Annotated in this window: 33 protein-coding genes and 3 tRNA genes (2 of these 36 only partly in view); 16 read left to right on the top strand and 20 right to left on the bottom strand. The window is 35.9% G+C overall.

Features of this window, described 5'->3' with window-relative positions:
* The 3 genes from EHC72_RS05795 to EHC72_RS05785 form a co-directional block, all read left to right on the top strand.
* On the top strand, positions 1 to 526 hold the 3' portion of the coding sequence (locus EHC72_RS05795; RefSeq protein ID WP_131536722.1) for a DUF4142 domain-containing protein. The gene continues 59 nt to the left of window position 1, outside the view; the window shows 526 of its 585 coding nt (coding positions 60-585); the start codon falls outside the window, past its left edge; it ends in the stop codon at positions 524 to 526.
* 86 nt (positions 527 to 612) lie between these two features.
* Complete coding sequence (locus EHC72_RS05790; RefSeq protein WP_131536721.1) at positions 613 to 1,263, top strand: response regulator transcription factor; 651 nt, start codon at positions 613 to 615, stop codon at positions 1,261 to 1,263.
* Positions 1,264 to 1,571: 308 nt separating this feature from the next.
* A complete protein-coding gene (locus EHC72_RS05785) occupies positions 1,572 to 2,639 on the top strand; it encodes a hypothetical protein (protein ID WP_211660281.1) in 1,068 nt (355 codons plus the stop codon).
* 199 nt (positions 2,640 to 2,838) lie between these two features.
* On the opposite strand, the gene EHC72_RS05780 is transcribed toward EHC72_RS05785, so the two are convergent.
* The 4 genes from EHC72_RS05780 to EHC72_RS05765 form a co-directional block, all read right to left on the bottom strand.
* Positions 2,839 to 2,915: transfer RNA gene (locus tag EHC72_RS05780), tRNA-Pro, on the bottom strand.
* 49 nt (positions 2,916 to 2,964) lie between these two features.
* A tRNA-Pro gene (locus EHC72_RS05775) sits at positions 2,965 to 3,038 on the bottom strand.
* Between the two features lie 90 nt (positions 3,039 to 3,128).
* Positions 3,129 to 3,215 (bottom strand) — tRNA-Ser (locus tag EHC72_RS05770).
* A gap of 77 nt (positions 3,216 to 3,292) precedes the next feature.
* Entirely contained in the window at positions 3,293 to 5,299 is a 2,007-nt protein-coding gene (locus EHC72_RS05765; protein WP_131536753.1) for an HD family phosphohydrolase, read from the bottom strand.
* A 189-nt stretch (positions 5,300 to 5,488) separates the two neighbouring features.
* On the opposite strand from EHC72_RS05765, the gene EHC72_RS05760 reads away from it, so the two are divergent.
* The 8 genes from EHC72_RS05760 (at position 5,489) to EHC72_RS05725 (ending at position 13,620) form a co-directional block, all read left to right on the top strand.
* Positions 5,489 to 6,346, top strand: coding sequence for an SPFH domain-containing protein (locus EHC72_RS05760; RefSeq protein ID WP_131536719.1), 858 nt, complete (start codon positions 5,489 to 5,491; stop codon positions 6,344 to 6,346).
* Positions 6,347 to 6,350: 4 nt separating this feature from the next.
* Positions 6,351 to 6,872, top strand: a complete 522-nt coding sequence (locus EHC72_RS05755) for a hypothetical protein (protein WP_131536718.1) — start codon at positions 6,351 to 6,353, stop codon at positions 6,870 to 6,872.
* A 2-nt stretch (positions 6,873 to 6,874) separates the two neighbouring features.
* On the top strand, positions 6,875 to 7,042 hold the full coding sequence (locus EHC72_RS05750) for a ribbon-helix-helix domain-containing protein (protein ID WP_131536717.1): 168 nt from the start codon (positions 6,875 to 6,877) through the stop codon (positions 7,040 to 7,042).
* A 179-nt stretch (positions 7,043 to 7,221) separates the two neighbouring features.
* A complete protein-coding gene (locus tag EHC72_RS05745; RefSeq protein WP_131536716.1) occupies positions 7,222 to 8,397 on the top strand; it encodes an acetyl-CoA C-acyltransferase in 1,176 nt (391 codons plus the stop codon).
* A gap of 90 nt (positions 8,398 to 8,487) precedes the next feature.
* Complete coding sequence (locus EHC72_RS05740; RefSeq protein ID WP_131536715.1) at positions 8,488 to 9,384, top strand: hypothetical protein; 897 nt, start codon at positions 8,488 to 8,490, stop codon at positions 9,382 to 9,384.
* Between the two features lie 146 nt (positions 9,385 to 9,530).
* The gene (locus tag EHC72_RS05735; protein ID WP_131536714.1) at positions 9,531 to 11,300 is read left to right on the top strand and encodes a peptide MFS transporter; all 1,770 of its coding nucleotides are present in this window, start codon (positions 9,531 to 9,533) and stop codon (positions 11,298 to 11,300) included.
* Positions 11,301 to 11,308: 8 nt separating this feature from the next.
* Positions 11,309 to 12,790, top strand: coding sequence for a peptide MFS transporter (locus EHC72_RS05730; RefSeq protein WP_131536713.1), 1,482 nt, complete (start codon positions 11,309 to 11,311; stop codon positions 12,788 to 12,790).
* 101 nt (positions 12,791 to 12,891) lie between these two features.
* On the top strand, positions 12,892 to 13,620 hold the full coding sequence (locus EHC72_RS05725; RefSeq protein WP_131536712.1) for a polyprenol monophosphomannose synthase: 729 nt from the start codon (positions 12,892 to 12,894) through the stop codon (positions 13,618 to 13,620).
* Here EHC72_RS05725 and EHC72_RS05720 read toward each other — a convergent pair whose 3' ends face one another.
* From EHC72_RS05720 to EHC72_RS05685, 8 genes are all read right to left on the bottom strand, one after another.
* On the bottom strand, positions 13,621 to 14,130 hold the full coding sequence (locus EHC72_RS05720) for a hypothetical protein (RefSeq protein WP_131536711.1): 510 nt from the start codon (positions 14,128 to 14,130) through the stop codon (positions 13,621 to 13,623).
* Complete coding sequence (locus EHC72_RS05715) at positions 14,127 to 14,639, bottom strand: YdeI/OmpD-associated family protein (RefSeq protein ID WP_131536710.1); 513 nt, start codon at positions 14,637 to 14,639, stop codon at positions 14,127 to 14,129. Before EHC72_RS05715 ends, EHC72_RS05720 begins: the two co-directional genes overlap by 4 nt.
* A 16-nt stretch (positions 14,640 to 14,655) precedes the next feature.
* Entirely contained in the window at positions 14,656 to 15,759 is a 1,104-nt protein-coding gene (locus EHC72_RS05710; protein ID WP_131536709.1) for a Fic family protein, read from the bottom strand.
* 75 nt (positions 15,760 to 15,834) lie between these two features.
* A complete protein-coding gene (gene dnaE, locus EHC72_RS05705) occupies positions 15,835 to 18,846 on the bottom strand; it encodes a DNA polymerase III subunit alpha (RefSeq protein ID WP_131536708.1) in 3,012 nt (1,003 codons plus the stop codon).
* An 8-nt stretch (positions 18,847 to 18,854) separates the two neighbouring features.
* On the bottom strand, positions 18,855 to 20,168 hold the full coding sequence (gene dinB / locus EHC72_RS05700) for a DNA polymerase IV (protein ID WP_131536707.1): 1,314 nt from the start codon (positions 20,166 to 20,168) through the stop codon (positions 18,855 to 18,857).
* 179 nt (positions 20,169 to 20,347) lie between these two features.
* Positions 20,348 to 22,309 (bottom strand): OmpA family protein, encoded by a 1,962-nt coding sequence (locus EHC72_RS05695; RefSeq protein WP_131536706.1) that lies wholly within the window; start codon positions 22,307 to 22,309, stop codon positions 20,348 to 20,350.
* 40 nt (positions 22,310 to 22,349) lie between these two features.
* Positions 22,350 to 23,321 (bottom strand): PorP/SprF family type IX secretion system membrane protein, encoded by a 972-nt coding sequence (locus EHC72_RS05690; RefSeq protein ID WP_131536705.1) that lies wholly within the window; start codon positions 23,319 to 23,321, stop codon positions 22,350 to 22,352.
* 60 nt (positions 23,322 to 23,381) lie between these two features.
* Complete coding sequence (locus EHC72_RS05685) at positions 23,382 to 42,287, bottom strand: DUF7507 domain-containing protein (protein WP_131536704.1); 18,906 nt, start codon at positions 42,285 to 42,287, stop codon at positions 23,382 to 23,384.
* Between the two features lie 496 nt (positions 42,288 to 42,783).
* Between EHC72_RS05685 and EHC72_RS05680 the strand changes: the two genes are divergently transcribed.
* Positions 42,784 to 43,899, top strand: a complete 1,116-nt coding sequence (locus tag EHC72_RS05680; RefSeq protein WP_131536703.1) for a transglutaminase domain-containing protein — start codon at positions 42,784 to 42,786, stop codon at positions 43,897 to 43,899.
* A 145-nt stretch (positions 43,900 to 44,044) separates the two neighbouring features.
* Here EHC72_RS05680 and EHC72_RS05675 read toward each other — a convergent pair whose 3' ends face one another.
* Positions 44,045 to 44,227: a hypothetical protein gene (locus EHC72_RS05675; protein WP_131536702.1), complete on the bottom strand. Its 183-nt coding sequence runs from the start codon at positions 44,225 to 44,227 to the stop codon at positions 44,045 to 44,047.
* Positions 44,228 to 44,485: 258 nt separating this feature from the next.
* Here EHC72_RS05675 and EHC72_RS05670 point away from each other — a divergent pair, with 258 nt between their 5' ends.
* Complete coding sequence (locus tag EHC72_RS05670; protein ID WP_131536701.1) at positions 44,486 to 44,680, top strand: hypothetical protein; 195 nt, start codon at positions 44,486 to 44,488, stop codon at positions 44,678 to 44,680.
* A gap of 46 nt (positions 44,681 to 44,726) precedes the next feature.
* Here EHC72_RS05670 and EHC72_RS05665 read toward each other — a convergent pair whose 3' ends face one another.
* From EHC72_RS05665 to EHC72_RS05655, 3 genes are all read right to left on the bottom strand, one after another.
* Complete coding sequence (locus EHC72_RS05665; RefSeq protein WP_131536700.1) at positions 44,727 to 45,374, bottom strand: response regulator; 648 nt, start codon at positions 45,372 to 45,374, stop codon at positions 44,727 to 44,729.
* Between the two features lie 375 nt (positions 45,375 to 45,749).
* Complete coding sequence (locus EHC72_RS05660; protein WP_131536699.1) at positions 45,750 to 46,364, bottom strand: Crp/Fnr family transcriptional regulator; 615 nt, start codon at positions 46,362 to 46,364, stop codon at positions 45,750 to 45,752.
* A gap of 120 nt (positions 46,365 to 46,484) precedes the next feature.
* The gene (locus EHC72_RS05655) at positions 46,485 to 47,336 is read right to left on the bottom strand and encodes a TIGR02757 family protein (protein ID WP_131536698.1); all 852 of its coding nucleotides are present in this window, start codon (positions 47,334 to 47,336) and stop codon (positions 46,485 to 46,487) included.
* Positions 47,337 to 47,458: 122 nt separating this feature from the next.
* Here EHC72_RS05655 and EHC72_RS05650 point away from each other — a divergent pair, with 122 nt between their 5' ends.
* A complete protein-coding gene (locus EHC72_RS05650) occupies positions 47,459 to 48,517 on the top strand; it encodes an endonuclease/exonuclease/phosphatase family protein (protein ID WP_131536697.1) in 1,059 nt (352 codons plus the stop codon).
* 142 nt (positions 48,518 to 48,659) lie between these two features.
* Here EHC72_RS05650 and EHC72_RS05645 read toward each other — a convergent pair whose 3' ends face one another.
* Together EHC72_RS05645 and proS are read right to left on the bottom strand one after the other, a co-directional pair.
* Entirely contained in the window at positions 48,660 to 49,799 is a 1,140-nt protein-coding gene (locus EHC72_RS05645; protein ID WP_131536696.1) for a cystathionine gamma-synthase, read from the bottom strand.
* An 87-nt stretch (positions 49,800 to 49,886) separates the two neighbouring features.
* Entirely contained in the window at positions 49,887 to 51,359 is a 1,473-nt protein-coding gene (proS, locus tag EHC72_RS05640) for a proline--tRNA ligase (protein ID WP_131536695.1), read from the bottom strand.
* Between the two features lie 203 nt (positions 51,360 to 51,562).
* On the opposite strand from proS, the gene EHC72_RS05635 reads away from it, so the two are divergent.
* Together EHC72_RS05635 and EHC72_RS05630 are read left to right on the top strand one after the other, a co-directional pair.
* Entirely contained in the window at positions 51,563 to 52,579 is a 1,017-nt protein-coding gene (locus tag EHC72_RS05635) for a hypothetical protein (protein ID WP_131536694.1), read from the top strand.
* Between the two features lie 23 nt (positions 52,580 to 52,602).
* Positions 52,603 to 54,105, top strand: a complete 1,503-nt coding sequence (locus EHC72_RS05630; protein WP_131536693.1) for an OmpP1/FadL family transporter — start codon at positions 52,603 to 52,605, stop codon at positions 54,103 to 54,105.
* Positions 54,106 to 54,154: 49 nt separating this feature from the next.
* On the opposite strand, the gene EHC72_RS05625 is transcribed toward EHC72_RS05630, so the two are convergent.
* Both EHC72_RS05625 and EHC72_RS05620 read right to left on the bottom strand, forming a co-directional pair.
* Positions 54,155 to 56,587 (bottom strand): hypothetical protein, encoded by a 2,433-nt coding sequence (locus EHC72_RS05625; RefSeq protein WP_131536692.1) that lies wholly within the window; start codon positions 56,585 to 56,587, stop codon positions 54,155 to 54,157.
* A 59-nt stretch (positions 56,588 to 56,646) separates the two neighbouring features.
* A protein-coding gene (locus EHC72_RS05620) for a UbiD family decarboxylase (protein ID WP_131536691.1) crosses the window boundary here: on the bottom strand, positions 56,647 to 57,671 show its 3' portion. 802 nt of this gene lie beyond the right edge of the window; 1,025 of the gene's 1,827 nt are visible here — the last part of the coding sequence; its start codon lies off the right edge, out of view; its stop codon occupies positions 56,647 to 56,649.

Here is a 57,671-nt window from a genome sequence, read left to right as displayed (position 1 = left end):
CAACAACACAAAAGACGCTAAAGAAAGCGCAGACAGTTTAAATAAAGCAAAAGATACCACTACAAATGTTGCCGCTACTGGAGGCATTGCCGTAGATGAGGCTGATGCTAAATTTGCAACTACAGCCGCAACTGGCGGTATGGCAGAAGTTGCCCTTGGCAAACTTGCTCTACAAAAAAGCACTAATGCTAAAATTAAAGAATTTGCTACAATGATGGTAACCGACCACGGGAAAGCAAATGAAGAATTAATGACTTTGGCTGCCACAAAAAACATCACTTTGCCAACTGATATTGATGATGACCACAAGAAAAAAGCAGAAGAATTAAGCAAATTAACTGGAACCAGTTTCGACAAAAAATATGTTGAAGCTATGGTTGATGGTCATAAAAAGACATTAAAGTTAATGCAAGATGAAGGTAAAGACGGTAAAGACGCTGACCTAAAAGCTTTTGCAAATAAAACTGCTCCTATAGTGCAGGCGCATTTGGATATGATAAACAAAATTCACGAAAGCATTAAATAAATTAATATAGCTTTTAAGGAAATCCTGGGGGAAACCTCGGGATTTTCTAGCTTATAACGCAATCAATTTTCATCCCTAAAAAATAAATGATACAAATTATCTTAGTTAACGACAATAATATTGTTAGAAATGAAATTGAAATATTACTCAAATCTGTGCTTGATATTACCATTTTAGGACAAGCAAACAATGCGGAAGAGGCATTGAATTTGATTACAAAAAATAATCGTATTGATGTTGTGCTAACGACAATTGATGATGGTGAATTAAATGGCACAACATTAATTAAAGAGATTAAAGCTCTTAATCACCATGTTAAAATAATTTCCATTTCCAAGTTGGATAACCAACAACAAATTATAAAAACCTTTAATGATGGTGCAAGTGGCTATTTATTGCAAAACATATCAAAGGACGAGCTTTCTTTTGCAATAAAGCAGGTAAATAAGGGCGAAAAATATTTGAGTAATGAAATCGGATTTAAACTTTTGAATAATGTTGTTCAACAAACAAATTCCACATACGCAGGTACAAAACAATTAGTAGATTTTACCTCTCGCGAAATCGAAGTTTTAAATTTAGTTGCCGAAGGGTATACAAATAATGAAATAGCTGATAGGCTATTCCTTAGTAAACGTACAATTGAGGGTCATAGACAAGCTTTAATTGATAAAACAGGAATGAAAAACACAGCTGCATTAATTCGTTTTGCGCTGGTAAATAGATTAATCCAATAATAGAATAGATGAAAAAAAGGATCAAGATCCAAAAAATCTTCAGAAACAAACCTAAAATCCTTAAGAAATACCTGCACTGTTAGGCAGTTTTTCATTTCTGAAACAGCCATACTGCCTTTGACCTACTAATAACGCTACCAACACCAGGCGATTCATTTCCATAAGTAGCAAAGTGTTGTTTTTCAAACCGCAGTGGTTTACTTTATTATATCAATATTGTATCTTTCCAAAAAAAAGAAATGAAGAAAACCAAACTACTAATTCTAACCTTGTTTATTGCCAATTTCAGTTACGCACAAACCACATTAATGGATAGTTTAATTCAAAAAAACTACTCCACATTTAAAAAAACCAACAACAACACTTTCGAAGGTAAAGGATGGATTACCCTACAGGATGAAATCAACAAGAGCAATTCTGTATTATTGGGCGAGATACATTTCAGCAGTGAAGTCCCTTACTTCACAAACGCGGTTATCCAGAATATTAAATTTGACAACTATATTCTTGAAATAGATCCGTATACAATCAATACAATATCAACAAAAATTAAATCCTTATCCCCTGCTGAATTGGATAAATTCCGTAATGAATCAGGTTCAGCTTTATCTTTTTTACAAGGCGAAGCCGAGTTTGATTTATTCAAAAATATAGTTCAGCAGAACATCAAATTATATGGAGCTGATCAAATTAGTTTATTTTCAGATCGGTTACTGCTTTCGGAATTGAGTAAACAATCCAAAAATGCTAAAGCAAAAGAAATTTATGAGCAGATGATCGCTAATTCTGCTGCTTATGACACAAAAAAGAACACCACATTTTATTTGTTCTCTGATGATTTTCTAGCAAAAACGAACGCATTGAACGCCCTGAATTTATCAGCTAACGAGAAAGAGCAACTTGAAGCACTAAAATTAAGCAGAGAACTGTATTTAAATCGAATTCATCCTTTAAGAGTGCAATACATGAAACACCTTGTTTTTGAGAAGCTCCCTGAATGGAAAGACAAAAAGAATCTTTTCAAATTTGGTGCTAATCACATGCCTAAGGGAGAGAGTTTAATGGAAGTATTTGATATTGGCAATTTGGTTTCCAATGTTGAAGAGGCAAATTATCGGAAGTCATTACACATTATGCTCATGGGAAAGGAAGAAGGTGAAACATTGGCTGATTTAGATCAATATAAATCTTTTTTAACCGTGGTGAAAGATGACAATTGGTACGCCTATGATTTAAGGCCCTTGAAACAAGCAATCTCTAAAAAGAAGCTTAAAGTAGAGAATTTGGAGTTAGAAAGAATTATAAAAGGTTACGACTATTTGATTTTCATTCCAAACATAACTAAAACCCCAAAAAGAGGCAAACAAGACCATTAAATCTGCCTAAGAGCCGGTTGTTTTATAGCGCATCCGGCTTGCTTATGTGAGTCATAAAGCCCTCTTCAATAACTTTTGTTTTCTGCACCTACGAAAATGCCTTTAAACTCTCTATTAATTGTAATAAGAACGAATAATGATGCGTTCGCATCTTGAGTAAAAACAAAAAAGCCTTTAGAAATAAATCTAAAGGCTTTAATGGTCGGGGTGGCAGGATTCGAACCTACGACCTCCTGCTCCCAAAGCAGGCGCGATACCGGGCTACGCTACACCCCGAGGTGGTATCGATCTTTCAAAATAATTTGCAAGTACATCTGCAAATTTGTCGGGGTGGCAGGATTCGAACCTACGACCTCCTGCTCCCAAAGCAGGCGCGATACCGGGCTACGCTACACCCCGAACTGGTATCTTTTTTATCCCTTTTTCGAAGGGATTGCAAAGTAACGATTTTAAAATGACTAAAACCAATTTATTTTGCAATTTAATTTGCGGAGAGGGCGGGATTCGAACCCGCGGTACCGTTGCCAGTACGACAGTTTAGCAAACTGTTCCTTTCGGCCTCTCAGGCACCTCTCCGTTTCCTTCAAACTTGTCCTACCGACTTGCTTTAGGGTGTGCAAATATAGTAAAACAACCTATTTTTCAAAAAAAAATTATGATAAATGTTGATAATCTATTCGCACATGATAGATGCTCATCAGCATAGTCTTGAAAATCAATTTGATAGTTTCAATATCTTTTAATGTTAAATCGCAATTATCTAATTGATTTTGTTCCAATTTGTAGTTAATTATCCTTTCAACTAGGTCATTTATGTTCTGAGCATCGGGATTTTTGAGACTTCTTGAGGCTGCTTCGACAGAATCGGCGAGCATTAGCACTCCAGTTTCCTTACTAAAAGGTATGGGACCTGGGTAGCGAAAGATGTTTTCATCGACAAATTTTTCGGGAGAATTTTTCAAAAACGACTGATAAAAATAATCTACTCGAGTATTTCCATGGTGTGTTCTTATAAAATCAATGATAGTTTCTGGAATTTGGTTCTTTCTTAAAATCTCAATTCCTTTGTGTACATGTTGAATAATAATCTGCGCACTTTGTTCGTATGGGAGTTTATCGTGCGGACTAACGGCTGTATTTTGGTTTTCAATAAAATATTGCGGATTATCTACCTTACCAATATCATGATATAATGCCCCTGCCCTTACCAATACAGAATTACCACCAATTTTAAAGATAGCAGCTTCTGCAAGGTTTGCAACTTGTAATGAGTGCTGAAATGTACCTGGCGCCTTAAAAGCGAGCTCTCTAAGCAGCTTATTATTGGTATTGGTTAATTCTATCAGTGCAACATCTGATGTGATTCCAAATACTCTTTCAAACACATATATTAATGGATAGGCTAACAACGAGAGTAAAACGCTAAATACAAATGGTAGAAAGTTAGCCCACTCTATTTCTCTGAATGATCCTTCTCTTAAAAGGGCTATTCCAACGAAGGAAACGAAATAGGCTAATAATATATATAGTGCAGATACTAGGAATCTTTCTCGTTTTACGAAATTTTTAATACTAAATATAGCCACCATACCTGCTGTAACTTGATAAAAAACAAATTCGAAGCTATTGGCAACAAAAAATCCGGCAATTAAAATAACCAGCATGTGTAGATAAAGTGCCAATCGGGTATCAAAAAGAATCCTAATTATGATAGGTACTACGCAAAATGGGATATAATATAAGCTAACGATATTCATTTTAAGTGCCCAGGTAAGTGCCAATAACATCCCTGTGGTTACAATCAGAATTAACGAGAGCTGACGATTATCGGCAAAAATATCTTTACGAAAAAGAAAAAGGAACGACATTAAAATGGTTAAAACAAACCCTACAAGCACTACCTGACCAAGATAAACTAGCGATAAACTACCTATTGTTTTGGTTTGTGCATCATAAGTTGCTTTGTAGGAATCTAATTTCTGATAAATTTCATCATCTATTACATCATTTTTGGCTACAATAAGTTCGCCTTTCTGCACCATACCTTTTGTTGTAGATACATTACTTACTGTATTTTCTTGAATAACTTGCGTTAAGCGTTCATTAAAAATAATGTTTGGTGTAATATGATCTTCGGCCAAATTGCTAATCAAATCATTCATTACTTGATTGGTAGCCTTAAAATTATCTCTAAAGAATTTTAGAGCGGTTTCTGCAGTAAAAACATCTTGTGTATTTCGCTGTCTCGAAACATTATTTTCCAATAAAGAAAAATCATAATTTTTACCTGTACTTTGATGCTTTACATTTAAACCGATAATACCTTTGGCATAAATGGTTTGCAAAATTTTATAAGCCTCACCTTTGTAAAGCGCTTTATCTTTCTCTTCTAGCTGTTTAGAGCGCCATTTAATATCAAATTCATTTAAAAATCCTTCAAGCGAATTATTTGTAATGTCTTTATCGAATTGATAAACAGGCAAAACATCTTTTAAAGCGTTCTTTTTATCTGTACTAACCTGAGGATTTGTTTTTAGAATGGCAAAGCTGAAGGGCGAAATCAAATCTTTATTCATCCACACCTTCCCTTTTTCAAATTCATACCTGAAACGTGGTTGTTTGGGTAAAAAGAGTGTGATAATAAAAACCGTAAAAATCATCATCACATATTTTAAATTGGATGAATACTTACGATATAGGATCTTATGGGAATTTTTCTTGATTTTAGCCAAAACGGTACATTTAAGATAATGTCAAAAATAACATTTTTATCTAATATACATTTTACTCGTTTTGTTTGCAATTACCAATTTTTATAATTTACTTTATGATATCAAATTAATATCACTATGTATCAAGAAAAAATTATTAACCCACCATCTGGGTATTTAACATTTGCATTGTTTCTGGCATTATTGGGAGCGGCAGTTTTTTGTTTCGTTACAGAAAGCTTCATTTGGGGCGGTTGTATCCTTGCTTTCAACTTTTTTCTGGTTTTGCCGGGATTAATTATAAATAACCCGAACGAATCTAAAGTTTTAACCCTTTTCGGTAAATATGTAGGCACCGTAAAAACCGATGGCTTTTTTTGGGTTAATCCATTAACAACAAAAAGAAAGGTTTCTTTAAGAGCAAACAACTTAAACGGGCAACAACTTAAAGTAAACGATAAGCTCGGTAATCCAATTGAAATTGCTGCCGTTGTAGTATGGAAAGTGAATGAAACCGCCAAAGCTATTTTTTCTGTAGAAAATTATATGCAATACGTAAACATTCAAAGCGAAGCTGCAGTAAGGCACTTGGCAAATATTTTTCCTTACGATCATGCTGAAGGCGAAGAAACTAGCATAACGCTTAAAGATGGTGCTGAAAAAGTAAGCGAACTTTTAGAAAACGAATTAAATGAACGCTTATCCAGAGCTGGAATAGAAGTTTTAGAGGCTAGAATTTCACACTTAGCATATGCTCCAGAAATTGCAAGTGCAATGCTGCAACGCCAACAAGCTACTGCTGTTATTGCCGCTCGTAAATTAATTGTTGAAGGTGCTGTTGGAATGGTAGAAATGGCCCTTGAAAAATTATCACAAAAGGGAATTGTTGAATTGGATGAAGAACGTAAAGCAGCTATGGTTAGTAATTTACTGGTTGTACTTTGTGGCGATAAACATGTTCAACCTGTGGTAAACACCGGCACATTATATAATTAAGGTAATGGAGTTTGAGGAAAAACAAAGCTTAAACATTTGGTGGCTATACCTGGTAACTGCCGCAACTTTGATTCCAACGTTAGGTATTCTCTTTTTTTATAAAAATGGACCAAGTTATCAGGAATTAAAAAACATGTATTTCCTTCCAATTGGAGGTGCTTTATTTCCTTTTCTCATTATCTTTATTATCCAAAAGAATGTTCTCACGCTAAATATTAACCAAGAGAAGATTTCTTTCAAGTATTTTCCTTTTCATATAAAACCTAGCATTTTTAGTTGGATGCAGATTGAAAAAGCTTACATCAGAAAATATGATGCTTTTGCTGAATATGGTGGTTATGGAACTAAAAATCGACTTTGGTTTAAGTTTAAGGATAAAGCTTACCTTCTTAATGATAATAATAAAGGTTTACAATTGGAATTTAAAAATGGAAGAAAGCTGTTATTCAGCTCCAATAAAGTTGATGAACTGGAATTATTCCTCATCAATTTAAAAATAAGATATAATATACAAGCAATAAATTAAGGATGGCTGAGAAAGATAAAAAAGCTTTTGTATTAAGGATAAGTCCTGCTTTGTTAAAAGAAGTAGAAATTTGGGCCGCCGATGAATTTCGAAGCACTAACGGACAAATTGAATTTTTGTTGACACAGGCACTTAAATCTCGTAAAAAAGTAAAGTCTAAGGAAGACTAGCTTAAATAACTGACAAGAAAACACAGGTAAATAAAGTCACCTGTGTTTTTTACGTTTAAATGCATCTCCTTCAGCCACTGTTATTCGAATGCTAAAATTCACTTTTAAGCGTTAATGCAATATTAAAAAATGCATAACTTAGCGGTCTAACCAAAAATTCATAAAAAATAAAATAATACATGAAAGAAGTTGTAATTGTATCGGCTGTGAGAACGCCAATTGGTAGCTTTGGAGGTTCATTATCTTCATTTTCTGCCACTCAACTAGGTGGCTTTGCTATTAAAGCCGCAGTAGAAAAAGCCGGATTAAAGCCTGAACAAATTCAAGAAGTTTATATGGGCAACGTGCTTTCGGCTAATCTAGGTCAGGCGCCTGCTACACAAGCAGCTAAGTTTGCTGGATTGCCAGATTTACCTGCCACAACTATTAATAAAGTATGTGCTTCGGGCACTAAGGCTATTATGTTAGCTGCTCAAAGCATTGTAAACGGCGATCAGGATATTGTTGTTGCAGGTGGAATGGAAAGCATGAGTAATGTTCCTTATTATTTGGATAAAGCCAGAAATGGATATCGATTAGGACACGGACAAATAACAGATGGGTTGGTAAAAGATGGGTTGTGGGATGTTTACAATGATTATCATATGGGTTCTGCTGCCGAATTATGTGCATCAGAATGTAATATCAGTCGCGAGGAACAAGATAATTTTGCAATAGAATCCTATAAAAGAGCTCAAGCCGCACAAAATGCTGGTAAATTTTCTGAAGAAATTATAGCAGTAGAAATTAAAGATCGTAAAGGAGAAATCACATTATTAAACACTGATGATGAACCAACTGCGGTAAAATTTGATAAAATACCAACATTAAAACCTGTATTTAAAAAGGATGGAACTGTTACAGCAGCAAATGCTTCAACATTAAATGATGGAGCAGCAGCATTAGTTTTAATGAGTGCAGATAAAGCAAAAGAACTAGGCATTAAACCTTTAGCCAAAGTTTTAGGCTATGCTGATGCTCAACAGGCACCAGAGTGGTTTACTACAGCCCCATCAAAAGCTATTCCTTTGGCTTTACATAGAGCTAATGTGAATATTAAAGATGTAGATTTCTTCGAAATTAACGAAGCTTTCTCCGTAGTTTCAATCGCAAATAATCAAAAATTAGATTTACAAGAAAACCAGGTTAATGTTAACGGAGGTGCAGTAGCGTTAGGTCATCCACTCGGTGCATCAGGCGCAAGGATTGTGGTTACATTATTATCGGTTTTAAATCAAAATAATGGTAAAATCGGTGTTGCCGGAATTTGCAATGGCGGTGGCGGTGCTAGTGCTTTGGTAATCGAAAAATTATAAAATTACAATAAGATAAATTTATATTACCTATTTAATTTAACTCTACGGGCCGTTAAAAAACGGCCCTCTTTTATCAATAGATTTATTAAAATGAAAGTTTACAGGTTCTATTTATTACTTCCTACATTGCTAATGGCATTTTGCGTGAAAGCACAGAATTTACCAAATCAGCTTAATGTTTTTCAGGATAGTTTGATAAAAATTTCTAATGCGGTAATTAATACAGAGCATGATGAGCAAAAAGCAACCTTAAACAGCCTATTTGTAAAAAAATTGGTTGAGGCATTAAAAACACCAAATTCTTTTAATTACCCATTTGATTCGCTTAAAAATGTATCGGTAATTAAATCACCAGATCAGGCCTTCCGCATCCTTTCCTGGTACGTACAGCAACAAAATGGCACTTATAGATTTTATGGAACCATCCAAATGAATACGGGCAATGGGGAATTAAAACTATACCCACTAATCGATCAAACTGATAATATTGCGGATGCAAATCAAATTAACGATAATCAAAAATGGTATGGAGCAAGGTATTATGAAATTATACCTGTAAATTCTTCAGGCCGTTTGCCTTATTATATTCTTTTAGGTTGGAAGGGTAACTCTACCACAACCACCAAAAAAGTAATTGAAGTTTTATCCCTTGATAAAAACAATTTAACTTTCGGCGCTCCCGTTTTCGATGGAAAAGAGTTGAAAGGTAAAAACAGGATCATTTTTGAATACAGTAAACAAAATGCCATGCTTTTAAAAACAGATAAGAAAGCAGGAATGATTGTATTTGATCACCTTGAACCTTTCGATCCTGAGATGAAAGGTAGATATGATTTTTATGGTAGCGATGGAAACATTGATGCCTTTAAAGTTATTGGCGGAAGGTTAAGATTTCAGGAAAATGTGATCTTAAAAAATGATCCTAATTCTAGTGATGAACTTTATGCCGACCCAACAAAAAATGTTAAACCAATCAGAAAGTTCTGATTTAAGGACAATATAACTCATTCATTACTTTAGCAATAAGCGAAAAATTTGTGAGTTTGCCATCCGCTGCCTATATTGCGCCTTGCAAAACTACCTTAAACAACACACAAATTCTGAATTCATAAACTAAAACCAACAAATGTTTTATGCAAACAACAATTGAAACCAAGGACGATTTCTTTAGCAGTAAAGTACTGGGCCACCCTGCGGGCTTATTCGTACTTTTCTTTACGGAAATGTGGGAAAGATTTTCGTACTATGGTATGCGTGCCTTACTGGTATTGTTTTTAACTTCATCACTTTTAGGTGATAACCCAGGCTGGGGATGGCCAAGAGAGCACGCCCTTGCTATTTATGGTTCTTATACTTCACTGGCTTACCTAACACCAATTTTAGGTGGTTATATTGCAGATAGATTAATTGGTTACCGTTGGGCAGTTATTCTTGGAGCATTTTTAATGACATTGGGCCATCTGTCGATGGCTTTTGAGTTTAATCCAATTTTTATGTACTTGGGCTTATGCCTTTTAGTAGTTGGTAATGGATTTTTTAAGCCTAACATGACATCTATTTTATCTCACATGTACAAAAAACATCCGGAGAAAAAAGATGGTGCTTACACTATATTTTACATGGGTGTAAACTCTGGTGCATTTTTAGGAATGTTACTTTGTGGTTATATCGGCGAAAATCCTAACTGGGGCTGGAGCTACGGCTTTGGTTTAGCAGGTATTTTTATGTTTGTAGGGATGCTTCAATTTTATTTCACTAAAAACATATTCGGTTCTATTGGTTTAAAACCTGTTAAAAACGAAAAAATTGTTGATGAAGACGAAGATCCTGCCGAAGCAAAGAAAAACCCATTCTCAATTTTTGATATTGTACTTATTATATTAATCTCAGTTATTGGATTAGTATGGATCATAAACGATCCGGTTTCTAAAATTACAGGAAGCAATATTTTCAATTTCTCCGTTGGAAGCTTAAAAGGTGATAATTTTGCCATCATTGTAGCACTTTCCTTATTTATTTTTATCCTGATTAAAAGGATTGCTCAATACACACCGAAACTTAGAGATAAAATGATTGTAGTAATTGTACTGGCATTCATCACAATTTTCTTTTGGGCATCGTTTGAGCAAGCTGGTGGTTCCATGACCATTTTTGCTAAAGATTATACGGCTAGATTATTAGAAGGTAACGCAAAGATTATTTTTAATGTTGCAAATACCTTAATTACCGTTATTCCATTAGCAATTATCTCTTATGTATTGTTAAAATTGTTTAAACAAACCTTTGCTAAGTTTGCAATAGGTAACATCATTTTAGCGCTTGGTTTTGCTATTATTTGGGGTATTGTAATTTATATGCTTAAAAACCAATACAGCGATGTTAAGGCAGAAGTGCCTGCAACGTGGTTTGGTGTATTAAACTCGCTATTTATTATTTCTTGTGCACCTATTGTTTCAAAACTTTGGGAAAGTAAATACAACCCAACAGCAACCGTTAAAAATGGTTTCGGTATGATTTTATTGGGTATTGGCTTCGCTGCCTTAGCTTATGGTTCAAGTTCAATTCCTTCAGGTGCAAAAGTTGCTTCCGTAAGTATGATTTGGCTTATTTTGGCCTATTTCTTCCATACCATGGGCGAGTTATTTATTTCTCCAGTAGGTTTATCTTATGTAAGTAAACTGGTTCCTGGTCGTATGATCGGTATTATGTTCGGTATCTGGTACTTAGCTATCGCCATTGGAAATAAAATTGCGGGTACAATGGGTGGTATGATTGATAAAATTACTGCACAATATTCAATGTCTACCTTCTTCCTAATTTTCACATTAATTCCTATTGGTTTGGGTTTATTCATTATGATGCTTACCCCAATTATTAAACGGTTAATGCACGGCGTAAAATAATGAGTACAATGGAAAAAGCAATTTCAATAGAAGAAATTCAGAATTTCGAAGGTAAATACCCTAAACAGCTTTGGTATTTATCTTTAGTAGAAATGTGGGAACGTTTCTGTTTTTATGGCATGCGTGGTGTTTTGGCCTTTTTTATGGTGGATCAATTACACCTTTCAGATCAAAAATCAAACCTGCAATATGGCGCTATACAAGCTTTTGTTTATGCTTTCACTTTTATTGGTGGTATTTTTGCAGACAAAGTTTTAGGATTCAGAAAATCACTTTTTTGGGGTGGTTCCTTGATGATTATCGGAAACTTAATTCTTGCCTTTTCTCCACACGATTTGTTCTACATCGGTATTACCTTATCCATTATTGGTACAGGTTTTTTCAAACCCAATATTTCATCTATGGTTGGTGAGTTGTACCATGAAAAGGATAATCGTAGAGATGCTGGTTATGGCTTATTTTATGCTGGTATTAATGTTGGTGGCTTTGCTGGTGGCGCACTTTGTATTTATTTGGGAAAATATTATTCATGGAATTTATGCTTTCTTTCTGCAGCTGCTGTAATGGCATTTGGATTAGGAACATTTATTTTTACTAAAAAATACTTAGGCCCAATTGGTAGCTCTCCCCTCCTTCACCTAAAAAAAACAACGCAAAAATTTTCGGAATTTGCAGTATACATAGGCTCACTATTATGTATTCCATTGATTTACATCATGGTAAGAAACACAGCATACACAGACTATTTTATGTATACTATCGGTGTTTTTGCCTTGATTTATTTCTTAATAGAAACCTTCAGAATTAAAGATGCAAAAGCTCGTTATAAACTTTTAGCTGCATTTGTATTTATCTTTTGCTATTTTATTTTTATGGCCATTTCTGAGCAAAGCGGAGGTTCACTTTCATTATTTGCAAAAGATAATTTGGATCATAAAGTACTTTTTCTAAATATTGATCCTAATGTGGTTAACAATAGCGTAAATTCATTTTTCGTAATTGTTTTTAGTCCTATTGTAGGTATACTTTGGTTAGGCATGTACAAACGTAAAATAGAGCCAAATACTGTTGTTAAATTTGGCTTAGGATTTATATTACTTGCTGCGAGTTTTTATGTTTTTTATGCAACACGATTCTTCGCTAATGCGCAAGGAATTAGCTCATTAAATATTTTTACTTTTGCTTATTTATTGTTAACGCTGGGCGAATTATGTATTGGTCCAATCGGTATGTCAATCATTACCAAATTATCTCCAAAAAGAATGTTTGGAATGATGATGGGCCTTTGGTTCCTTTTTAGTGCATTCGGACAATTAGCTGCTGGCAAACTTGGTGCTGAAATGTCGAGCATTGAAAATGCATCTTTAACAACAAAATTAATGGCTTATACGGAAGGTTATAAATCTTTAGCTGTATATTCTTTAATCGCAGGTTTAGCATTAATTATCTTCTCTCAATTAGTTAAAAAACTAATGGGCGAAGTTAGATAAGTAATTTTAACAACATTTAACCCGTATCAACAATGTTTGATACGGGTTTTTTCATATTTAATATTTACTTTCGCCCCTTTAAAACTTTATTCAATTAACAAGTGTCAGATAGTTTAGTCATCATTCCAACTTATAACGAAAAGGAAAATATAGAAAAGATTATCCGTAAGGTATTTTCTTTAACACAACCTTTTCATGTTTTAATTATTGATGACGGTTCTCCGGATGGAACTGCTGAAATTGTTAAATCACTACAAGCAGAATATTCAGGGCATTTGTTTATTGAAGAACGTGCTGGCAAACAAGGTTTAGGCACTGCTTATATCTACGGATTTAACTGGGCTTTACAAAAAAACTATCCATACGTTTTCGAAATGGACGCCGATTTCTCTCATAATCCTGATGATTTGGTTCGTTTACGTGAGGCGTGTGTAAACGGTGCTGATGTAGCTATTGGCTCAAGGTATGTAAAGGGAGTAAATGTTGTAAACTGGCCCATGGGCAGAGTTTTAATGTCATATTTTGCCTCCATGTATGTTCGTTTAATTACCAGAATAAACATTCAGGATGCTACTGCAGGTTTTAAATGTTACCGCCGAATTGTTTTGGAAACCATTCCTTTAAATAAAATTAAGTTTGTAGGTTATGCCTTCCAAATTGAAATGAAGTTTACGGCAATTAAGTATGGTTTTAAAGTTGTAGAGGTTCCAATTATTTTTACGGATAGAACTGAAGGAACTTCTAAAATGAGTACTAGAATATTTCGAGAAGCTTTTTTAGGCGTAATTCAAATGAAGGTTAATAGCTGGTTTAGAAATTACAAAAGATAATTAACTGATTAGCTTAAACGATAGTAAAACTCCTGAATAAGGAAAATAGCTTAATTCAATTTGTTTTCCAATTAATTCTTCATAGTTCTTTTTCAATTTATAATCTTGGTGGTAAAATAGTTGCCCATAAGAATTGTAAATGTCGAATTTATTTATTTTCGGAAAATTTTCTGGTACAGACTCTTCTTCAAGTGTAATTTCAATAGTTTTAAGTCTGGTTTTGTAAGCAATTGTTTGATTTACCGCAATTACTTTACCTATTCTAGTTATTTTTACCCCCTCTTTTAAATCCTTTGAAATACTCTTTTGACCACCAAAGACATAAACACCTAAAAAAACAAGTAGCATTAGAATGCTGCACCCATAAAATACTTCTATTGGTGCTTTAAATACCCATGTAAATAATCCAAAAAATATTAGGTTAAGCAATATAATACTGAGATAAGAGCTTACTCCCTTTTTTTCTAGTTTTAAAATCTCTTCAGGGCTTATCTCTTCAACTTTTATCATATAATTTTCCCTTTACTCTCCCTTATCATTGTGCTAAAATCTTGTTGCTTATCAATTGCATTTACCGTCATTACAATACGCTTAGTTCTTGTAACTTCCGTTTTAGCCTGATTGATCCAGTTGATGTAATAGTTTTGGTGAGATTTTGCTTGTTTTAAAAAGTTCGCCATCAAGTGTTCCTCTTCCGACAAACAGATTTCCAGGTCTTCAGGCATTTCTATTTTAAAATTTTTATCTTCTTCTAAATAAAGTTCTACTGTTGCACCGGCTTCTTTTTTAAGCTTTTTCCTGATTTCACTTTTCAAAGCTATTATAAAATCACCCTCTCCCATCGGTACAGTAGCCATACCAGAAACTTCCAATTGATCGATCTTACCTTTTACTCTAAAACTTACTTTACAATTTGCTTTTATTTGATTTGCTATAGCTGAGGGGATAAAAACATAACTCCACCCCGTTTTTTCACCCATCTGTTCAAACCGTTCTATTTCTACTTTAAGGTAAATCATATTTAAATATAAAAATTTACAGATTCAAATTATAGTGCGTGTTTCTCCCCCCTCCATAAGAAATTAAGACATTAAGAGTTTCTAACTCCTTTAAGTCTCTTGTTGCAGTAGCTTTTGATGCTCCCGTAATTGAAATGTATTTCTGAGCAGTCATCCCACCTTCAAATCCTTCCAATCCAGCATCAAACATTTTATTTACAGCCTTAACCTGACGAGCATTTAGTTTTCCTTTAAATTCATCGAAAAATTTGGCCTTTTTTAATGTAAAACTCACTAAATCTTTGGTATTCTTTTGAGCTTTTAATGATATATCTGCGAAATATTTTAGCCAATTTGAAATTTCATTACTTTTTTGAGCCTTTTTTAAAGCTGAGTAATAAGCATTTTTATCCGCTTCTATCGCTACTGACAAACTAATTAATACCGGAATGCCCAAAGTTTGGGATAATGCTTTTTCAGCTATTGCTCTGCCAATTCTACCATTACCATCCTCAAAAGGATGAATGCTTTCAAAATATAAATGCGCTATACCTGCTCTCATTATTGGATTAGCAATTTCATTTATTGCACCAGATGCGGTTTCGTTAAACCACTTAATAAACTTTTTCATTTCCGAAGGCACACTTTTAGATGGAGGTGCTTCAAAATGAACTTCTATTTTGTCAGTTCTACCAGATACTACTTGCATAGGCTCACTGCCCTTTCTCCATGTACCTACATTTATAGAATTATTAGTTGAAAACAATAATTTATGCCACTCAAATAGTTTTTCATTTGTTAGTTTTCCTTTAAATGTATTATGAACATTAACCATTAAGCTAGAGATTCCATTGGCTCTTTTATCCCTAACAGCCAGGGGAGTTTTATTTAATTTTAAATTATTTTTTAATGAAGACATTATATCTTCTCGACTAAAGTATTCTCCTTCAATTTCTGAAGTTTTAATTGCTTCTACAAGCATTAGTTCTAATCGGGTTTCTTGCTGAATGTTTTCAGACAGTGTTTTTACCAAGCCGTTTACTTCTCCAATTTGCAAGATAAATTCAGTCAGTTGTTGATCTAACTCTTTTAATGAATAACTAAATTCTGGCCAATCTGCTAGTTCCCAATTATACTTCATGAGCCGAATATAATCATTATTCGGCTCAAAAACAAGCTAATTATGAGCCGAATAAATAGATTATTCGGCTCATAATTAGCTTGCAACAGGATTCATATGAATGGGTAATTTCGCAAATTTTAGCACTTCAATGCTTGGAAAGCCGAAATCTTCAACTATTTTTCCTAAAATTAAATAACATCCTTTACCTTTAAAGGGATAAACTGGAGTATTATTTGGAAAATGTGTGGTATCGAAAAAATCACCGTTAGCATCTAAAAAAGTTCCGAACCACATTTTAGTTTTTTTAATGGTGTGAACAGTTTTTTCACAAACATAATTACCAACCATTCTAACCGTTTCGCCTACCCTCTTATTCATTTCGCATGCCATTACCTCACCACGGTAATTAGTTTTTAAAAAGTTGAACATTTTGTAATTAAGCGGAAAACCCAAAAGTTCTAATTCGGTGTATGCATTTTCCAATGCAGAATCTTCTAGTGATGGTAATTGGTAAGTTTTATATTTTAACTTAAATAACTCGGCATGATCAAATTTCTTTTGTTTAAAGCCTAGGTAGTTATGAATATCCCAAAGCAATGTTTTTCTATCTTTACCTGTAAAACGTAAAGCACCCAAACGGATTAAAATAATTGCTTGTTCTAGTGTAATGGATGTTCGTTGTACAAAATCTTCCAAATCTATATATAATCCATTCTGTTTGCGTTCATTCACAATGCGGTTTAAAAATTTATCTTCTAAACCTTGTATCCGGATAAAGCCTAAATAAACATCGTTTCCATTAATATTCACTACATCATCGCTATTATTTACGCAAGGTAAATGTACATTTGCCCCTGTTTTTTGCAATTCGTGTACATAAACCCATCTACTGTAAAAACCGCCATAATTATTAATTACAGCTACCATAAATTCTTTAGGATAATAGGTTTTAAGGAACAAACTTTGATAGCTTTCTACTGCAAAAGATGCCGAATGCGCTTTAGAAAAACTGTAACCAGCAAAAGAAGATATTTGTCGCCACACTTCAGCAATTAACTCTTCGGCATGCCCTTGTTTACGAGCAGAAAGGAAGAATTTATTAACCAGTTCATCAAAAGCCAGTTTAGAGCGGTATTTGCCACTCATGGCTTTACGTAAGATATCCGAATCTGCTAAGTTCAGACCTGCAAAATAATGGCAAACCTTAATTACATCTTCCTGATAAACCATTACACCATAGGTTTCTTTTAGCTGTTCTTCCATTTCCTTACACAAATACACAACTTTATCGGGTGCATGGTAGCGCTCAATATAAGCCTTCATCATACCCGAACTGGCCACCCCAGGTCTAATGATGGAGCTTGCGGCAACAAGCGTTAAATAATTATCACATTTAAGTTTTTTAAGCAATTGTCGCATTGCGGGCGATTCGATATAAAAACAACCAATGGGCTGCCCCTCTTTAAGTATTCCATTTAGCTTGGCATCTTGTTTAAAGGTTTTAAAATCGTGAATATCAATTTCTTTTCCCTGATTGGCTTTTATTAAGTCTACAGCTTCACGAATATGTCCAATACCCCGCTGACTTAGAATATCAAATTTTTCATAGCCAATTTGTTCTGCTTCATACATATCCCATTGTACAGTTGCAAAGCCTTTTGGGGGCATATCCAAAGCTGTATAATAAGTGATGGGTTCATGAGAAATTAAAATACCACCAGCATGAATTGAACGTTGGTTTGGCATATCTTTCATATAACTATGTACGGCTAACAGCTTTTGATAGGTTGGATTTTTCTGATTTTCTTTTTCCCTTGCTGGATCAGTAAAACTATCAATCTCTTCTTTTGATAAACCTAATACTTTACCAATTTCGCGAATAATTGCCCGATCTTTAAAAGTGCTCATTGTGCCTAAAAAAGCAACATGACCTTTTGGATACTTTTTAAAGATGTATTTCTGCATGGTTTCTCGTTCATCCCAAGAAAAATCTATATCAAAATCTGGCGGACTAGTTCTTTTTTCATGCAGAAAACGTTCAAAATATAAATCGAGTTCAATGGGGTCTACATCTGTAATTCTTAAGCAGTAAGCCACTAAACTATTGGCACCAGAACCACGGCCAACATGGTAAAACTTGCATCTACCTATGGCGTATCTCACAATATCGAAAGTGATTAAAAAATAGGCACAATAATTTTTAAACTCAATAATTCGGAGTTCTTTTTCAAGCCGTGCCTTAGCTATTTCATTATGTTCGCCATATCTATATTTTAAACCAATAAGTGCAATTCTTCTCAGCAACAGTTGATCGTGCCTTAAACTTTTTGTATATGTTTCTCGGTTTTTTGATTTCGGTTGAGGACCGGATTCAAAATAACTACTCAAATCGCAACTATCTAAAAGTTTCTGTGTATTGGCAACCATGAAGGGATATTGCTCAAATTGCTCAATTAGCTTGCTTTCGGGAATTAAACATTCATCTTTTTCACATTTATCGTTCTCCAATACTTTACTTAAAAGTGTATTTAAATCTATAGCTCTGAGGTATTCGTGCAAACGGTAGGTAACTTTATTTGCAACCGTAACTGGATGCCACACCAACATTTTATGCTGCTGTTTTAGTATCTGATGTTTATATAAAAAATTTAACTGGTTGCTTCTGATTCCTACAAACTCATTTTCTTTTAAATCTTTTGCGAAAAGTTTATGAAAGGGATAAACAATGTAAACATTTTCAAACTTGGGTGGCACATCAGGTAAAGGAATATTGCTAATATTATGCTGACTTAAAAATTCATTAAGCTCTCGCATACCTTCTTTATTTTTAGCAATGCCCACATAAAGCAACCGATTTTGGTTTCTAAACTCTATACCTGCTATAGGTTTTAACTGATATGGAATATTACCACTTTGGGTTTCATTTTTGTCTTTAGCAATAGATTGACGATAACATTCTCGGATAAACTCTACAGCCCCGGTAGAATTGTTTATATCGGTAAGCACCATTTGATGAATATCCAACTGACGGGCTAATTTAATTAGCTGATCAATATTTAGTGTACCATATTTAAGACTATATGAGGAATGGACATTTAAAAACATAGTTTAAATTAATCATAGGATTTTGTACCAATTATGCCTTTTTCATTCATAAAACTTCTCATTCTTGATCGCTTATAACTTTCGGCTTTTTCTTCTTCTGTTTCTTCAACAACCTTCTTTTTACGGGGATTATATTTAATTACTTTATTATTCTTATCACGTTGTGGTTGGGTTACAATACAGGCTTTAACTACGGCATCATCTCCATAATGATTACGCACTTTATCCATTGCTTGATATAAATTGTATTCTTCTTCGCCAATATCATAAAGTCCAATTTGCTCGTAACCACTAACTAAATGCGAAAGTTTTACGCCTATCAATCGCAACAGCATTCGTTTAGAATAAAGTTTATCGAACAGATCATGTGCTTTTTTAATCAAAAAAGAATCCAATGAGGTATAAGGAATACGTTCTTGGCGGGTAACGGTTTCAAAATTGGTATACCTGATGGTTACGGTAATACAAGCGGTAAGTTTGCATTGATTTCGCAACTGGAAGGTTAATCCGGTTACCATTCCTGTAATAATAGCCTTTAACTTGGCAATATCCATTGTATCGCTTTCAAAAGTTGCCTGTGTGCCGATTGATTTTCGCTCGCGATAAGGCACAACAGGCGCTAAATCAATACCATTGGCTTTTTGCCATAAGCTTAGTCCGTGTTGTCCAAGTATTTTAAACATAAGCTCCTGCGGGATTTGCGTAAGGGTTTCAATTTGCCTTACGCCCATCTCGCTGAGCTTTTTATAGGTAGCATGTCCAATTCCAGGAATTTTATGAACGGATAAGGGATTTAAAAAAGGCTGAACTTCATTAAAAACAACCTCCAGTTCTCCTGCTGGTTTAGATTCGTTTGTAGCAATTTTAGCTACGGTTTTATTTACAGATAAGCCGAAAGAAATGGGTAATCCGCTTTCCTTAATAATGGTTTGTCGTAATTCGGAAGCAAATTTCATACAGCCGAAAAACTTATCCATTCCAGTCATATCAATATAATGTTCATCGATACTTGCTTTTTCAAACAAAGGCACCCGCTGCGAAATAATCTCAGTAATTTCATGAGAAGCCTTGGAATATTCGTCCATATTTCCTTTTACAAAAATAGCTTGCGGACAAAGTATTTTTGCTGTACGTGCTGGCATAGCAGAATGAATACCAAATTTACGGGCTTCGTAACTACAGGAGGCCACTACTCCACGTTCAGAACTACCACCAATAATAACGGGTTTACCTGCCAGTTTAGAATTCTTTTTAATTTCTACAGAAACGAAAAAAGCATCCTGATCCATATGAATAATATGTTTGTCTTTCTGCGTATTCATTTTGAAATTTATGCTTTGTTTAACAAAACAAAAATACTAATTTATTTAGTAAAAAATTCATCTATAAAAATTATTTTATCCACATTTTACTAATATATTTAGTTAAACATAAACCAAAAATGCCCGGATAAATCCGGGCATTTGACTAAAAAATTAAAGTTATATTGTACGCTTATCTGCTATTGTTTAACAATTTTAAATTCAGTTCTTCTATTTAACTGATGTTCTACATCGGTACATTCTACACCATTTGCACAACGGTTTAAAAGTTGTGTTTCGCCATACCCTTTTGCGGTAATTCGGTTTTTATCTATCCCTCTTGATATAATATACTGAACGGCTGATTCGGCTCTTTTTTGAGATAAAGTAAGGTTATAACTATCCTTACCACGGCTATCGGTGTGTGAACCTAACTCGATCCAAATGGTTGGATTTTCAGTCATAATTTTAACAAGCTTATCCAATTCTACTGCTGCATCGGCACGGATATTCCATTTATCAAAATCGTAGTAAATGTTTTCTAAACGGATGGCTTTGTTAATTTCTACCGGTTCTAAATATAAATCTTGCGTAAGAATACTTGAAGTGGTTAATCCAATGGTTGCAAGGTTTTCAGAATCTGATCTGTAATTGGTTTTCTCACCGATTACATTGTATTCTGTTTCTTTACTTAAGTTGAATTTAAAACCGCCATTATCATCTGTTTCAACTTTTAAGCTACCGCCATTTACTTTTTGCAAAGTTACAATTGCATTTGCTAAAGGCTGACTGGTTTTCTTATCATAAACACGACCGGTTAATTTAAATGCTAAAATGGCTTTTTGATCGAGGCTATAAATATCATCATTTCCTAAACCGCCATCGCGATTGGATGACAGGTAAACGATCCCACCTTTATCATTCAGGCTGAAGCCGAAATCATCTTGTGGCGAATTAAATGGATAGCCCATATTTTCGACCTGACCTATACCTGTTGCATTGCGTAAAGCACGATAAACATCTAAACCACCCATACCAATGCGGCCATCGCTTGAAAAGTAAAAATTATTATTGGCATCAAAAACAGGACTTCGTTCGTTGCCTTCAGTATTTACATCGGCAAGATTTTCTGGTTTACCCCAATCGCCAGCATCAGTTTTTAAACACACATAAAGATCGGTACCGCCTTTACCGCCGGGCATATTGGAAGCAAAATATAAACTTTGTCCGTTTGAGGAAATAAAAGGATCGCCTACCGAATATTGGCTTACATTATTATATGGAAAAGAAACAGGTTCTGTCCAGGTTCCATTTGCATCTTTTGTGCTGCTATAAATTTCTACATTAATGGTGCTTGGCTTATTTTTCACCTTTTCCAAATGCTCTGGAATACGTGTTAAAGTAAAATACATGGTGTTCCCATCGGCTGTAAAACTTGCAGCACCCACATGGTAATTGGTACCGGTATTTATTGGAAACAGCTTAATGCTATCAGTTGCTGTAGGTTTTATGTACAGTTTCAAATAACCATTCCCTGTCCATCCGTAAATCTTTTTATCAGGAAGTTTTGCGCCATCAAACTTTAAAAAAGGTTTACCTTCATTTGTTTCAAGGCCGGTGTTAGTTCTGTCGGAAGTAAAAACTACACCTCCCTGATAAGTTACGGCGCCCCAATCTGACTGAGCACTATTTAAAGCTTTTTGATTAATTATTTCTAATTGTTTAGGATTTTTCATCCATTTCAGGGCAGAATCACATGAAGAAACCCAGATGCTTTGTTGTTTTTCTGAAACCTTTTTATTCAGATCGATATAATTAAGGTACTGAACTTTTGCTTCGCTATACTTTGAATTGCTTTGAAGTGCCTTTGCATAGTTAAGTGTATTTTCTACAGCACTTCCTGGCATTTTTACGGCAATGGCATACCAACTTTCTGCCTGTTTATAATTATTAATAAAACTGTAGGCATTGGCAAGGCGTTCTGCAGCGTGAAGTGTTTCTTTCTTTTTATAAGCTTGCTCGTATAAATCTATTGCTTTGCTATAGTTAAAAAGGTCGTACTGTTTATCTGCTTCTTTGATTACAAATTGAGCCTTTGCAGAAAAACTTAATCCACCTAAACAATAAGCGGAAAAGCATAAACCAAGTAAAATTTTCTTCATTATATTGATATATTATCTTGAACTAAAATAGTTATTATCCTTAAAATACCCTTGGGGTTGCCATTCTAACATTAGGTTTTATGAATGAAAAGGCAATTGATATTTCATGCGTTCCACCACTATAACCTTGCAGCGGACCGATTGAAAAATCGTAGCCGTAGCCGATTCTAATCTTTTCTGAGGGGAAAAACTGAATAGCTGCAACGGCTGAATTTCTTTGACTAAGGTCTTTTTGGAGATAACTTTTATCGTATAATTTTACACCTGTGCGGTAAGATCCTCCAATCCATAGCACATCTTTTATCATTAAAAAGGCATTTACATCTAAACTTGTTGGGCCACCTCTATCATCTTTTAAAAGGAATGAAGGTTTAACCTGAAAATCTTCGTTTAAAGGGAATAAAGCGCCTGCTGTTAAGTAATAATGAGGTTTAGGTTGAGGAATAAAAGCATAACGGTCGATTTTTACATATTGTGAGATCAAATTATCGGCAGAAAAGCCAGCATAAAAACGATCATCGGCGTAGTAAATACCGGCACGGGCATCGGGCACAATTGTACTCTGTATGCCCACAGGCTGATTAGGTTCTGGATCATTTGTATTTAACATAGAACCATCAATACCTAGTTGCACCATGCCAACGCCTAAACCAAGTGCTAAACGAGAGCTGCCATCATCATTCATTCTAATGCGATAAGCATAATTACCATAAATGCTTAAATTGGTTTGGGCACCAAGTTTATCACTAGAAACCTGCAAGGCTAAACCAACGTTACCATTATTTGCAATGGCATCTACCGCGAGCGACATACTGCGTGGTGCGCCGCTAATACCCGTCCACTGGCTACGGTAAAAGCTATGCACATTTAGCACTTCTTTATAGCCTGCATATGCTGGGTTAATGTAAATCCCGTTAAACATGTACTGACTATACTGTGCATCTTGCTGAGCGGAAACTGGCTTAACAAATAACAGAAATAAGCCTGTTAGTATCCATATTAATTTTTTCATCTTCTTAATATCTTTAAAGGAAACCAGGCAAAAATACCCGATTTCCTTTAGCCTCATATCTTATTTTTTAAATGCTCTAATTAAGGTTATATATCCTTTTAACACTTGAAACTCTGAACTTCCTGGTTTCTTAATTCGTAATAAGTAGAAGTAAGTACCTTCATTCAACCCTTCTCCTGTCCAGTTGTTTTGATAACCTTTGGCTCTGAAAACTTCGTTACCCCAACGGTTAACGATTGTTAACTCATTTTCCTGATACTGATTTAATCCACGTATTTCGAAGGTATCGTTAATACCATCACCGTTTGGCGTAAACAAATTAGGCACATTAACATCAAAGAAATTGGCTGCAAGTGTTACGGTTGCTACATTAGTATAATAACCAAACCCATCTTTCACTCTATAGGTAAAGGTATCGCCCCCGGTATAACCAGGATTTGGTGTGTAGGTTATTGTACCATCAGGATTTACTTTTACTGTACCATTTTTAGGCTGGTTAATAATTTCTACTGTTAATTTATCTAACGTAGAGTTACCTGGATCATCATTTGCAAGTACATTTATGACTACTGGAGCATTTGCTTTTGTTTCGGCTTTATCATCAACTGCAACAGGAGATTTTGGCACGCTGATTACTGTTGGTGTATTGTTGCCTTCGGTAGTACCAGAAACATCACTAACATTTGTACCAAGTGGAGTTTTAGCATTAACCGTTGCGGTATTGCTTACACTACCCAAATCCTTATCGGCTTGTGTTAATGTATAAACTTCGGTAGTTGTTGTAGTAGCGCCTGGCAATAAACCACCTGCAACAGTAATTACCTTGTTAGTAATACCAAGTTTAGCATCACTAAGGGTAATGGTATTTAAGGTAACCGTACCTATATTTTTAATGGTGAAGGTATAAGTAACCTTATTGCCACTAAAGGTTGCAGTTTTAACCAAAGTAATTGATCCATTTGCTGGAATTACCGTTACTGTAGGTGTATTATTGGTTTCATCTGTTCCAGATATATCCGATACCGCTACTGCATTTGGCGTTTGGCCGGTAACGGTTGCTGTATTGGTAACGCTTCCTGCATCTTTATCTGCTAAAGTTAAGGTGTATACATAAGTATCAGTAACCGATTCGCCAGGTAAAATTACGCCTGGAAGAATTTTGTTTAATCCAATTTTTGCATCTACTAATGTGATTACGTGTAGAGTTACATTTCCAGTATTTTTAATACGGAAAGTGTATGTAATTCTATTGCCATCAGCACTTAATGTTCCTGTTTTAACTAAGGTAATTGCTCCTGCCGGACTAATTATAGTTACGGTTGCATCATCAGGTTCTGCCGTGGTTGGATCATCTGACTTAGGTTTACTAAATGTACCCCCATTTGGCGTTTGCGCTGTAGCGGATGCCTGGTTAGTGAAAGAACCTGCATTTACTTCTGTTAAGGTAACAGTGTGTTTAGCTGTTGCCGTTACACTTACGCCCGGTGCTAAGCTCGCAATTCCGGCTGGCGTAATTGATCCCGCATCTGCACCTGCATCCACAATTGCAACGTTAGTTAAGGTTACATTTCCAGTGTTGGTTACAATAATTTCGTAGTTAATAACATCGCCTACTTTGCTTACCGTATTTGTTGTACGTTTTGTAAACTTCATGGCTGGTGTTGCCGGAATTAATGTTACCGTTGGCGTATTGTTGCCATTATCCGTACCAGAAATATCTGTTAAAGGATTGCCTGCACTGGTTTTTGCATTTACACTTGCTGTATTACTTACGGCGCCTGCATTTTTCTCTGCCTGACTTAAAGTATAAGTTTCAACGTCTGTAATGCTTTGTCCTGCTGCTAAAGTTCCTGCAATGGTTTTATTCAATCCTAATTTAGCATCTATTAATAAAATAGAAGTTAAATCGGTATTTCCGGTATTGGTAATTGTAAATGTGTATTTAATTGTATTTCCATCAGCACTTAATGCACCAACTTTTATCAAGGCAATTCCGCCCTTCAATACTGGAGTTGTTACTGATGCAGTATTATCGGCTGTGTTAGGATCAGTTGTACCAGGAGCAGCTGTTACGCTAACCTGATTATTTAATGATCCGCTATAATTGGAAGTTACATTTGCATTAACAATTAAGCTCACAGATTGGCCTGCAACAAGATCAGCATTTACGGTAAAGGTATTTGCCACTGCGTTGTATATGCCTCCATTTGCTACATAAGTTACATTTTCTAAACCTGTAGGAAGGTTTTCCGTTAAACCAATCGCCTGACCGCTTAATACTGTAGCCGGACCATTATTTTTAACGGTAATGGTATAACTGATGCTTTCGTTATTTTCTACGGCAGTTTTGTTTGCGACTTTAGTTACTGAAAGATCGGTATTCCAATTTGCAACCGTGATTTTAACTTTAGCAATAGATGTTTTTGTAATATCTAATTTATCTGTGATTTTATAAAACAAGGTATAAACACCTGGTAATGTTTTCGGTAATACCGACACAGCACCAGTAGCAGGATTTACATTGATACCCGTATTTTCTGTTGAAACCTGATCGATACTTACATTAGTTAATGAAGCTTGAATGCCATCATTATAAGTATCGTTTACTAATACATTTGGAACAGCTACTCCACCTGCAAATCCATTTACATCGCCATTATCATCATTTGCTAAAATATCGCCTGTGGTTACCGTAACGGTAACGGTTGCTGTTGTGGTTAATGTTGGGTTCAGTTTATCCTGAATTTGATATTGTACCGTATAAGTTCCAGCTTTTGTACCTGGCTTAACAATCACTTTTCCTGTTAGTGGATCTAAGTTTACATTGGCATCTGAAGTACTTAACTGACTTAAATTAACAGTCGTTAATGTTGCTGCAACTCCGTTGTAAGTATCGTTTACCAATACGTTTTCAACAGCTGTACCTCCAGAGAATCCATTTGCCGAACCACTATCATCAACCGCAACCAATGCTGGCGCTGTTACCGTAACGGTAACGGTTGCTGTTGTGGTCAATGTTGGGTTCAGTTTATCCTGAATTTGATATTGTACCGTATAAGTTCCAGCTTTTGTACCTGGTTTAACAATCACTTTTCCTGTTAGTGGATCTAAGTTCACATTGGCATCTGAAGTGCTTAACTGACTTAAATTAACAGTTGCTAACGTTGCTGCAACTCCGTTGTAAGTATCGTTTACCAATACGTTTTCAACAGCTGTACCGCCTGAGAATCCATTTGCCGAACCGCTATCATCAACCGCAACCAATCCTGGCGCTGTTACCGTAACGGTAACGGTTGCTGTTGTGGTTAATGTTGGGTTCAGTTTATCCTGAATTTGATATTGTACCGTATAAGTTCCAGCTTTTGTACCTGGCTTAACAATCACTTTTCCTGTTAATGGATCTAAGTTCACATTGGCATCTGAAGTACTCAACTGACTCAAATTAACAGTTGTTAACGTTGCTGCAACTCCATTGTAAGTATCGTTTGCCAATACGTTTTCAACAGCTGTACCTCCAGAGAATCCATTTACCGAACCACTATCATCTACCGCAACTAATGCTGGCGCTGTTACTGTTACGGTAACAGTTGCTTTAGTTTTCTGACCTGGATTTAACTTATCTTCAATTTCATATTCTACTTTGTAAGTACCCGCTTTCGTATCTGGAGCAACGATTACCTTTCCTGTAGCAGGATCCAATGTTACTTTAGGGTTTTCGGTTGATAATTGTGTTAAATTAACATTGCTTAATGTAGCCTGACCTCCATTATAGAAATCATTTGCTAAAACATTTTCAACCGCTGTACCTCCTGAGAAACCATTTACCGAACCGCTATCATTAATAGCAACCACACCAGTTTTAGTAACTGTAGGATTATCATTGTTTTCTGCCGTTCCTGAAACATCCTGAACATCTGTCCCTGCTGGCGTTTTACCTTTAACTGTTGCTGTATTAGAAACAGAGCCTGACTCTTTTTCTGCCTGCGTTAATGTATAAACTGCAGTTCCAGTTGCCATTGCATTTGGTGCAAGTGTTAATGGAGATAAAGTAATGCTACCCGTAATTTTGCTATCTGTTAAGGTTAAATTACTAATGGTTACGTTTCCTATATTTTTTACAGTAAAGTTATAGGTAATTGTATTTCCATCCGCAGCAAGTACACCTGTTTTAACCAATGCTAAAAGTGGGTTAGCCGTAATTGGCGTAACCGTAGCATCGTTAGGCGTTGTTGTGGTTAATGGATCATCAGAAACCTTAGTTATAGGATTGTTTTTAGGATCAGCTCCTGTAGCACTAGCCTGATTGGTTACACTTCCAAAATCAATTTCGCCCTGAGTTAAAACATGCGTTGCTGTTACAGTTACTGAAGCACCTGGCGCTAATGTTGCAATTGGTGATCCTGTTACTGTTGCATTAGCATCTGTAATTATAATATTTGTTAAAGTTACCGTTCCTGTATTGGTTACTTTTAAAGCATAATTAATTACCCCATTTTCTGTTGTAGGTACTGTTCCTGTTACAACTTTGGTAAAATCAAACGAAGCTTTATAAACATTAATTGTTACTGTAATGGCATCTGATAATACTCCATCTGCAGTTTGCAATTTATAAGTATAGCTATCTGTGCCTACAAAATTATTATTTGGTGTATAGGTAATTGTTCCATCCGCATTTACCAAAATGCTTCCGTTTGCAGGATCTGATGCTTTTACAACCGTTAGTCCTGCAGATACAGCACCATCATTAGCTTTTACCGTTGTGGTAACCGCTACATTTACTGGCGTTAAATCGTTATCATTTACACCTGTTGGTTTCACCTGAACATTTACCGTAATTGGTGCGCTAACTACACCATCTACAGTTAATGTATAGGTGTAAGTATCCTTACCAACATAATTATTGTTTGGCGTATAAGTAATTGTTCCATCTGGTTTAGTTACTGCAGTTCCATTTAAGCCATTAGTTACAACAGTTACTATCGCGTTTGTTAAACCCGGACCATCATTTGCTTTTACATCCGTATTAATAGCGGTATTAACTGTAGTAGTAACATTATCTGTTACACCAACTGGCTGAATATTGATGGTAAATGTTGCTGGTGTTGGGTCTACCCCTCCATCATTATCTTTTGCAGATAAAGTGAAAGTAGTTGTACCTGAAGTTGTGCCATTTGGCAAGAATTTTAATCCATTAGCTTCTGCTTGCGTTAATTCTTGTCCTACGGTAACCACTGTAACACCATCAGCAAGGTATAAAGTTCCCTTAGTTGGCAGTGTATTAATAATATAAGCTACAACAGTTCCATCAATGTCAGATCCTGATGGATTATCAATATCTGTAGGCACAGTAGTTGTACTTGGAATTACCGCAGCATTGGTTTTATCATCTGTAGTTGGCAAACTATTAATTCTGATAATAAAGGTTTGCGGTAAACTTTGGTCAACACCACAATTAGCCGTTCCGCCGTTATCTTTCAAGTAAACAGTTACCGTTGCCGTACCTGATGCGTTTGGTGCTGGCGTATACGTAAGTGTTCCATTTGCAGAAATTGTAGGCTGACTTGCAAATAAGGCATTATTATTATTTGTGGTAATAAAGGCTACAGTTTGAGCACTTTCATTTGCCGGACCAGCACTAATTGCCGTTGCCCAAGCCACTACCGTTTGTGCTGGTGCATTTTGATTAACCAACTGATTTGCGCCTTTAATAAACGATGGAGCATCATTTACAGAATTAACTGTAATATCTAAGGTGCTGTTTGTCACACCACCATTTCCATCACTAATATAATAAGTAATGGTAGGTACAGTACCGAAATAATCTTGTTCAGGTACAAAAACATAACTTCCATCTGCGTTTAAAGTAATTTTACCTACGCTTGGAATTAAATGCGATGTACCTGCTGTATAATCTGTACCAGCAATACTGTATTTTGTAACTGTTAAAGTATTTCCGTCAACATCACTATCATTGGCTAAAACACCATCGGCAGCAGCAACAGTTAAAGTTACATCTTCATTTGTTGTTTTAGTATCTGGCAATGCAACAGGATCACTATTTACTGTTGTTACTCCCGTAGATGCTTTATTATTATCCAAGAAAGGATCATTTTCTGCGCCCGTAATAGTTGCCGTTGTACTGTAGTTTGTACCTATTTTCACTTTTGCCGTGATGGTTAATACAGAACTTGTACCACTATTTAAAGCACCAACCAGCCATACGCCTGAATTAGAATCGTATGAACCCTGACCAACAGTAGCCGATACATATTCATATCCTGCAGGTAATAAATCTGCCACCTGAACATTTGTTGCATTACTTGGACCATTATTTCCAGCGGTAATTGTGAATACAACTGGCTGACCAACTTTTTGGAAACCATTAGAAACTGTATTCGTTACGTATAAATCTGTACTGCTTTCAATATTTGTATTTATTGTACCAGATATTGCTGTAGATGTACCACTTTCTACTGGCTTAGCTGTTGCTGTATTAGTTAAACTTCCTGTTGCACTTGGCGGAATTGTTCCTTTAATAGAAACAGTAACCACATTGCCCGAACCTGCCGGAATATTTGCCGTTACAGAAACTGCATTACCTATTCCTGTAGCACCTGATGTTATAGTTGCTGTTCCTGCTAAACTTGTTGTCCAACTTACATTCTGAATTCCTGATGGAACAGCATCTGCAATTACAGATGCAAGCGCATCACTACTGCTCGTATTTCTTACTGTTAGAATATATTCAATTGCAGCACCTGCGATTGCAGTAGATGGCCCAGTTTTTATAATTTCTAAAACAGGAATTCTGCTTACCACAGTATTTGCTGTAGATGTTGAAGTTGGAGCTCCAGCCTCTGCTGGTGTAGCTGTTGCGGTATTAGATAATGTACCACTATAATTGGCTGGCACCTTACCAGTAACAGAAATGGTAATTCCATTTCCTGCACCCGCACTAATATTACCAGTAATGCTAATGGTTTGTCCTGTTAAGGTATTTGCCGTTATACTTGCACTTCCTGTTACAGTTGGTGCAACAACAATATTGGTAATTTGAGTTGGAACAACATCAGAAATGTTAAGCCCAACAGCATCGCCTGTACCTTCATTTGTAACGTTTATTAAATAACTAATGTTTGCACCTGCCGTTAATGTAGCCGGACCAACTTTAGTAATTTTTAATATTGGTTTTCTTTGTACCGCAGTTACAACAGCAGCTGAAGTTACCGGAGTGCTTCCAGCTTCCGTTGGTGTAATAGTTGCAGAATTTGAAATGTTACCTGAGAATGAATTTGAAATCGTTCCTTTAACATTAATGATAATTAAATCATTTGTGCCAGCAGGAAGATTTGCATTTACATTAACAGTATTGGTATTTCCATTATTACCAGTGTTTATAACCGCATTACCTTGAGCGGTTGCCGTCCAGCTTACATTTTTAATGTCGCTAGGCACCGCATCTATTATGGTAGCATTTAAAGCTGTACTCGGCCCATTGTTTCTAACACTAATTTGGTAATTAATTTCCTCACCAGCCAAAGCTGTTGCCGGGCCAGTTTTTGTAATTACCGGGCTTACCGATTTAGAAACAGTTGTAGTTGCTGTAGCTGTAGAAGCCGCAATACCAGGCTCAGAAGGTGTTGCCTGAGCTGTATTTACAATATTTCCAACATAAAGCGGACTAATAGTTCCGGTAATTGAAACCGTAACCACTCCATTTACTGGAACATTTACCTTGGTAGATACATTATTGGTGTTTCCTGTAGTTGCACCAGTAATTGTAGCTCCATTAGTAGCAGTAGCTGTCCAATTTACATTGCTAATATCAGCAGAAATAATATCAGATATTGAAGTATTTACTGCATCCGATGGTCCTGCATTGGTTAATTTTAAAGTATACGTAATTTGTTGTCCTGCTGATGCAGTTCCAGGTGCAGATTTTGATAATGAAAGCCCTGGTGTTTTTTGCAAGGCAGTAGTTACCGGTGTAGAAACTACAGGTGGATTACCTGGTTCTGCTGGTGTAGCAGTTGCAGTATTTACAAGATTTCCACTTGCGTTTGATGCTACCGTTCCGCTTACTGTAATTAATATTTTTGAGTTTCCACCCGCTAAAATATCACCTTTAACAGAAAGCGCATTTCCTGTACCAGTTGCCCCTGTAGTAATTGCAGCACCATTAGTGGCAGTAGCAACCCAGTTTGCATTTTGTATTGCCGCAGGTATTGCATCAGTTATGGTTGTACCCGAAGCATTACTTGGCCCTGCGTTGGTTACCTCAATAGTATATGTAATTGGCAAACCAGCGCTTAATGTTGCCGGACCAGATTTAATTATACTAATATTTGTTTGCTTAGAAACAACAGTAGTTACAGTTGGCGAACTTACAGGTGTACCAGAAGTTCCAATTTTTGCTGATGCAGTATTTAAAATATTTCCTGCAAAAGATGGATTAATTGTTCCTTTAACTAAAATAGTAATATAATTTGCCGCACCTACTGGGATATTTCCAACCACCGCGATGGTATTTGATGATCCTGATGCTCCACTTGTAATAGTTGATACTCCATTTGCTGTTGCCGTCCAGGTTACTCCTGTAACATCTGTTGGCACAACGTCGGCAATATTTACGGCTGTGGCATCACTTGGTCCGTTGTTACTAACGGTTAAAGTATAACTAATTGGTGTACCCGAAGCAGCCGCATTTGGTCCACTTTTTTGAACAATTAGCGTTGGGGTATTAATAATATTTGTATTTACTGTAGATGTATTATTGGCTAAGTTAAAATCCGAAATGCCATCTGTAATATTTACCGTAGCGGTGTTGGCTAGTGTTCCCGTTTCGCTTGAAGGAACTTTACCATTTACGGTGATGGTAATATAATTTGCCGCACCAGCGTCTACCCTTCCATTTAAGTTAATAGAATTTCCGTTTCCAGATGCAGTTCCGATAACCGATGCTGAACCACTTGCAACTGCAGACCAAACTACATTTGTAATTTTGGAAGGAACAACATCCGAAATTGATAACCCAGAAACATTTACTGATCCAATATTATTTACACGAATAGAGTAGCTGATATTATCTCCAGCAGCTACACTTTGCGGGCCCGTTTTAGTAATCTCAATATCTGTTGATTTATTGATACTTGTTGTTACAGAGCTTTCTTTAATATCACTTGCCGTAACCTCAGCCTTATTGGTAAATGAAGCTCTGGCAGTTTGGGTAACAATACCATTTACGGTAATAGTAACCACTCCAGAACCTGCATTAATATTAGCTTTTGTAGCTACTGAATTTGTATTACCACTAGTTGAACCTGTAATAGTAGCGCCCGTTGAGGAAACTGCATTCCAACTTGTTACCTGAACATCCGATGGTACATTATCCACAATAAATGCATTGGTAATATTTCCTGTTCCAGTGTTGCTTACTAAAATGGTGTAAGTAATTGGATCACCAATGTTTGCCGTAGCAGGACCTGATTTAGATACTCTAAACACTGGATCATTATCAACCGCTGTTACTTTGGTTGATGAATTATCGGTTAAATCTGGATCAGTTATACTCGGATCAACGGTTGCAGTGGCCGTATTTGTAAGGCTCGCTCCTTGCATTAAAGCTGGATCTACCTTACCCGTAATGTTAACTAAAACAACACCCGTACTTGGCGGAATAGTTGCATTAAAGCTAATATTACCCGTTGTTCCACTCGTTGCTGTAGCGGTTGCACCACCAGATAGTGTTACATTCCATGCAAAAGGAGCAATAATTCCATTTGGTAAAGCATCAACTATTGCGGTATTTGTAGCAGTACTTGGTCCATCATTTACAATGCGTAATGTATAACTGATTATTTCACCAGCACCCACATTAGCAGGCCCCGATTTTGTTATTCTAACGTTAGCCTTTTTAGTTACTGTAGTATTTACGGTACTGGTTGCTACCGTAGGATCTGTTGTACCAGAAGGTGGAGTTGCTGTTGCAGTATTTGAAACTGTGCCCGCAAAATCAGGATCAATTTTTCCTGTTACAGAAATGATAATCTTATCTGTTGTTCCTGCTTTTATATTACCTGCAATATTTACGTTCCCGGTTCCACTTGCCGCACTCGCCGTTGCTGTACCTTGTGTAACTACTGTCCAGGTTGGCGAAAGAATAGTTGTAGGAATTGCATCAGCAATAATTGCACCTATAATATCACTCGGACCAGCGTTAGTAACCGTAATGGTATAATTAACCTGCTCGCCAGCTACTGCAGCCGACGGTCCAGTTTTCTCAATCCTTAAATCTGCCTGTTTGGTAACCGTTGAAGTAACCGTATTTGAATTTACAGGTGTATTTCCAGCTTCGGCAGGTGTAACCGTAGCCTGGTTAGAAATAGATGCATTTGTTGTAGATGCGCTTAGCTTACCCGTAATGTTTACTGTAATTACATTTGCTGCACCCGCAGGTAAATTGCCTGTAATGCTTAATGCATTTCCAGTTCCTGTACCGCCTAAAGTAATAGTTGCCGCCCCAGTAGCAGATGTAGTCCAGCTTACATTAGTAATATCAGTTGGAATGTTATCGGTAATAACCGCACCAACTGCATTACTCGGACCAGCATTTTTAATCGTTAAAGTATAGTTTACTGTTTCTCCTGCATTAACAGATGATGGTCCTGATTTTACAATTGATAATGTACTCTTATTTGAAATATTAGTACTTACAACATTCGAATTTACAGGCGCAATACCTGGTTCAGTTGGTGTTGCCACCGCTTGATTGGTAATGGTAACATTACTTTGCGAAGCTGCAATAGTGCCAGTAACTGTAATGGTTACTTTATTTGCAGTACCAACTTTTAAGTTACTTGTTAAGTTTACGTTTCCTGTTCCGCTGGCAACACTTACATTGGATGTACCCGCAGCCACTGCTGTCCAGGTTACACCTGTAAGTTGCGTTGGCACAGCATCCGTTAAGCTTAAGTTAGTTGCATTAGACGGTCCACTGTTAACTGCTTCAATTACATACGTAATGGTTTCACCAGCATTAGCCGTAGCAGGACCAGTTTTTGTAATACTTATAGATGGCAATTTACTAACTGCCGTTGTTACTGTATTTGATGTTTTTGCAATTGCACCCGTTTCTGATGGGGTTACAGTTGCACTATTAGTTAAATTTCCGGCAGCTGCATTTGCATCTACCGCTCCTGTTACAGCAATTACAATTTTATTAGCTGCCCCAGCAGGAATACTTCCCGTAACACTCAAAGCATTACCAGTACCTGTAGCACCAGCGCTTATTGTTGCTCCAGTAGCTGTAGCTGTCCAGGTTACATTGGTTATACCAGCCGGAATTGCATCTGTAATAACTGCCGCAGTTGCATCTGCCGTACCAGTATTAGTTACTATAATGTTGTAATTAATTTGTTGACCAGCGTTTATGGTGCCTGGTCCACTTTTTGAAATTGCCAATACAGGAATTTTACTTACAACAGTGGTTATTGTAGAGCTTGCTGGTGTTGTTCCAGGCTCTGCAGGAGTTGCTGTTGCTGTATTTGATAAGTTACCATTAAATGATGAACTTACTTTTCCTGTTATGGTTACCGTAATGTGGTTGGGGTTTCCTGCAGGAATATTTCCAGTTAATGCCACTGTGTTGCCTGTACCTGTTGCACCTGTTAAAACTTGTGCAGCCCCTGTACTAGTTGCCGTCCAGGTAACCCCCGTTAGCTGAGCAGCAACATTATCTGCAATTGCAACGTTTAATGCATCTGCACTACCCGTATTAAATACATCAAGCGTATAAGTTATATTTTCTCCAGCTAATAATGCTGTAGGGCCATTTTTTGTAATGGCTATAGTTGGTGTTCTATTTACTGTTGTACTGGTTGTTGATGATGGCGAAGGACTTCCAGTTTCTGTAGCTGTAATTGTTGCTGTATTTGTTAAAGTTCCATTAAAAGCTGGATTTACTTTTCCGGTTATGGTTACCACAATTTTATTTGCAGCACCTGCCGGAATATTAGCCACAAGCTGAAGGGTATTACCACTTCCGGTTGCTCCTGAGTTGATGGCTGCAGCGCCTTGTACGGCTGAAGTCCATGTTGGATTTAAAACCTGTGCTGAAATTGCATCATTTAAAGTTGCATTAATTGCATCACTAGGACCATCATTACCTAACTCAATTGTATAGGTAATATTTGATCCTGAGGTTAATGCTGTAACTGTGCTTTTTAAAATTGTTAATCCAGATTTACTGCTTAAAGTAGTACTTACAGCAGTAGAAGTTACTGGTGTAACACCAGTTTCTGTTGGGGTTACAGTAGCTGTGTTGCTTATTGTACCACCCGCATTGGTAGCAATTTTTCCTGATACTGTAATTTGAACAGTACTGTTTGCATCAAAACTACCTGTTAAACTTACATTATTTCCACTTCCTGTTGCTCCTGCAGAAATTGTTGCTGTACCACCTGTAACCGCACTTACCCAGGTTACATTCGTTATTGAAGCTGGTACGGCATCGGTAATAACAGAGTTTAAACTTTTTGATAGACCATTATTTTTAGCTGTAATTACGTAAACAATATTATTTCCGGCAATTGCAGTAGCTGGTCCACTTTTCGTTATCGTAAATAAAGGTTTTCTTGTTACTGCAGTTACGGCTTGAGCATTAACAGGTGTGCTTCCGCTTTCTTGTGGTGTAGCAACAGCTGTATTTGTTATCGTGCCTTCAAAATCTGGTTTGATTGTTCCGGTTACGTTTATAATAATTTTATTCGATGTGCCCGCAGGAATATTTCCAACCACATTAATGGTATTTCCCGTTCCGGTAGCGCCAGTATTAATAACTGCAGTGCCTACAACTTGCGTAGTATAACTTACATCGGTTAATGATGCTGGTACGGCATCAGCAATTTGAGTACCCGTTGCATTACTTGGCCCATTGTTAGAAACCTGGATTTGATAAGTAAGCACATCTCCTGCTATTGCCGCAGATACTGCAGTTTTAGCAATGGTAACGCCAGATGTACTGGTAATATTTGAGTTAACAGTAGAGCTACTTCCTGTGCCTTGAGGCTCCGCAGGTGTTGTTGTAGCCGTATTGCTTAAGCTACCTGTGGCTGCCGGATTAACTGTACCAGTAATGGTTACATTTACGGCATTAACGCTTCCTGCCGGAATATTTACTTTTAAATTAACATTATTTCCACTTCCTGTTGCACCTGTACCTATTGTTGCAGCTCCTTCTACAGAACTTACCCAGCTTACACCTTGTAATGTGTTTGAAACAACATCCGTAATATCTGCATTAATGGCATCACTACTTCCTGTGTTTACAACTCTTAATGTATATGTAGTTGTAGTTCCTGCTGTTAAACTTGCTGAACCAGTTTTTGTGATCGCCAAAACTGGTTTAGCTTGAATTGTTGTGGTAATAGTTGAAGTATTATTGCCAGGTGTTGGATCGGTAATTCCTGTTGGAGGTGTTAAATTAACTGTGTTATTTATAGATCCTGTTGCAGATTTTGCTACAGTTCCAACGATTGTTAAAATAGCCGATTGCCCATTTCCTAAAGTTAAATTGGTCCAGTTTCCGTTTGTACTATCATAAGTTCCTAACGAAGAATTGTATGATGTTGCGGTAAAACCTGCCGGAAGATTATCGACTACCTTTAAAACATCACTCGTTAACATTTTACTTGTACCATTGTTGGTTACAGTAATGGTATATGTTAAGTTTTCTCCTGCAATAGCTATTGTTGGCGAAGCTGTTTTAGCAACGCTAAAATCAATTGATCTGTTAATTAAGGTTTGATCCGTTGCCGTATCATTATTGGTATTGGTATCTGTTGTTCCGCTTGGAGCAGAAACCGTTGCCGTATTATTTAGGGTTCCAGATGCATCTGCCGCAACGGTACCCACTATTGTTAAAGTAGCAGATTGACCGTTTGCTAACGTTAAACCTGTCCAGTTTCCATTTGTACTGGTATAAGACCCTGCAGATGTATTAAAGCTTGTTGCAGTAAATCCTGCCGGAAGATTATCCACAAGTTTAACCACATCACTCGCCAATAAAGAACTTGTTCCGCTATTGCTTAAGGTTATAGTATAGGTTAAGGTGTTTCCTGCAGTAACTGGTTTTGGTGTAGCAGTTTTGGTTATACCTAAATCTACCTGTCTGGTTATTGATGTATTATCTGTTTGAGAATTATTTGTTAAATCAGGATCTGTTGTTCCTGTTGGTACCGCAACACTTGCTGTATTAATAATTACACCCGTTGCAGAGGCTGAAAGTTTTCCTGCAATAGTTAAAGTTGCAGTTTGTCCGGTTGTTAAAGTTAAGCCCGTCCAGTTGCCATTTGCACTGTTGTACGTTCCTGCAGAGGTTGTAAAAGTTCCTGAGTTTGGTGTAAATCCTGCTGGTAAATTATCTGTAAGTACAATTGCATCACCCGCAACTAAACTACTCGGACCATTGTTAGTTACCGTAATTACGTAGGTTAATGGGCCACCTGCAACAGCTGGTTTTGGCGATCCTGTTTTAGTTAAAAGTAAATCTATTTTACGAACAGGTATAACCGTATTTAGCGAAACATTATTATTTGCTGTCGTAATTACATCAGATTCCGTTCCTGTAATGCTTGCATCATTTACATAATCAGCAGAAGTAGCATTTGCATTAACCGTTGCAATAATATTTAAGGTTTGAGATGACCCACTGTTTAGATTTCCAATACTCCACAATCCAGTTCCTGGAGTATAAGTTCCTATACTTGGCGTAGCACTAACAAAAGTATAACCAGCCTTTAATAAATCTGTTACAGTAACATTGGTTGAATTACTTGGCCCATTATTGGTTGCTGTAAGTGTAAAAGTAATGTTCTCTCCTACCGTTGGATTTGTTTTGCTTACCGTTTTGGTAATTTGTCTATCCGCATTTTCTGTGTAGGTTACCGTAACCTGACTGCTTGAAGTTGCGCAAGGAGAATTTGAAATAGTCCATGCAAAAATAGCCGAACTATTTTTTGAAATCGTTACTGTTGTATTTCTATTGGATGGATCAGCAATTGTTGCTGTTCCAGTGGTACTAACTAAAGTCCAGGTACCAGTACCAGATGTTGGTGCATTTCCTTGCAAGGTAAATACTCCAGAATTATTACTGATTTGGTTTGCACCTGCATTTGAATTCGTTGGCAATGCTTTTACCGTAATGGTTACCGCCGTAGTTGGTGCTGATGTACATACCACATTTGGTGATGTAGTAGTAGAAACTGTAGATCTTCTGTATAATGTTGTAACCGTTAAAGCTGGCGGTGCATAAGTTGCTCCAGTTTGGCCAGTAATTAAATTCCAATTCGTTCCATCAGTAGAATTCTCCCATTTATAGGTAATTGTACCTGATCCAGTTCCATCAGTTGTTGAAGTTAAAGGAGCTACCGCTGTATTGTTACAAACCGTTTGGTTTGATGCAATGGCACCGGCAGTTACCGTTCCTTGCACAGTTACAGTAAATGTAAACGGAGTACCGGCACAACCACTTGTAGTTGGAGTTACTGTAAAGGTAACCGTTTGTGTAGCACCTGTAGTATTGGTTAAAGTACCGCTAACACTTGCTCCCGATCCGCTGCTTACAATACCAGTTACATTGGTTGTATTATCTCTTACCCAGGTATAGCTTGTTGCACCTGTAAAGTTTACCGTCGTAATTGCCGATCCGCTACAAATAGTTTGTGTCGCAGGTGTAGCCGTACCTGTTGCTAATGGAGTTACAGTTATTAATACTGCATTGGATTGTAATTCACCGCAGGCACCACTTTGTACCCTTGCTCTATAATATGTATTTGCCGTTAAAGCACCAGGCGTTATCGTTGTTACGTTTTCTGTACCTGCAATATTTGTCCAGCTGCCTGCAGCACCTGTAGGTGATGATTGCCAGCTTACAACATTTCCAGTTTGCCCAGTTAAATTAATCGCCGCTGGTGCAGTGTTGTAACAAATAGTTTGATTTGCAGCCGCTGTACCTGCAACCGTGTTAGGACTTTGTGCAATAACAACCGTTCCTGTTGCCGTACCTGTACAAGTTGCATTTTTAACCATAACCAAGGTATACGTACCTGCAATTGTTGGTGTAATGGTAACTGATGGATTTGTAGAAGTTGCTTCAGGAGAAACTAATCCGTTAGGATCTCTGTAAGTATAGGTCCAAGGTCCTGTACCTCCAAATGCTATATTTAGCGTAGGTAATGCCGCCGAAGCACAAACAGTACTGTTTCCATTAACCGTTAAGGTACCTGTTGGCAAAGTACTATTGTTGGTTAAAGTTAACTGCGAAGAACTGGTACATGTACCATTAGTAATAACCCACTGTACCGTAACTGGTGTTCCGTTTCTAACACCTGAAACTGTTGTATTAACTTGGTTAGGATTGTTTAATGTTGCATAACCATTTAAATTGCTCACAAAGCTCCATTGCCCCGTACCTACAGTTGGTGTATTTCCAGAAATAAAGAAAGTACCATCATTACAAGCTGTTCCACCAGAAGTAATAGATGAACTAGAAGTAGTTGGATTTGCATAAACTACAACGGTAGAATTACTTCCTCCGGTTACATTAGCCGTATTAGACCAGTTTCCTGATGCAGGCACTGTTGATGCCGTTACCGTAATTGGAAAAGTAGACGTTGCTCCAGCCGCTAAACTTCCTGTAAAAGTATAAGTTAAATTTGGTGCTGTACCTGTTCTAGCCCAACCTGCTGGCAGTGTAGTAGCTACAAACGTTAAACCCGTCGGGATCACATCAGTAACCACAAGTGAGTTTAATGTAGAGTTACCTTCGTTTTTAACTACTATTGTATAAATACGATTTGATCCTACGGCAACGCAAGCATTGTCTACTGTTTTTACAATTGAAATACTCGGTTTTACAATCGTAACATCTTCGGCAGTTAATGCAGAATCATAATTAGTTCCTGGAACATTATCGCCATCTCTATAAACAGTATATGCTGCGCCAACCGCAAAAGCCAAAGGCGTAACTATTCTGTTCGGCTCTGTACTATTTCTGCTAGGATCTAAATAGGTTACCTGTGCAGGATTGCTATAAGTGCCCGGGGTTGTTCCTGCCGGAATATTAACTGTTAATTGTATGGTTGCAGAACTATTTCCTAGTAAAGAAAATGGTCCAAAACTTGGCTGTGTATCCGAACCGCTATTTGCGATATTTGTTGCAGTAGCAGGATTAGCTGAATAAGAAATTGTAGCCGATACAAATGTAAAACCCGCAGGTAATTGATCGTTAATTCTTACGCCTTCTGCACCACCACCTGAATTTGATACTGTAATGGTATAAACTGTAGTCGATCCAGCAGGAATTGGAGTTGTTGGATTTAATCTTGATTTTGTTACCGTTAAGGTTGGATAACAAGTTGCACTTTGCCCTTGTAATTCTGGCGGAAGTTGACTGGCCGTAAAATTATCTACAACTCCAGGTGTTGAGCCTGATTCTGCACCGTGAGCTATTGCCCCCGCACCGCCATCGTTAGATAATCCATTGGCACCACCTTTTGTTGAAGTAGTAACCGTAGCATTTGGAATTTTGTAGTGAATTACTCCACCACCACCGCCACCACCAGGACCATGAGGTACTGTAGTGTAGGCGTTACCACCAGCACCACCGTTTGCTTGAATTGTTAAATTAGCTGTAGGACTGGTTTGGGCTACGTTTATAAAAATTGTACCACCAGCACCACCACCACCAGCACCATCACCAGCACTACCTTGTCCACCAGGCTCCCCACGACCTCCGTTAGCTAGAATAATACCAGTACCATCAATTTTATTGGCATTAATTAAAATAATACCACCACCAACACCACCTCTTACACCATTGGTTGCATTATTCGCATCGCCACCGCCGCCACCGCCGCCAAGAAATAATTTATTTAATGATTGGGGCAATAATGCTCCCGGACGCCCGCCTGTTTGTGAAAAATCGCCTGTTGCACCTTCCCAACCATATCCACCGGCACCACCTTTGGATCCGTTACCACCACCACCACCACCGGCGTTGTGATTATTTCCTGCGCCTCCTGCATTTCCTGGCGCCCCACGCCCATAGTCACCTCCAGGATATCCAACCCAAGTTGCTCCATTGTCAACAGCGGTATATCCATCCCACATAAATCGTGGTGTTCCTGCAATACCTTCTCCTTTTGTTGCTGCAAGAGTAGAATTTGTTGTTACATATAGAGTTTGCTGTACATCAGCAATTGTTCTTGGCAATAAATAACCACCTCTAAAACCGGTTATACTGGCATCAATAACACGCCCATTCATGTTAAGTGTACCTGCAACATCCAATGCAATTAAACCACCAGCTTTACCATTCCACGGAATAGTTTTAATATCGGTAGTCATAGTTAAATTAGAAAACTGCATTAAACGTACAACCTGAAAACGTCTTTGTCCTTTTGTTGCCGTAGCATCCGCATTAATATAACTGTTTACCAAGCCTCCGCCAGTACCTGCTGCTTTAAACTGAAGTGTACCACCAGCTGTAGTTACATCATTTAAGGCTACAACATACTCATATCTTCCTGCAATAATGCTTCCAGTATATCCAGATCCATTATTTGCTGCTGCACCAGATCCATAAGTGCTTCCATCTGTATAGTTAATATCGGCACCTTGCATTTGGATAATTAACAGCAAATTACCCTTTGTAATTTGCGTTGTTCCGAAACTAAACACCGTGCTTCCAACCGTAAATGAGTTTGGAACCGGGTCTAATTCTAATGAAGTGCTACCCGCATTAAGTGTAATATTTCCTGCCTTAGAAGGATAAAAAGTGTTCGCCGCAGTTGAAAGCGTTTGAGCGCCATCTGCGCCTGGAGTAGCACAAACTGGAGTTTGGCCAAATGATTTTGCAGAAAAAATAAGGATTACGGCAACAAGAAGTAGGAGTAAACGTTTATTCATATTATGGGATGTGAAAAAAATCTTTGAATTGAATCTTCAACACAAAGGTTAGTTTAGTTTTATTCTATTGATTATAAACTACATACGTAGTCCTCTAAACAGTAGTTTTTAATAAATTAGTTTAATTAATTTTGATAAGGGTATGACAACAATTTGCTTTAACAATTTGCAAATATATCACTTCAATGAATCATTATAGAGCAATTAGAGCTAATTTCGTATTACTAATAATACGATTTTAAGGTGTTTTTAGTTAAAAAAAAACAAAATCTTTGTTTAAATCACCTATGATTAGTTTTTGATTTTACATTGCCTCAAAACTTATTGATATTTATCAACAACTATTTTACACCTTAAAGTTTTAAGAAGTTTTTTAAACCTTTTAATTCCATTTTTCTTGTATTACCGAAAAGATTAAATTGTCTAACAGAGATAATACTGATTATTGTTCCTAAACAGGATCATTTTCATATATTTAAACCTCAATATTATAAAAATGAAAATCTACATCCCTATTTTAGCACTCTCTGCTACCCTATTTTCTATGCAATCCTATGCTCAGAAAAGCTACAAACAAAAACCACTATTGCTGGCAAAAACTGAACAAGCCGACTATGGCCTTTCCAACAATTGGTATACCCGTACATGGAGAATTTCACCCCAAATCTCCAATGACACCTTAAAAGTTAAACTATACAGTAATAAGGAGAATTTTGCTTTTAGAACTGATCTCGACAGCATTAAATTTTCAATAAATCGAGGAGAAACAAAGTCCTTTTATGTAAAACTAGCAGATAAAGAACCTGCTTATACTTTAATTACAGCCGAACCTTATAATTGGGATCCTATTAGTTACGATACACAAAATAAGAGAACAGATATTAAACAGTTTTATCAAAGTAGCAATAACAAATATTTTGATTCTTTAAGAACTTTATACCCAACGGCACAGTTAATTAAAAATAACCGTACAGATTTAGATAAAGTGCTCAATATTTTAAATTGGACACACCACCAATGGAAGCACGATGGTGGCAACTCACCAAAAGGAAGTGACGGTATTTCTATACTAAATGAAGCGAAGGCTGGTGGCCGTTTTCCTTGTTTTGCGTACTCAATTGTATTAAAAGATCAACTAATAGCAAACGGGTTTCCTGCACGTGTACTTTACATTAAAACTAAAGATGCTGAAACACGAAAGGGATCTCCAGGACATGTAGTTACCGAAGTTTTTTTAAAGGATATTAATAAATGGGTATTTGCTGATGGGCAGTTTAATGTTATCCCTACACTAAATGGAAAACCCCTTAATGCTGTAGAATTTCAAAAAGCGCTAAGCGAAAATTATGATAAATTAATACTGGCTAGCAGAGATAAAATTTCTAAAAGAAATTATGTTGATTTTGTTTATGATTATTTATATTATTTAGATACAGCGCTTGATAACAGAAACTTAGCGGCTAATGATTTATTTAAAATTGATGGGAAACGATCATTAATGCTTATACCCAACGGAGCGCCCAATTTAACAAAAATTAGTTTCTGGAATTCTGAAGTAAACTATTGTGTTTACACAAATTCCATTAAAGATTTTTACGCTAATCCAGAATAACAATTAAACTAAAACCTTTAAGCATAACATGAAGTAACTTTTTTGTTATATTTAGCCCAAGTTTTTAATAACCTGGATAGGTTTATAGAAATGGAGACAAATGCAGGATATGAGAGTATCCTGCGTATTTTTTTTTTATAATATTTTATTTAAGAATAAGAATCGTTTCACCACTACTAAGTTTATAATAGTATTGGATTTCCCTCCCCTTTTTAAAAATTTCAATTTTTTCTACAATTCCACTTTTGCCATGTTCATCTTGTACAAAGTGACCAGGTTTTATTTCATTAAGCTCAGTTTCAGGTAATGATCTCTTTAGCTTTATCATAATGTAAATATAATATCCGTAGCAATCCAAACACGTCGTTTTATATTATTTGATTTACAATTGTCAAATTTTTAAGCAAAAAACGACTAAAGTAAATTACAATACAATAAAATGGTTGTGCTTAACCAGAATTATAATGCTGTATATGCGCTAATACATTAACACAAACTTTAGTATAAAAATTAACATGAATAAGGAGAAAACGGAAACAAACTTTTTTAACTTCATTCTGTTTTATTAGCATCAACTATAAAGAACATGAAAGATAAAGCGGCAAAAAATAGCGAGGAAAAAGATACTAAAGAAGCAAAAACTTCGGGTTCATCTAAAGAAAAAGCTTCATTTGATCAAAATGGAAAGGGAGCATCTGATAAATTCGGACAGGCAGGGAGTTCACCAAACGAATCAGGTGAGAATGGTTTAGGTACTAAAAACAAAAATCGAAATCAATAGTTAGGAAACTAATTATTGATTTCGATTTAAAGAGGGATGTTTTTAATTATTTCTCGTAAATGCTCATTTTTTCAGCTAACTCAATAATACTCTTTATTTTAAGTTTCTGAAAAAGTCTAAGCTTATAAGTACTCACTGTACCCATTTGCAAATTAAGCTTGTTTGATATCTCTAAAACACCAACGCCTTTTGTTAATAGTTCAGCAACTTCTAATTCCCTACCCGATAATTTAGTGAATGGATTGTTAGAATCATTACCTAAAATGCTGTTGAACATATTTTCTTTAACATTTCTACTAGAGTAACGGCTGCCGGCTAAAATTGTAGTAATTGCAGTTACGATTTCAGATTCTTCCGCATTTTTAGTTAAGTAACCTGATGCACCAGCTTTTAAATAAGGCACAGCATATATATTCTCATTAAGTGATGAGAATACTAAAATTTTAGCATTTGGTTGTGCAACTTTAATCTGATCAATTACCTTAAGGTTGTTTCCACCTGGTAGATTCACATCTATAATAATTAGATTAGGAGATTTTGCACACTCTACCAGAGCTTGATCCATGTTTGATGCATTGATGATTTCAACGCCCGCCCAGAAATCAGAAATCAAGCTTTTTAAACCACGTCTGATAATCTCATGATCATCTGCGATTAAAACGGTGAAAGTGCTTACAGCATGTTTTGTTTTCATTTTGTGAAGGATAATTTCTTAATTAAGATTTAAGGATATCTATTGTCAAAGGCAAATGTAACTTATATTTATATAATATCGACTCTTAACAGTATATTATTTTGTATTAATTCTTATACATAAACAACAAAACATGTAAAAAATTAAAAAATAATGTCCTAACCTTTAACATAATAAGGATTACCTAATTATTTATTTATTTCCTGTTGTATAAAGTATTTTTAAAACTAACATCCAAATTTCATTTTTAGTACTAAAATGATTTAGGCTAAAGCGTATAAAAATATCTTAACAATAGAGCTGAAAGCGATATTTAGCTAGTCGTATTTGTTTTACTAATTATAAAGCTATAAATAATGCAAGGTCGATTTGAAATTAGACCCTTGCCCGCACTCTACTTAGAGTTTCAAGCCTTATAGCTAAAAATGACGCAACATGTTTTAATGATACCCGATGAACCAAACCTGGGTAAGAATCGAGAAAACGCTTGTATCTTTTTTCTGCTGAAGATATCCGACAAAGGTATGCACGTTCTTCTGCAGCGCGGTAATATAACTCCATCATTTTACGGCCAACGATATTTGCCTCAGCAAAATTCTCATAAAGATCATCCGATAATTCGTGTGGTATCGCAATGAGTTCCACATCTTCCAGCGCCTGCAAATACTCCATTGATTCTTCATCGGTCCACAAATTACGTATGGTACCCACTATTTCATTCTCTTGTGCAATCCACGTAGTAATTTCATTTTTCCCATCCTTTACAAAGCCTCTTACAACTCCTTTAATAATTAAAAAGAGATATTCGTTACGATCTAATGGAGAAATTAAATATTTATTCTTTTTGTAGCTTATTGGAAAAGTTTGTTGATTTATCCTGCTTTCAATTTCATTATTTAAGACATGAAATTTTTTAAAAATTGAAATTAATGGAGAAAAGTTGTTATACCTCTTCCATTTATCTTTATCAGATAAATTTAATGCAATCATTATTTTTAGGCCTAGGGATGGATCGAATTTTTAACTATTTACTAAAAATCACAGTGTAATTATAGGAAGATAGATTTAAATAATGAAGTTTTTTTTGATTTCTGCTTACAAATATTCCATTTATAGAATTTTTTCTACGCCTAAACCAAAAAGGGCAAAATCGTACTTTACCGGATCATTTGGATCAAATTGCTTCAAATTTTCAGTTAATTCAATGGCTGTTAACCAATCTGTTTGCTTTCTGTAAATGAGTCCTAATAGCCGCCCAACCCTATCTACATGCACATCACAGGGGCAAATTAAATCTTTTGGTTTTAAAACCTTCCATATTCCAAAATCAACTCCTTTATCATCGTGCCTAACCATCCATCGTAAAAACATATTTAAGCGCTTACACGTTGATTTTTGTAATGGTGATGAAATGTGCTTTTTAGTACGATGAGGAAAATCTTCGAGCGAAAAGAAATAAGATCTGAAATGGTTTAAAGCCTCTTCTATTGTAAATGTAAATTTGGATGTTAAACAAACTTCAGAAGAGTTAATACTATTATTTTTATCACCACCAGATTCTAAATAATCAGGTAAAAATATATTATTGTTGGGTAAAAATGCTTGTTCAAGGCTATTATAAGCTGTATAATGTGCTTTAAAAAAGGAAATAAAGTACAATAAATCGGTATCGTTAAAGGTGCGGTGTTTAAAGTTTAAAAGCCTTTTTAAATCATTATCTGAATGATTTAACACAAAATCATGCGGTGCATTATCCATGCGTTCCAACAATTCTTTACACTTATTTATTATGGTTTTCCGTTGCCCCCAAGCTAAAATAGAAGCAAAAAAGCCAGCGATTTCTACATCTTGTTTCTTTTGAAATAAATGAGGAATACAAACTGGATCATTGGCTATAAAATCTGGTCTATTATACTGCTCTACCTTTTGATCGAGAAAATTCTGCAACTCTAAAAAAACCATATTCTTTTATAACTAACACATGTTTGGTTTTAAAATCTATCCTCCACCTTAATATCACAAAAATAATACACAAGTAATATTTAAAGAACATACGAAAGCCACTTTTATAAAAAAATATAGATATGAATAAATTATTACGCGACTTATTGCTCGCGGTAACTTTATTAACCGTTCTTCAATCTTGCAAAAAAGATAATGATGAGGTTATTCCCGAATCGGAGACTTTTAATCTTAGTGTTATGCAATTTAACATTTGGAATGAGGGCAAAAATGTAACTAATGGTTTTGAACTTCAACTGGATGAAATTGCTAAATACGATCCTGATTTTGTAACCATTAGTGAGGTAAATAATTTGGATAATACATTCTTTTTTGAAAAGGCCGTTGCTGGACTAGCTAAAAGAGGAAAAAAATATTATTCATTTTACAGTGGCGATCCTGGTTTACTGAGTAAATACCCTATTAAAGAATATAGTAAGGATGGCGAAATATCTGGTATGAATAAGTTAATTGCCGTAGTAGAAGGGCAAGAAATCGCCATTTACACCGCACACTTGGATTACACACACTATGCAGTTTATTACCCAAGGGGATACAACGGAAATACGTGGAAAGAGTTATCCGCTCCTGTTACTGATTTGAAAACCATAATGGCTGATGATGCACAATCAAAACGACCAAAATCTATTAATGATTTTTTACAAGCCGCAAAAAAGGATATTAACTTAGGTAGAATTGTAGTTTTAGGTGGAGATTTTAATGAAGCATCTCATTTGGATTGGACAGAAGCTACAAAAAATAGTTACGATCATAACGGTGTTGTGGCTCCATGGAGGGCTTCTACTTCATTATATAATAATGGATTTAAGGATAGTTATAGGGTAATTTATCCTAACGAGGTTGATTACCCTGGGTTTACTTGGCCGGCTCAAGCTACCTGGGCACCAAAAGCTGATGAAAGGGATAGGATAGATTTTATTTATTATTATGCTAATGATATTATTAAACCTAAAGAAAGTTTCATCATTGGACCAAAAGAAACCATTGTAAAAAATGTAGCTGTGGCTGAAACTTCAAAAGATATAATTAAATTACCAATAGGAGTTTGGCCAACCGACCATAAAGTATTAATGACGGTTTTTGAAGTTAAAAAACCGTCAAAGTCTCTTTTTAAAAATTGATTTTAGAGATTATATTGTGAGCTAATTTTAATGAAATCTCAATAATGAATAAAGGCTGCGATTTCGAAATGAAAATGCAGCCTTTATTTTAAATTTCCGATTCATTAAACTTAATCGGGTTTACTTGTAGAAAAACGCTTTCTTATTTTAAAGCATTTTCTAAATCCTCTAACAAATCATCAATATCTTCAACACCAACACTTAAGCGTAAAAGGTTATCGGTTACTCCCACTTTTTCACGCTCTTCTTTAGGGATAGAGCCATGTGTCATTGTGGCTGGATGGTTGATTAATGATTCTACACCACCCAATGATTCAGCTAAAGTAAATACCTTAAAGTTGGAAGAAATTCTAAATGTTTCTTCTAAGTCTGCACCTTTTAAAGTAATCGAGATCATGCCACCAAAACCACGCATTTGTTTTTTAGCAACAGCATGATTAGGATGGTCCTCAAAACCTGGCCAGTAAATTTTATCAACCTTTGGGTGTGTTTTTAAAAAGTGAGCAATACGTTCTCCATTTTCACAATGTGCTTTCATGCGTAAATGGAGTGTTTTAATACCTCTCAACACTAAAAAGGCATCCTGCGGACCTGGAGTTGCGCCACAAGCATTATAAATAAACCAAAGATCTTTATAAAGTTTCTCATCATTGGTAACCAATGCGCCCATAACTACATCAGAATGACCACCAATGTATTTAGTTACAGAGTGCATTACAATATCTGCACCTAAATCAATAGGGTTTTGCAAATATGGAGAAGCAAATGTATTATCAACAGTTAAAATCAGGTTTTTTTCTTTAGAAATTTTAGCTACACCCTCAATATCAATAATTTGCATTGTTGGATTTGTAGGCGTTTCTATCCAAATTAACTTAGTTTTTTCATTGATGTAAGGCAACATATTTTCAGGATTAGACAAATCCAAAAAATGAAACTTAATGCCGTAATTCGCAAATATTTTAGTAAAAATACGATAAGAACCACCGTATAAATCATTTCCAGTAATTACTTCATCACCCGGTTGCAAAAGTTTTAAAACTGCATCAGTTGCCCCCATTCCACTAGAAAAAGCCAAACCATATTTAGCATTTTCTAAAGCTGCAAGGCAATCCTCTAACGCTTTACGTGTTGGATTTGTTCCTCGAGAATATTCATAACCTTTATTATCTCCTGGCGATTTTTGCCAGTAAGTAGAGGTTTGATAAATTGGTGTCATCACAGCACCGGTTGTTGGATCAGGTTCTTGACCTGCATGTATAGCTTTTGTTGCGAATTTCATGTTAATAATTTAAAAATTACCTGATAACAAATAACGAGCTTTAAGATAGTATGGTATAATCCAAATTGCCTTTGCCAGTTAATCAGATTAATATGCTCTTGCAAATAATACTCTTTGTGTAGATGGTTTTCCAGAGTAAATACAAACCCCATCTTCTAATTTATTATCTAACGGAATACAACGAATTGTTGCTTTTGTTTCTTCTTTAATTTTTTGCTCCGTTTCTGGAGTACCATCCCAGTGTGCGGAGATAAAACCTGCCTTTTCATCTAACAATTGTTTAAACTCATCATAACTGTTTGCTTCAGTAATATGCTCATCGCGATAAGCCAAAGCTTTATTAAACATACTAGTTTGAATATCTTCCAATAATTTAACGATGTAAATATCCAATCCATCTTGAGGAACAGTTTGTTTAACTTTAGTATCTCTTCTGGCTACTTCAACGGTTTTATTTTCTAAATCGCGGCCACCAATTGCAATACGAATTGGCACACCTTTCAATTCATAATCTGCAAATTTAAACCCTGGACGTTGCGTATCTCTGTCGTCGTATTTAACAGAAACGCCTAATCCTTTTAATCTCATGGTTAATTCATTTACGTATGCTGTAATTTTAGCTAAATCTTCTTCACCTTTATAAATTGGAACAATTACAACCTGAGTTGGAGCCAATTTTGGTGGAATAATTAAGCCTGAATCATCACTATGTGCCATTATTAATGCGCCCATTAAACGGGTTGATACACCCCATGATGATGCCCAAACGTGATCCAATTTACCATCTCTACCTGTAAATTTAACATCAAAGGCTTTGGCAAAATTTTGTCCCAAAAAGTGCGATGTACCAGCTTGTAATGCTTTACCATCTTGCATCAAGGCTTCAATACAATAAGTATCTAAAGCGCCGGCAAACCTTTCATTTGGAGATTTGCGTCCTCTTATTACTGGAACAGCTAACCAGTTTTCGGCAAAATCTGCATAAATATGTAGCATACGCTCCGTTTCTTCAATAGCTTCCTGCGCAGTTGCATGTGCGGTATGCCCTTCTTGCCAAAGAAATTCTGCAGTACGAAGAAATAATCTTGTACGCATCTCCCAACGTACAACATTTGCCCATTGGTTTATTAAAATTGGTAAGTCGCGGTAGCTTTGAATCCATCCTTTGTACGTGTTCCAAATAATGGTTTCAGAAGTTGGACGAACGATTAATTCTTCCTCAAGTTTAGCGGTTTCATCTACAACAATGTTGCCATTACCGTCATTTTTTAAACGATAGTGTGTCACTACAGCACATTCTGTTGCAAAACCCTCTACGTGAGAGGCTTCCTTAGAAAAAAATGACTTTGGTATGAATAATGGAAAATAAGCATTGCTGTGCCCGGTATCTTTAAACATTTTATCTAATACGGCTTGCATTTTTTCCCATATAGCGTAGCCATTGGGCTTTATAACCATACATCCGCGAACAGCAGAATGCTCTGCTAAATCGGCTTTTATTACGATGTCGTTATACCACTGGGAATAATCTGCTGCTCTGCTTGTAATTTCTTTGCTCATAAATTGTATTTGGAACGTAAATTGTATGTTAAAAAATGTGAAACTTAAGCACAAATTTATAAATTTATGCCTACAAAACGATTATGATTTGGTTAGCATCAATTTTATAACATTAATTTAACCGTTTTGCATTTCATGAGGATCATTAAAAACTCCTTACGTTTTTTTTAAAAGTATTGACACACACAACTAAATATAAGACAATGAAACCAATTAAATTTTTACCCATTGTAATGATTGCTGCCGCTGGGTTGGTGGCATCATGCTCTACACCAAAATTGGCTCAAAATTCGACCTCTGATGATGTATACAACACCGTTGCGAAAGCTCGGGAAGTAGAATATGTTGCACCTCGCCCTCAACAGCAGCAACAACAAGGAGATCAGTACCAAACTGATTATAATGATGAGTATTACGGAACAAGTAATCCTTATTATGACATGGATTATTCATCAAGAATAAACCGTTTTTATAATGGATATAGCTGGCAAGGTTACTATGATCCATATTTTGACAACTATTACTACAATAACAATTATTTAGGCTATGGCTTAGGTGCATATAATGGCTACGGTTTAGGATTGGGCTGGAACAGTGGTTTCGGCTGGAATGCTGGCTTTGGCTGGGGCGGTGGTTTTTATGGTAATGGCTGGGGTTATCCTGGTGGTTACGGATGGAACTCTTGGGGACCATATTCTTACTATGATCGCTTTGGTTGGGGCGGTGGCTGGTACGGTGGTGGCTGGGGTGTAGGCGGCGGCTATTATGGCGGCGGTATTTACACTAACAGAACTAATTATCACAGACCATCTTATACAGATAGAAACACAGTTAATGCTAACGGATATTATCCTAATGGATCAGGCTCAAGAGCTGGAGTTAATAGCAACAATGGTCGCCCTAGTCGTGTAAGCAACAATGGCACTGTAAATAATGGAATAATTAATAATGGAGTAAACTACGGTAGACCTTCAAGAGTGGATGGCAGACCAGTTGGCAATAATGGTAATAATACCTACCAACAACGTCCATCTCGCGAATATATGCCTCAACAACAGCCTTCAAGAACTGAGCAACGTCCATCTCGTGATTATGTTCCTCAACAACCTTCAAGAACTGAGAGCAGACCTAGTTATTCTCCTCCTGCTTCATCATATGGTGGTGGACAGTCATCAGGTGGTGGCGGTGGTGGAAGACCATCAAGAAGCGGCAGGAATTAATTTAACCCAACACACAAAGAATTATGAAAATTAAATATTTATTAGGTGTAGCATGCCTTTTAGCGTGCTCTCAAATTAGCTATGCACAATATGTAACCGATGCCTTGAGGTATTCGCAAACGGATAACACAACTTCGGCAAGGTTTAAGGCTTTAGGTGGCGCTCAAACCGCTGTTGGTGGAGATATTAGTTCATTAAGCGGTAACCCTGCAGGTTTAGGCTTATTTACTAGATCTGAAATTAGTTTTACACCATATTATGGCTCTTATGGAAACGATGGAACTTATTTAGGTGAAACCAGAAATGGAAACAAAAGTCAATTAGGAATAAGTCAGTTTGGCGGTGTTTTTTATTCTCCAACTGTAAAGCAAAAAGGTTCAAACACATCTGAAGGAATATTAAGCTTTAACTTTGGTATCGGCTACAACAAAACAAATGATTTTAATAATAAAATTGTTTTTGGTGGTACAAATAACAAGAGTTCAATAGCTGATTTTTTTGCAGATCAGGCAAATCAGTTAAGCTCCCCTCCTCCTACTCCAGATCAACTTAAAGCAGGATATAATAACTACTCTGGTGGTTACGACCTTCCTTATACTGCTTTTGAAAATTATCTGATTAATTATAATGGTACAAATGGCGCCTGGGCTCCTGCAACTGCTTTAGGTAATAAGCAAGCAAATACAGAAACCAGAACAGGTTACCAATCAGAATTTAATGTAGGTTTTGGTAGTAATTATTCTAACAAGCTTTATTTTGGAGCTACGTTATCGTTCACATCATTAAAGCTTAATTCAGATAGAGTATTTAATGAATCTGGATCTCTTGGATCAGATTTATATAACATGGACTTTACCGAAAGTACGCAAACAAAAGGCAATGGGTTTAATGCTAAATTAGGGTTAATTTACAAAATTAATAGCGTTGTTAGAATTGGTGCTTCCTATAATACACCAACCTGGTATAACATTCAGGATAGTTATTTCCAAAATTTGGTTAATTATAAAAATGCTTATAATGTGCAGATCGATCCATACAATTCTGAATTCAATCTTCGTACACCAGGAAAAATAACTGCTGGTATTGCTCTATTTGCTAACAACCTTGGTTTCCTTACTTTTGATGCTGATTATATTAACTATAAAGACATTAAATTAAGCAGTGATGCCGTGAATGATGCTAGCGTGATTGCGGCTAACAATAAAGATATTCAAGATCTTTATCGTGATGCTTTTAATATTAGAGTTGGTGCAGAAGGAAGATTAAACGATAATTTTTCTTTAAGAGCAGGTTACAGTCAAGTAGGTAATCCTTACGAAGATAAATCAAACGATGCTTATCAGAAAAAGAGCATTAGTGGTGGTTTAGGTTATCGGAAAGATAATTTTTATGCTGATGCTACTTACGTAAACAGTAAATACAATTCTTACTACAAAGCTTACGATCTTGTTGGTTTAGCAGCTCCAACTGCTTCCGTTAAAAATATTACAAATGCAGTTTATTTAACTTTAGGAGTAAGATTTTAATAAGAATGAACCCATAAAAAAAAGGCATCCAGAAACTGGATGCCTTTTTTTATGGGTTTTTAATTACAATTTCCTTTTCACCATAAACAACTCCATTTTCTGTTATCCCTTGAATAATTATTTTAAAATTACCTGTAAGATCTCCTGTATTAAATGAAAGAGGTGTTTCTTGATTACCTATCGCAAACTGATAATTCCAATAAACCGTTGGGAAATTTATAGGCTCATTTTTGTTGGTTATATCAGCAACATAAAATTCTTTAGGAAGGTTGATCGACCTTAAAAGGGTAATATTTGGAGGGATTTCTTGCACCGAACAACCTGTATAAAAAATTGTTCCTAAACCACCACTACGATTATATGTTTTACCTTTTACTGGCTGCGTATTTCCATTATCACTTAAATGATTTTCACAGTTAAAAATGTTGTACTTGCACACATAATCGCCACACTTATTAGCATAACCATTTCGCTGGAATTCTATTACTTCATCATTTTTTTTAACAGCCACTACAACCTCCTTAAGGGTAATTCCACCTCCTGAAATAATATTTTCGTTATTATTCAAAACTCCCATTTTATTTAAAATTGGGTAGTAGGTTTGAGAAACAACATATTTTTTTATTTCATCAAGCGGTTCGTTAATTTTAACATTATAAAGTTGATAATTTTTGTCGGCCAGGTTTAACCATGCTTTCTTATAATCATCTGTTAATATATGCGAAAAAGGGATTTTAAAATGCCCAGTGCTATCTGTATTTAAGGTAAGTATGTTTTTGTTAGCAAACACATTAAGTTCCATTGGAGTGTTTAAAGGCTTTTTATTTTTAAGTATTGATCCAGAAATATCATAATTAGATATGGCAATATTTAAGCTGGCTATACTTTGATTTTCTTTAGGCCACACATATTTTCTCCAACCTTTAACCAACAAAACCGATTCAAGGTAATCTTTATCTAAGTATTTTAAGTGTTGTGTAGCACTCGGAAGCATTCCTAAATTATAATGCAAATAAGCATAATCGATAATATTGAGTTGATTCTTTAAAGCAAACCTATTAGCTTGTACGCAAGCAACTGAAACAATGCCCGAAATAGTTTTGTCGTTATTTCCAATAATTTTTAATTTTAAATCTATTTTTTCCCTTACATGATATTCTTCTTGATCTGTTTTAATTTCCATACGATTAATCTGATCGTGGTGAGCAAAGAAAATTCTTTCTGCAACTGGCTTAAAAGAGTTATCCAAAATTGTTATTGTTTGTAAACCTAGTGGAATAGAATCTAGTTTAAAACGAACACTTTGAATGTTTTTAGCGGATAAATCAAGTGAAGTTTGCGAGTAAATCTCACTGAAATTATGCAATAACACATGTACTTTTGTATTACTTGTGCTTTCAAGTTTTACAACCAACTCGTTTCCAACAATAGCATTAACAACGCGTACAGCCATTCCGGTAGGTAAACTTGCAGGTAAATCATAAATGGCATCTTCTTTATCTTCCCTAAGTAGTTTCACGGAATAGGAATGATTTAAAATTGGCTTAATTAGAAAAGAGCCTATCCCGCTTGAATTAGTTTTAAGTGTATCTTTTACCGTTTTATTTTCAAACAATACAGCTCTCCCCATAATTGCGCTCCCCTCCTCATCCTTAATTTCAAAACCCACTTTGCACCAAAGTCCATCTATTAAATTTCCGCCCTCGGGATAAAATTGAACGGTATATTTTTTGCTTTTTTGAACCGGCAAATCCATTTTAATATATCTCGTTTGATTTCCTTTTTTAACAAATACCGATAACAGATTATTTTCATTATTGATTTTATCAGCAGGATAATCTATCATTATTTCGCCTATAACACTACTTTTAGCGGCACCTCTTTGCAGGATTTGATCTTTTCTACCAATTGTATATTTAACATCCGCATTGGGCACAAAACGATTGTCGCTAGATATTGCCTTGAATAAGGCTGTTCCATTTTTGGTTTGATTATCGTACTCCTTAAATATAGATAGGTTAGCAATTAAAGGATTTACAGTTGTGGATTTTATGGTAATTGGTTGTATGAACTCTCCATCAGGTTTTCCATTTATTTTGAGATTTGTATTGGCCACAAAACTATAATCACTGCTTATTAAAGAATCAGGAAGCGTAAATCCTCCAAAGCAAAATCCATCAGAAATAAGAAATTTTTGTTGTAAAACCACTGTATTATCCTGATTATTAACTACTGATAAGTAAAGCGTATTGTATTGCGTTAAATCAGTTACGGTGTTTAGCAAATATCCAGTAAACCAAACTCGATCATTATTTGCATAAACATTTTTATCAAAATGGATAAAAAGCTTTGAATTATTATGCGCTAAGCCATAATTATAAAGATTAGCACTAATGCTATCAAGCTTTTCTTCTTGTGCTTTGGCTTCACTCCACAAACATATGAAGAGTAAAAAGCAAACAGATATGAATTTTAGAGGCATATAACTAGGATTATATGCCTAAAAATTATAAAAATAAAATCAGATTTTCAACTTAATCATTATTTATACCAGTCAACCTTACCTTTTAAAGCATCTATTTTCTTTTCTATTTCAGCATCTTTAATAAGTTCTGGTGCATGATGCGGCTTTTTACGGGCGTCGATAATCATTGGTCCATTACAACCCCAATGTTTATTAATTGTAAATTCATTGATACCAAAAATATCTGCAGCCGGATTACTACGGGTAAAAGTAACCCAAACCAGATTATTTATATTTTCTGCGGTAAATTTGGCATCATCACAAAGTACAATTAAAGGTATGCCTGTTAAATCCTGATCTTTTAAAGCCCCGTTCAATTCTTCCATTTCCGATTTAGTGATCACTTCATTCTGATAAGGTTTCCCAGTCAAAGTTAATACACCTGGTATGGCTAAACTTGGGTTTGTAAAATGATCTGGTAAATTCAAATCGGTTGGTACTTGCGTAACTAATGTTCTTTTTTTATTACCTGCGGCTGCAATTACCAACTTTGAACCGCTGTTTAATCCCGATCCACTATAATCCAGCGTATCAATTGTTGTATTGGTATAAAAATGTAAATCGGTTTTTAAATCAATTCTTTCTAAAATGTGCTTTAAAAATGCTTCAATATTATGAGTATTTAAATTTTGGTCATCTTCTTTAGCTGCAATTAATAGGTATTTAGCTAAGCTCAGTTGATTTTTCCCTAAAATGTGATTGGCTATAGTTAATATTTCCTGAGGTTTTCTTTCATTCAAATATGGCGTATAACGCTCACTACCAATAGCAAACAACAATGGATGTACTCCGGCGGCATCAACTGCATTTACTTCTTTTAAGCCATGTATTTCTTGTGGAATCGCTGATCCTGTAATTTCGTGTATAAGTGCTCCAAAACTGGTATCTTCTTGTGGTGGGCGCCCTACAACTGTGAAAGACCAAATGGCATCCTTTTTATGGTAAACGTTATGCACTTTCATTAAAGGAAATGGATGCGTTAAACTATAATAGCCTAAATGATCTCCAAAAGGCCCTTCGGGTTTATTTTCTCCTGGATAAA

Source organism: Pedobacter nototheniae, from assembly GCF_004335085.1.
GTDB lineage: Bacteria > Bacteroidota > Bacteroidia > Sphingobacteriales > Sphingobacteriaceae > Pedobacter > Pedobacter nototheniae.
Note: the sequence above shows the minus strand (reverse complement) of the source record. Positions and strands in the feature narration are given on the sequence as shown.

Bases quoted from the DNA above. Each gene is read 5' to 3' on its own strand.
- EHC72_RS05790 (WP_131536721.1), top strand. From the start codon at position 613: ATGATACAAATTATCTTAGTTAACGACAATAATATTGTTAGAAATGAA.
- EHC72_RS05785 (WP_211660281.1), top strand. From the start codon at position 1,572: ATGGATAGTTTAATTCAAAAAAACTACTCCACATTTAAAAAAACCAAC.
- EHC72_RS05765 (WP_131536753.1), bottom strand. From the start codon at position 5,299: ATGATTTTTACGGTTTTTATTATCACACTCTTTTTACCCAAACAACCA.
- EHC72_RS05760 (WP_131536719.1), top strand. From the start codon at position 5,489: ATGTATCAAGAAAAAATTATTAACCCACCATCTGGGTATTTAACATTT.
- EHC72_RS05755 (WP_131536718.1), top strand. From the start codon at position 6,351: ATGGAGTTTGAGGAAAAACAAAGCTTAAACATTTGGTGGCTATACCTG.
- EHC72_RS05750 (WP_131536717.1), top strand. From the start codon at position 6,875: ATGGCTGAGAAAGATAAAAAAGCTTTTGTATTAAGGATAAGTCCTGCT.
- EHC72_RS05745 (WP_131536716.1), top strand. From the start codon at position 7,222: ATGAAAGAAGTTGTAATTGTATCGGCTGTGAGAACGCCAATTGGTAGC.
- EHC72_RS05740 (WP_131536715.1), top strand. From the start codon at position 8,488: ATGAAAGTTTACAGGTTCTATTTATTACTTCCTACATTGCTAATGGCA.
- EHC72_RS05735 (WP_131536714.1), top strand. From the start codon at position 9,531: ATGCAAACAACAATTGAAACCAAGGACGATTTCTTTAGCAGTAAAGTA.
- EHC72_RS05730 (WP_131536713.1), top strand. From the start codon at position 11,309: ATGGAAAAAGCAATTTCAATAGAAGAAATTCAGAATTTCGAAGGTAAA.
- EHC72_RS05720 (WP_131536711.1), bottom strand. From the start codon at position 14,130: ATGATAAAAGTTGAAGAGATAAGCCCTGAAGAGATTTTAAAACTAGAA.
- EHC72_RS05715 (WP_131536710.1), bottom strand. From the start codon at position 14,639: ATGATTTACCTTAAAGTAGAAATAGAACGGTTTGAACAGATGGGTGAA.
- EHC72_RS05710 (WP_131536709.1), bottom strand. From the start codon at position 15,759: ATGAAGTATAATTGGGAACTAGCAGATTGGCCAGAATTTAGTTATTCA.
- dnaE (WP_131536708.1), bottom strand. From the start codon at position 18,846: ATGTTTTTAAATGTCCATTCCTCATATAGTCTTAAATATGGTACACTA.
- dinB (WP_131536707.1), bottom strand. From the start codon at position 20,168: ATGAATACGCAGAAAGACAAACATATTATTCATATGGATCAGGATGCT.
- EHC72_RS05695 (WP_131536706.1), bottom strand. From the start codon at position 22,309: ATGAAGAAAATTTTACTTGGTTTATGCTTTTCCGCTTATTGTTTAGGT.
- EHC72_RS05690 (WP_131536705.1), bottom strand. From the start codon at position 23,321: ATGAAAAAATTAATATGGATACTAACAGGCTTATTTCTGTTATTTGTT.
- EHC72_RS05685 (WP_131536704.1), bottom strand. From the start codon at position 42,287: ATGAATAAACGTTTACTCCTACTTCTTGTTGCCGTAATCCTTATTTTT.
- EHC72_RS05680 (WP_131536703.1), top strand. From the start codon at position 42,784: ATGAAAATCTACATCCCTATTTTAGCACTCTCTGCTACCCTATTTTCT.
- EHC72_RS05675 (WP_131536702.1), bottom strand. From the start codon at position 44,227: ATGATAAAGCTAAAGAGATCATTACCTGAAACTGAGCTTAATGAAATA.
- EHC72_RS05670 (WP_131536701.1), top strand. From the start codon at position 44,486: ATGAAAGATAAAGCGGCAAAAAATAGCGAGGAAAAAGATACTAAAGAA.
- EHC72_RS05665 (WP_131536700.1), bottom strand. From the start codon at position 45,374: ATGAAAACAAAACATGCTGTAAGCACTTTCACCGTTTTAATCGCAGAT.
- EHC72_RS05660 (WP_131536699.1), bottom strand. From the start codon at position 46,364: ATGATTGCATTAAATTTATCTGATAAAGATAAATGGAAGAGGTATAAC.
- EHC72_RS05655 (WP_131536698.1), bottom strand. From the start codon at position 47,336: ATGGTTTTTTTAGAGTTGCAGAATTTTCTCGATCAAAAGGTAGAGCAG.
- EHC72_RS05650 (WP_131536697.1), top strand. From the start codon at position 47,459: ATGAATAAATTATTACGCGACTTATTGCTCGCGGTAACTTTATTAACC.
- EHC72_RS05645 (WP_131536696.1), bottom strand. From the start codon at position 49,799: ATGAAATTCGCAACAAAAGCTATACATGCAGGTCAAGAACCTGATCCA.
- proS (WP_131536695.1), bottom strand. From the start codon at position 51,359: ATGAGCAAAGAAATTACAAGCAGAGCAGCAGATTATTCCCAGTGGTAT.
- EHC72_RS05635 (WP_131536694.1), top strand. From the start codon at position 51,563: ATGAAACCAATTAAATTTTTACCCATTGTAATGATTGCTGCCGCTGGG.
- EHC72_RS05630 (WP_131536693.1), top strand. From the start codon at position 52,603: ATGAAAATTAAATATTTATTAGGTGTAGCATGCCTTTTAGCGTGCTCT.
- EHC72_RS05625 (WP_131536692.1), bottom strand. From the start codon at position 56,587: ATGCCTCTAAAATTCATATCTGTTTGCTTTTTACTCTTCATATGTTTG.